This is a genomic window from Nocardia sp. NPDC059228 (assembly GCF_042754245.1).
GTDB lineage: Bacteria > Actinomycetota > Actinomycetes > Mycobacteriales > Mycobacteriaceae > Nocardia.
Map to the genome: position 1 here is coordinate 56739 of NZ_JBHZAL010000005.1, position 56081 is coordinate 112819.

The 56081-nt window shown below is 69.3% G+C and carries 55 protein-coding genes (2 of these 55 cut by a window edge); 25 read left to right on the top strand and 30 right to left on the bottom strand.

Annotation, left to right across the window (positions count from 1 at the left end; translation table 11 throughout):
- Positions 1-216: the end of an alpha/beta hydrolase family protein gene (locus tag ACFXKA_RS10500; RefSeq protein ID WP_379426963.1), read on the top strand. The gene continues 900 nt to the left of window position 1, outside the view; 216 of the gene's 1116 nt are visible here — the last part of the coding sequence; its start codon lies beyond the left edge, outside the window; it ends in the stop codon at positions 214-216.
- 111 nt (positions 217-327) lie between these two features.
- Here the strand turns inward: ACFXKA_RS10500 and ACFXKA_RS10505 are convergent, their stop codons facing one another.
- On the bottom strand, positions 328-1776 hold the full coding sequence (locus tag ACFXKA_RS10505; RefSeq protein WP_379426964.1) for a DHA2 family efflux MFS transporter permease subunit: 1449 nt from the start codon (positions 1774-1776) through the stop codon (positions 328-330).
- A 114-nt stretch (positions 1777-1890) separates the two neighbouring features.
- Here ACFXKA_RS10505 and ACFXKA_RS10510 point away from each other — a divergent pair, with 114 nt between their 5' ends.
- Entirely contained in the window at positions 1891-2550 is a 660-nt protein-coding gene (locus ACFXKA_RS10510) for a TetR/AcrR family transcriptional regulator (RefSeq protein ID WP_379426965.1), read from the top strand.
- A 79-nt stretch (positions 2551-2629) separates the two neighbouring features.
- Here the strand turns inward: ACFXKA_RS10510 and ACFXKA_RS10515 are convergent, their stop codons facing one another.
- The 4 genes from ACFXKA_RS10515 to ACFXKA_RS10530 form a co-directional block, all read right to left on the bottom strand.
- Positions 2630-3001 carry a hypothetical protein gene (locus ACFXKA_RS10515; protein ID WP_379426966.1) on the bottom strand — a complete coding sequence of 124 codons (372 nt, stop codon included), beginning with the start codon at positions 2999-3001 and terminating at the stop codon, positions 2630-2632.
- A gap of 95 nt (positions 3002-3096) precedes the next feature.
- Positions 3097-3561, bottom strand: coding sequence for a hypothetical protein (locus tag ACFXKA_RS10520; protein WP_354835561.1), 465 nt, complete (start codon positions 3559-3561; stop codon positions 3097-3099).
- 82 nt (positions 3562-3643) lie between these two features.
- Entirely contained in the window at positions 3644-3955 is a 312-nt protein-coding gene (locus tag ACFXKA_RS10525; protein WP_379426967.1) for a hypothetical protein, read from the bottom strand.
- A 93-nt stretch (positions 3956-4048) separates the two neighbouring features.
- A complete protein-coding gene (locus ACFXKA_RS10530) occupies positions 4049-4690 on the bottom strand; it encodes a TetR/AcrR family transcriptional regulator (protein WP_379426968.1) in 642 nt (213 codons plus the stop codon).
- Between the two features lie 109 nt (positions 4691-4799).
- Here ACFXKA_RS10530 and ACFXKA_RS10535 point away from each other — a divergent pair, with 109 nt between their 5' ends.
- Positions 4800-5522, top strand: coding sequence for an SDR family NAD(P)-dependent oxidoreductase (locus tag ACFXKA_RS10535; RefSeq protein ID WP_379426969.1), 723 nt, complete (start codon positions 4800-4802; stop codon positions 5520-5522).
- Between the two features lie 144 nt (positions 5523-5666).
- Positions 5667-6317, top strand: coding sequence for a zinc ribbon domain-containing protein (locus tag ACFXKA_RS10540; protein WP_354835569.1), 651 nt, complete (start codon positions 5667-5669; stop codon positions 6315-6317).
- A gap of 72 nt (positions 6318-6389) precedes the next feature.
- Here the strand turns inward: ACFXKA_RS10540 and ACFXKA_RS10545 are convergent, their stop codons facing one another.
- The 5 genes from ACFXKA_RS10545 to ACFXKA_RS10565 all read right to left on the bottom strand — a co-directional run bounded on the left by ACFXKA_RS10545 (position 6390) and on the right by ACFXKA_RS10565 (position 13280).
- A complete protein-coding gene (locus ACFXKA_RS10545) occupies positions 6390-7712 on the bottom strand; it encodes a serine hydrolase domain-containing protein (RefSeq protein ID WP_379426970.1) in 1323 nt (440 codons plus the stop codon).
- Positions 7713-7830: 118 nt separating this feature from the next.
- Positions 7831-9132 (bottom strand): hypothetical protein, encoded by a 1302-nt coding sequence (locus ACFXKA_RS10550; protein ID WP_379426971.1) that lies wholly within the window; start codon positions 9130-9132, stop codon positions 7831-7833.
- A complete protein-coding gene (locus ACFXKA_RS10555) occupies positions 9129-10643 on the bottom strand; it encodes a tetratricopeptide repeat protein (RefSeq protein ID WP_379426972.1) in 1515 nt (504 codons plus the stop codon). Before ACFXKA_RS10555 ends, ACFXKA_RS10550 begins: the two co-directional genes overlap by 4 nt.
- A 1-nt stretch (position 10644) precedes the next feature.
- Positions 10645-11763 carry a hypothetical protein gene (locus tag ACFXKA_RS10560; protein WP_379426973.1) on the bottom strand — a complete coding sequence of 373 codons (1119 nt, stop codon included), beginning with the start codon at positions 11761-11763 and terminating at the stop codon, positions 10645-10647.
- Positions 11760-13280 (bottom strand): hypothetical protein, encoded by a 1521-nt coding sequence (locus ACFXKA_RS10565; RefSeq protein WP_379427211.1) that lies wholly within the window; start codon positions 13278-13280, stop codon positions 11760-11762. Before ACFXKA_RS10565 ends, ACFXKA_RS10560 begins: the two co-directional genes overlap by 4 nt.
- Before the next feature lie 148 nt (positions 13281-13428).
- Here ACFXKA_RS10565 and ACFXKA_RS10570 point away from each other — a divergent pair, with 148 nt between their 5' ends.
- Positions 13429-13998, top strand: coding sequence for a lipoprotein LpqH (locus ACFXKA_RS10570; RefSeq protein ID WP_354835579.1), 570 nt, complete (start codon positions 13429-13431; stop codon positions 13996-13998).
- Between the two features lie 104 nt (positions 13999-14102).
- A complete protein-coding gene (locus ACFXKA_RS10575) occupies positions 14103-14891 on the top strand; it encodes a hypothetical protein (RefSeq protein WP_379426974.1) in 789 nt (262 codons plus the stop codon).
- An 83-nt stretch (positions 14892-14974) separates the two neighbouring features.
- On the opposite strand, the gene ACFXKA_RS10580 is transcribed toward ACFXKA_RS10575, so the two are convergent.
- Both ACFXKA_RS10580 and ACFXKA_RS10585 read right to left on the bottom strand, forming a co-directional pair.
- Positions 14975-15544, bottom strand: a complete 570-nt coding sequence (locus tag ACFXKA_RS10580; protein WP_379426975.1) for a YbhB/YbcL family Raf kinase inhibitor-like protein — start codon at positions 15542-15544, stop codon at positions 14975-14977.
- A 28-nt stretch (positions 15545-15572) separates the two neighbouring features.
- The gene (locus ACFXKA_RS10585) at positions 15573-16442 is read right to left on the bottom strand and encodes an alpha/beta hydrolase family esterase (protein ID WP_379426976.1); all 870 of its coding nucleotides are present in this window, start codon (positions 16440-16442) and stop codon (positions 15573-15575) included.
- A 470-nt stretch (positions 16443-16912) separates the two neighbouring features.
- Between ACFXKA_RS10585 and ACFXKA_RS10590 the strand changes: the two genes are divergently transcribed.
- On the top strand, positions 16913-17707 hold the full coding sequence (locus ACFXKA_RS10590) for an SAM-dependent methyltransferase (protein ID WP_379426977.1): 795 nt from the start codon (positions 16913-16915) through the stop codon (positions 17705-17707).
- Between the two features lie 415 nt (positions 17708-18122).
- On the opposite strand, the gene ACFXKA_RS10595 is transcribed toward ACFXKA_RS10590, so the two are convergent.
- Complete coding sequence (locus tag ACFXKA_RS10595; protein WP_379426978.1) at positions 18123-18950, bottom strand: helix-turn-helix domain-containing protein; 828 nt, start codon at positions 18948-18950, stop codon at positions 18123-18125.
- A gap of 150 nt (positions 18951-19100) precedes the next feature.
- Between ACFXKA_RS10595 and ACFXKA_RS10600 the strand changes: the two genes are divergently transcribed.
- Positions 19101-19232, top strand: coding sequence for a hypothetical protein (locus tag ACFXKA_RS10600; protein WP_379426979.1), 132 nt, complete (start codon positions 19101-19103; stop codon positions 19230-19232).
- An 18-nt stretch (positions 19233-19250) separates the two neighbouring features.
- Here ACFXKA_RS10600 and ACFXKA_RS10605 read toward each other — a convergent pair whose 3' ends face one another.
- Positions 19251-20234, bottom strand: a complete 984-nt coding sequence (locus ACFXKA_RS10605; RefSeq protein ID WP_379426980.1) for a cyclase family protein — start codon at positions 20232-20234, stop codon at positions 19251-19253.
- Between the two features lie 90 nt (positions 20235-20324).
- Here ACFXKA_RS10605 and ACFXKA_RS10610 point away from each other — a divergent pair, with 90 nt between their 5' ends.
- The 4 genes from ACFXKA_RS10610 (at position 20325) to ACFXKA_RS10625 (ending at position 22816) form a co-directional block, all read left to right on the top strand.
- Positions 20325-20759, top strand: a complete 435-nt coding sequence (locus ACFXKA_RS10610) for a T6SS immunity protein Tdi1 domain-containing protein (RefSeq protein ID WP_354835595.1) — start codon at positions 20325-20327, stop codon at positions 20757-20759.
- 45 nt (positions 20760-20804) lie between these two features.
- Positions 20805-21974 (top strand): alpha/beta hydrolase family protein, encoded by a 1170-nt coding sequence (locus tag ACFXKA_RS10615; protein ID WP_379426981.1) that lies wholly within the window; start codon positions 20805-20807, stop codon positions 21972-21974.
- Between the two features lie 75 nt (positions 21975-22049).
- A complete protein-coding gene (locus ACFXKA_RS10620) occupies positions 22050-22397 on the top strand; it encodes a DoxX family protein (protein ID WP_379426982.1) in 348 nt (115 codons plus the stop codon).
- 26 nt (positions 22398-22423) lie between these two features.
- Complete coding sequence (locus ACFXKA_RS10625) at positions 22424-22816, top strand: nitroreductase/quinone reductase family protein (RefSeq protein ID WP_354835602.1); 393 nt, start codon at positions 22424-22426, stop codon at positions 22814-22816.
- A 9-nt stretch (positions 22817-22825) separates the two neighbouring features.
- Here ACFXKA_RS10625 and hutU read toward each other — a convergent pair whose 3' ends face one another.
- Both hutU and hutH read right to left on the bottom strand, forming a co-directional pair.
- A complete protein-coding gene (gene hutU / locus ACFXKA_RS10630) occupies positions 22826-24475 on the bottom strand; it encodes a urocanate hydratase (protein ID WP_379426983.1) in 1650 nt (549 codons plus the stop codon).
- Positions 24472-26016: a histidine ammonia-lyase gene (gene hutH, locus ACFXKA_RS10635; RefSeq protein ID WP_379426984.1), complete on the bottom strand. Its 1545-nt coding sequence runs from the start codon at positions 26014-26016 to the stop codon at positions 24472-24474. Before hutH ends, hutU begins: the two co-directional genes overlap by 4 nt.
- Positions 26017-26174: 158 nt before the next feature.
- Here hutH and ACFXKA_RS10640 point away from each other — a divergent pair, with 158 nt between their 5' ends.
- On the top strand, positions 26175-26966 hold the full coding sequence (locus tag ACFXKA_RS10640; protein ID WP_354835607.1) for an SAM-dependent methyltransferase: 792 nt from the start codon (positions 26175-26177) through the stop codon (positions 26964-26966).
- Positions 26967-27014: 48 nt separating this feature from the next.
- Here ACFXKA_RS10640 and ACFXKA_RS10645 read toward each other — a convergent pair whose 3' ends face one another.
- Positions 27015-28055 (bottom strand): hypothetical protein, encoded by a 1041-nt coding sequence (locus tag ACFXKA_RS10645; protein ID WP_379426985.1) that lies wholly within the window; start codon positions 28053-28055, stop codon positions 27015-27017.
- A gap of 122 nt (positions 28056-28177) precedes the next feature.
- Here ACFXKA_RS10645 and ACFXKA_RS10650 point away from each other — a divergent pair, with 122 nt between their 5' ends.
- Together ACFXKA_RS10650 and ACFXKA_RS10655 are read left to right on the top strand one after the other, a co-directional pair.
- Complete coding sequence (locus ACFXKA_RS10650; protein ID WP_354835611.1) at positions 28178-28531, top strand: hypothetical protein; 354 nt, start codon at positions 28178-28180, stop codon at positions 28529-28531.
- Position 28532: 1 nt separating this feature from the next.
- Positions 28533-29549 (top strand): alpha/beta hydrolase, encoded by a 1017-nt coding sequence (locus tag ACFXKA_RS10655; RefSeq protein WP_379426986.1) that lies wholly within the window; start codon positions 28533-28535, stop codon positions 29547-29549.
- Positions 29550-29572: 23 nt separating this feature from the next.
- Here the strand turns inward: ACFXKA_RS10655 and ACFXKA_RS10660 are convergent, their stop codons facing one another.
- Positions 29573-31078 (bottom strand): MFS transporter, encoded by a 1506-nt coding sequence (locus ACFXKA_RS10660; RefSeq protein WP_379426987.1) that lies wholly within the window; start codon positions 31076-31078, stop codon positions 29573-29575.
- Positions 31079-31261: 183 nt separating this feature from the next.
- Here ACFXKA_RS10660 and ACFXKA_RS10665 point away from each other — a divergent pair, with 183 nt between their 5' ends.
- A complete protein-coding gene (locus ACFXKA_RS10665) occupies positions 31262-35098 on the top strand; it encodes an arabinosyltransferase domain-containing protein (protein ID WP_379426988.1) in 3837 nt (1278 codons plus the stop codon).
- 43 nt (positions 35099-35141) lie between these two features.
- Here the strand turns inward: ACFXKA_RS10665 and ACFXKA_RS10670 are convergent, their stop codons facing one another.
- Entirely contained in the window at positions 35142-35282 is a 141-nt protein-coding gene (locus tag ACFXKA_RS10670; RefSeq protein WP_379426989.1) for a hypothetical protein, read from the bottom strand.
- A 108-nt stretch (positions 35283-35390) separates the two neighbouring features.
- Positions 35391-36521 carry an alpha/beta hydrolase gene (locus tag ACFXKA_RS10675; protein WP_379426990.1) on the bottom strand — a complete coding sequence of 377 codons (1131 nt, stop codon included), beginning with the start codon at positions 36519-36521 and terminating at the stop codon, positions 35391-35393.
- A gap of 366 nt (positions 36522-36887) precedes the next feature.
- Between ACFXKA_RS10675 and ACFXKA_RS10680 the strand changes: the two genes are divergently transcribed.
- Positions 36888-37577, top strand: coding sequence for a hypothetical protein (locus ACFXKA_RS10680; RefSeq protein ID WP_379426991.1), 690 nt, complete (start codon positions 36888-36890; stop codon positions 37575-37577).
- On the opposite strand, the gene ACFXKA_RS10685 is transcribed toward ACFXKA_RS10680, so the two are convergent.
- The 5 genes from ACFXKA_RS10685 to ACFXKA_RS10705 form a co-directional block, all read right to left on the bottom strand.
- Positions 37574-37939 carry a hypothetical protein gene (locus ACFXKA_RS10685; protein WP_354835625.1) on the bottom strand — a complete coding sequence of 122 codons (366 nt, stop codon included), beginning with the start codon at positions 37937-37939 and terminating at the stop codon, positions 37574-37576. The two genes, ACFXKA_RS10680 and ACFXKA_RS10685, sit on opposite strands and share 4 nt — an antisense overlap.
- Positions 37940-38057: 118 nt before the next feature.
- Positions 38058-38597 (bottom strand): TIGR00730 family Rossman fold protein, encoded by a 540-nt coding sequence (locus tag ACFXKA_RS10690; RefSeq protein ID WP_354835627.1) that lies wholly within the window; start codon positions 38595-38597, stop codon positions 38058-38060.
- A gap of 48 nt (positions 38598-38645) precedes the next feature.
- Positions 38646-38993 carry a nitroreductase/quinone reductase family protein gene (locus ACFXKA_RS10695; protein WP_379427212.1) on the bottom strand — a complete coding sequence of 116 codons (348 nt, stop codon included), beginning with the start codon at positions 38991-38993 and terminating at the stop codon, positions 38646-38648.
- Between the two features lie 473 nt (positions 38994-39466).
- Positions 39467-40663, bottom strand: coding sequence for a glycosyltransferase 87 family protein (locus ACFXKA_RS10700; protein ID WP_379426992.1), 1197 nt, complete (start codon positions 40661-40663; stop codon positions 39467-39469).
- Positions 40664-40746: 83 nt separating this feature from the next.
- Complete coding sequence (locus ACFXKA_RS10705) at positions 40747-41382, bottom strand: TetR/AcrR family transcriptional regulator (protein ID WP_379426993.1); 636 nt, start codon at positions 41380-41382, stop codon at positions 40747-40749.
- A 174-nt stretch (positions 41383-41556) separates the two neighbouring features.
- Here ACFXKA_RS10705 and ACFXKA_RS10710 point away from each other — a divergent pair, with 174 nt between their 5' ends.
- Positions 41557-42492, top strand: coding sequence for a metal-dependent hydrolase (locus ACFXKA_RS10710; protein ID WP_379426994.1), 936 nt, complete (start codon positions 41557-41559; stop codon positions 42490-42492).
- The gene (locus ACFXKA_RS10715; protein ID WP_379426995.1) at positions 42492-43631 is read left to right on the top strand and encodes a hypothetical protein; all 1140 of its coding nucleotides are present in this window, start codon (positions 42492-42494) and stop codon (positions 43629-43631) included. The genes ACFXKA_RS10710 and ACFXKA_RS10715 overlap by 1 nt, the downstream gene beginning before the upstream one ends.
- A gap of 34 nt (positions 43632-43665) precedes the next feature.
- Here the strand turns inward: ACFXKA_RS10715 and ACFXKA_RS10720 are convergent, their stop codons facing one another.
- Together ACFXKA_RS10720 and ACFXKA_RS10725 are read right to left on the bottom strand one after the other, a co-directional pair.
- Positions 43666-45357 (bottom strand): BTAD domain-containing putative transcriptional regulator, encoded by a 1692-nt coding sequence (locus ACFXKA_RS10720; protein WP_379426996.1) that lies wholly within the window; start codon positions 45355-45357, stop codon positions 43666-43668.
- Positions 45358-45542: 185 nt separating this feature from the next.
- Positions 45543-46565 carry an AraC family transcriptional regulator ligand-binding domain-containing protein gene (locus ACFXKA_RS10725; protein WP_379426997.1) on the bottom strand — a complete coding sequence of 341 codons (1023 nt, stop codon included), beginning with the start codon at positions 46563-46565 and terminating at the stop codon, positions 45543-45545.
- Positions 46566-46887: 322 nt separating this feature from the next.
- On the opposite strand from ACFXKA_RS10725, the gene ACFXKA_RS10730 reads away from it, so the two are divergent.
- The 3 genes from ACFXKA_RS10730 to ACFXKA_RS10740 all read left to right on the top strand — a co-directional run bounded on the left by ACFXKA_RS10730 (position 46888) and on the right by ACFXKA_RS10740 (position 50709).
- Entirely contained in the window at positions 46888-47739 is an 852-nt protein-coding gene (locus ACFXKA_RS10730) for an SDR family oxidoreductase (protein WP_379426998.1), read from the top strand.
- A gap of 11 nt (positions 47740-47750) precedes the next feature.
- On the top strand, positions 47751-49019 hold the full coding sequence (locus ACFXKA_RS10735) for an MFS transporter (RefSeq protein ID WP_354835646.1): 1269 nt from the start codon (positions 47751-47753) through the stop codon (positions 49017-49019).
- A 91-nt stretch (positions 49020-49110) separates the two neighbouring features.
- Entirely contained in the window at positions 49111-50709 is a 1599-nt protein-coding gene (locus ACFXKA_RS10740; protein WP_379426999.1) for an MFS transporter, read from the top strand.
- A gap of 68 nt (positions 50710-50777) precedes the next feature.
- Here ACFXKA_RS10740 and ACFXKA_RS10745 read toward each other — a convergent pair whose 3' ends face one another.
- Both ACFXKA_RS10745 and ACFXKA_RS10750 read right to left on the bottom strand, forming a co-directional pair.
- Positions 50778-51386, bottom strand: a complete 609-nt coding sequence (locus tag ACFXKA_RS10745; RefSeq protein ID WP_379427000.1) for a GDSL-type esterase/lipase family protein — start codon at positions 51384-51386, stop codon at positions 50778-50780.
- Positions 51387-51388: 2 nt separating this feature from the next.
- Positions 51389-52597 (bottom strand): family 1 glycosylhydrolase, encoded by a 1209-nt coding sequence (locus tag ACFXKA_RS10750; protein ID WP_354835653.1) that lies wholly within the window; start codon positions 52595-52597, stop codon positions 51389-51391.
- A 149-nt stretch (positions 52598-52746) separates the two neighbouring features.
- Between ACFXKA_RS10750 and ACFXKA_RS10755 the strand changes: the two genes are divergently transcribed.
- The 3 genes from ACFXKA_RS10755 to ACFXKA_RS10765 all read left to right on the top strand — a co-directional run bounded on the left by ACFXKA_RS10755 (position 52747) and on the right by ACFXKA_RS10765 (position 55568).
- Positions 52747-53484: a hypothetical protein gene (locus ACFXKA_RS10755; protein ID WP_354835656.1), complete on the top strand. Its 738-nt coding sequence runs from the start codon at positions 52747-52749 to the stop codon at positions 53482-53484.
- 26 nt (positions 53485-53510) lie between these two features.
- Positions 53511-54272 carry a hypothetical protein gene (locus ACFXKA_RS10760; RefSeq protein ID WP_379427001.1) on the top strand — a complete coding sequence of 254 codons (762 nt, stop codon included), beginning with the start codon at positions 53511-53513 and terminating at the stop codon, positions 54270-54272.
- Between the two features lie 66 nt (positions 54273-54338).
- Positions 54339-55568, top strand: a complete 1230-nt coding sequence (locus tag ACFXKA_RS10765; RefSeq protein WP_379427002.1) for a lipase family protein — start codon at positions 54339-54341, stop codon at positions 55566-55568.
- Between the two features lie 5 nt (positions 55569-55573).
- Here the strand turns inward: ACFXKA_RS10765 and ACFXKA_RS10770 are convergent, their stop codons facing one another.
- On the bottom strand, positions 55574-56081 hold the 3' portion of the coding sequence (locus ACFXKA_RS10770; RefSeq protein WP_354835664.1) for a helix-turn-helix domain-containing protein. The gene runs 110 nt beyond the window's last position; 508 of the gene's 618 nt are visible here — the last part of the coding sequence; the start codon falls outside the window, past its right edge; it ends in the stop codon at positions 55574-55576.

Genomic DNA, 56081 nt, shown 5'->3' on the forward strand with positions numbered 1-56081 from the left:
CTGCAGGGTGTGGACGACGCCAATGTCCCTCCCGCGGGTTCGTCCAGCCTCGACGCCGCCCTGGCCGCCGACGGCACCCGCGACCACACCCTCCATCTCTTCCCCGGCCTCGGCCACTCCCTCGGCCCCACCCCCGACGTCCTGCACGACAACTTCCAGCCCATCGACCAGTCGGCCCTGGACACCCTGGCGCACTGGCTGGACGCCCACCGATAACCAGCCCGCCAGTCTGCCGAACCAACTGTGCCGGAAGGGCTTTCCCGCCATATTCTGCGCCCCACCGGATTTCGTCGACCGCCACTGGCAAGGATGGGACCGCATCACCGATCAACTCGCCGCGGCGCTGATCGCCGGGCGCTTACGCGATCGACGCTCCAGCACCGCCAACAGCCCGGTCGGCAGAAGGGCGAGGGCGGAGCCCGCGAACACCCAGCCGAAAGTCACCGCGAAGGCGTCCCCTCGGCCCGGCCGGCCGATCCCGCCAGGCAGGTGCCGTTGCAGGATCACTACGAAGGCGGCGGTGCCGATCGAGCCGCCGACACGCTGCATGACGGTGAGTTGCGGTGTGGCGTCGATGATCTGGGAGGGACCGAGCTCCCGCATGGCCGCCGTCATGGCGGGCATGGCGGCCATTCCGATACCCAGGCCGCGCACGATCATGGCGAGGCAGAGCAGCCAGTAGGGCGTGTCGTCGGTGATCAGCATGAACGGAACGGTGGCGACGCAGCAGACGAGGGCGCCGAGCAGGCAGGTGAGGGCGCCGACGCGCTCGTAGAGCCGCGCGGACAGGCCCATGGCGATGGCCGCGCCGACGCCCTGCGGTGCCATCAAAAGGCCGGTGTGGGCGGCGTCCTGATGGCGAATCAGCTGAAAGTACAAGGGCAGCAGCACCATTGCCCCGAACGTCACCGCGCCGATGACGAGGGTCGAGACCGTCCCCGCGGCGAAGTAGCGGTCCCGCCACAGGCGCAGGTCCAGGACCGGATTCCGGACCCGGAGCGAATGCGCGACGAATACCGCGACCAGAATCGCACCGCCGCACAGTGTCACGAGCACCTTCGGGTCGGTCAAGCCACGCGACGCCGCCTCGGACAGCCCGTAGGTGATTCCGACCATGCCCGCCGAGACCAGGATCAGACCGAGCACATCGAGCGCCTCGGCGGATTCGGAGCGCTCATCCCGCGGCAGCAGCCGCACGGCCAGCACCAGCCCGACCGCGCCGATCGGCGCGTTGATCAGGAAAATCCACTGCCAGCCCGCGTATTCCAACAGCAGCCCACCGATCGTCGGTCCGATCACCGGGGTCAGCACCATCGGAATGCCCGCCGCCGCCATGGCTTTCGCCATCCCGTCCCGCCCTGCCGCGGTGACCAGGATCATCTGCCCGACCGGGATCATGACCCCGGCCCCCAGCCCCTGGGCCACCCGGGCCGCGATCAGCATGCCGACGCTCCCTGCGGCGGCACAGGCCACCGAGGCGAGCGTGAACAGCAGCAGCGCACCGAGATAGAGCCGTTTACGCCCGACGCGCCGTGCGGCCCAGCCGGTCACGGGTAGCACGGCCGCTTGCACCAGCAGGTAGACGGTGACGACCCACTGAATCGCGTCGAGGGTGCCGCCCAGGTCGGCTGCCAGCGATTTCAGGGACACATTGACGACGGTCGCGTCGAGGAAGGCGAGTATCGCGCCGACCAGCACGACCACGATGGCCCGGCGCGCCCGCGGACTGAGCGCGGCCCGATCCACGGCCCCGCCCGGGATGTTCGAGATAGTCACAAGTCGAAGTGTCATCCGTTCGGATAAAAGTGTCAACCAATTGGATGACATACGAATGTATGACACAGTCGGCTCAGTGGATGACACAGTCATCCACCGCATTACGATGGTCGGATGGCAACCGCGCCCGACCCCGACAAGGATCCCGTCCCGCCTGCCGCGGGCCGCCGGCCCCGGCGCGCTCCCAGCGCCGCCGATCGCCGCCGCGATGCCGAGCGCTCCCGCCAGGCCCTGCTGGACGCGGCCCTGGACGAGTTCGCCGCCAAGGGCTTCGACGGTGCCCGGGTGCAGGAGATCGCCGATCGCGCGGGGGTCAACAAGCAGCTGATCGCTTACTACTTCGGCGGCAAAGAGGGGCTGTACCAAGAGATTCAGCGGGGCTGGCCCGCGGCGGAAGCCGAGCGTGCGGATCCGGAACTCCCGCTCGACGAGGTCGCCGCCCGGTATCTGTCCGCGGTGCTGGCCGATCCCCGCCCGGCCCGCCTGCTGGTGTGGCGCGGGCTTACCGGAAGTGGTTCTGCCACCGACTATTTGGATGGATCGGCCACTGTCGACGCCGATCTGGAGAACCTGACGCGAGCCCAGGAACGCGGCGAGATCTCCCCCGGGATCGATCCCGCCTTCATCAGAATGGCCCTGATGGGCGCGATCCTGGCACCCGTCATGCTTCCCGAGACAGCCCTGCAGGCGACCGGAAAGCAGCCCGGCTCACCGGAATTCGAAGAGTATTACAGCGCGCAGCTGCGCAGATTGATCCAGCTACTCGGCCGGTGAGGCTTCGGAATTGACTGCGAGAGCAGCGGTTCGGGGCGATCTCACCGAGGGCGAGTCAGGATTTTCGACTGCGGGGGGATTATCTGCAGACGGTGGAATACTGGGTGCAGACCGTCCAGCCGGTGCCATCGGGGCGGGCGACGGGCATCCAGGTGTGGTCCGAGCCGCCGGTGCTGAGCCGGTTGGCGGTAGCCGGGTCGGGTGCGGCGGGTTGTGGGGCGGGGTCGACGTATTCGTACTGGTAGGAGTAGCCGTAGGGGTCGGTCGAGTAGGTGATGACGGTGTGGTGGGATGTGCCGGGGGTGATGGATCCGGCCCCGGAGCCGCCCGAGATCGTCGAGCCCGGCGGTTCGGCCGCGGCGATGCCGGCGGCGGTGGCGAACAGGGCTCCGGCCGCGACCAGGCAGGTCAGCGGTTTCCGGACGGCGATCAGGGCGTTGTTGGTGTGCATTGAATGAACCTCCTCGTTCGCCCTAGATACGACGCCGGGTTACGTGGAGGTTCGGTAGTTGATCGAACAGTGAAGGCCGACAGCGGATTACGAGATCAGAGGCCGGGTCCGGGCGGCGGCAAGCGGCGCTCGCGGGGGATCAGCAGGAGCAGTAGCGACAGCACCAGCCCGCCGCCGACCAGGTACAACCCCCAGGTCCCGCTGAGCAGATGCCGATAGTCGGTGCGCAGCTCGTGATCGAAGCGCTGGTCGAGCCGCCAGGTCAGCACGCCGAGCCCGGCCAGGCCGACGAGGACGCCGATCCAGCCCAGGATCCGCGATCCGACCAGCGCGGCCACCAGCACCACGGCCGCCACTCCGAGCAGCCCGATGGCCAGGGAGGTCGTGAAGGACCCTGACTGCGCGCCGATCTGGTCCAGTGACCGGCCCGAGGCGAATCCGCTCCGCAGATCGGAGAACTGGACATTCCGCGCGTCGACCGTGCCGACCAGCGGACCGAAAACCCCGACCGCCACCGCGATGGCGGCGGCGAACAGCAGCAGATGAACGAAAGTGCGCATACTCCACGGTATTGCGCTTCCGGTCCCCCGGCACGCCCTCGAACCTTACGGTCCGGAACACGCCGGAGGACCGGCCGATGAATCAGGCGCGACGGTCCACCGCGGCCCACGCGGCCACCGCGACCACACCGGACACCACCGCGACCGACGGCCAGGCGCCGATCTTCTTGGCGAGCGGGTGCGAGGCGCCCATCGCGCCGACGGCGAGCCCGGTCAGCGCGGCCGCACCACCGGTGCCGACCGTCTTGCGCCAGCGCGGGAAGGCGGCCGCCGTGCCCGCCGCGAACAGCGCGCCACCGAGCTGACGCTTCTTGGTGGCCTGAGCGAGGGCGAAGCCACCGGTGAGCCCTCCGGCCACCAGCAGCGAGGTCGGTACCGCGGGAATCCCTGCCATTGTCACTACCTCCAACACACAAGCGAACGAATTATCCCCTCGACGGTAACCGGAGCCGATTCCACCGTTTTCTCGGGGCGGCGATCCGCCCGATCAGTCGCGGGCCGGATCGGCCAGCAGCGAGCGGTTCAGCTGCGCCTCGCTGATCGGCGGAACCGGCAGCGGGTGAGCGGCTTCCGCGCGCAGCCCATCGAGCATGAGCGCCAGATTGCGCCGCCAGGCCTCGGGTGCGATGCCCGCGGTCTGCTCCACCACCCGGGTGTGCGACCAGGTGATGAAGGCGATGTCCTCGAGCGCCCAGTCCGCCCGCAGCACCCCGGCATCCTGTGCGCGCGTGATGATTTCGCGCATGACCGCGTGCCCGCGATCGCGTTGCGCGGCGATCTCCGGACTGGGCGCGGCCCGCAGCGCCAGCTCGTTGAGCAACCGGTCGTAAGCCTGTAGCTCACAGATCTTTTCGACGAGATAGACGAACGATTCCCACGGATCATCAAGGGCCAGAGCCTCTTCCGCGATGCGCCCGCCCGCCTGGACGCGATCCTCGACGGCCGCCGCGATCAGATCATCGCGGGCCGGAAACCGGTTGTAGAGCGTGCCGATGGCCACGCCCGCGCGGGCGGCGATCTCCTTGAGCGGCGCGTCGAGCCCGCGTTCGGCGAAGACCTCGCGCGCCGCGGTCACCAGCGCGTCGCGATTGCGGCGGGCGTCGAGGCGGAGGGGTTTCTGCGCGGGCATTCGCCGATCCTACAAATCGGGCAGCGGATTTAAGTTGAGCATAGGCTCAACTTCATGCTAGCGTCGGCCAGGTAACTTGAACCATGGCTCAAATTAGTAAGGAACGAGCATGAGCAAGACCATCGCGATCTTCGGATTCGGCCCCGGCCTGGGCATGGGCGTCGCCCGGCGTTTCGGCCGGGAGGGCTTCCGGGTGGCCGTCATCGGCCGCAAGCCCGACAAGGCCGAACAGCATGTCGCCGATCTGAAGGCCGAGGGCATCGAGGCCGCGGCCTTCCCCGCCGATGTGACCGACGCGGCGCAGATCGCCGACGCGGTCGCGACCATCCGGCAGACCTTCGGCGAGATCGACGTCGCCCTGCACGGCGCGGCCGGCGCAATGGCCGACCGTATCCCGTCCACGCTGGCCCTGGACGTACCGGACCTGCGCGTGCCCATGGCCCTGAAACTGCACTCCCCCATGCTCGTCACCCGCGCTCTGGTCCCCGGCATGGTCGAGCGCGGGGCGGGCGCACTCCTGTTCTCCTCGGGCTCCTCACCGAACGTGGTGCTGCCCTATCTGTCGAATTTCGGTGTCGCCCTGGCGGCTCAGCGCGGCTACCTGCTGCAGCTGGCCGAGGAACTGCGCGGCACCGGCGTGTACGTCGGGTTGCTGAACATCGGAGTGCTGATCGGCGACAGCGCGGCCGAGCGAATCGTCGACGAGCATCCGGAGCTGGTGCCGGCCGGCGTCGATATCGTGCGCATGACCAATACCGAACTGGGCGACCAGTATTGGGAGATGTACACACGGCGCGACCGCACCGAGGTGGAGGTCGGCTTCACCGCGTGATCCGCGCCCCGGCTGCAGGGGATTCGTGGGATGTGTTGCGGGCGGACTGAGTCATACGATAAGAACCTGACGAAACACGGTCCGGGGGGCTCCGGGCGCGTCCGTTCACAGAGTTCCGCTCAGCCGCAAAGGAATAACTCGACCATGACCGGTCCGGTCGTCTTCACCAGCTCTTACCACGACGAATCCAACGACGACGGATTCCAGTGGGAGTTCCGTTGTGATCGCTGCAGCACTACGTACAAGTCGCCGTTCGAGCAGAACTACTTCTCCCGCGGCCGGGGTGCGCTGCGTGTGCTGCGCGATCTCTTCGGCGATCAGGTGCGCGCCATCGACAAGATCTCCAATGCCGCGGAGAGCTACTCGAACCACTGGGGCGGCTCCTCCTCCAGCACCAAGGACAAGGCGTTCGCACGCGCGGTCGAGCAGGTGCGCAACGACTTCCGGGCGTGCGGCGGCTGCGGCCGCTGGGTCTGCCATCAGGTCTGCTGGAACGAGCAGGTCGGTCAGTGCACCAATTGCTCGCCGCAGGTGGCGCACCAGATCGCTCAGGCACAGGCCGAGGCCCGCGGTTCGCAGATCCGCGAGGCCGCCTATCAGCAGGACTGGGTGTCCCAGCACGACGTGGCCACCCCGGCCCGGGTGTCCTGCCCGACCTGCGGCGCGCACACCACGGGCGGCAAGTTCTGCTCCACCTGCGGCACCGCCCTGTCCCTGCAATCGAATTGCCGCGGTTGCGGCCATCAGGTCCAAGTGGGTGCCGCCTTCTGCGCCAACTGCGGCCAGCCCCAATAGGTCCCGCCGCGCGGCACGCCACCGGGGAATTCACCCGGATTCGCCCGGTGGTGTGCCACACGGCGAAACCGGTCAGCGGATGCCCGGCGTCGCCGGGTCGGTCCCCACGCAGCCGAGGATGAAGCAGCCCGGCGGCCAGTCGCCGAACGGCGGATACAGCGGCTTGCCGAGGCATTCCAGAATGCCGCAGCCCGGGTAGGCCATCGGGCCGAGGCCCAGAGCGGACAGCGTGGCATCCGGGTTCATGAACATCGGGTCGGTGAGGCTGGTGTCCGGCCGCGGTACGTACGGACCCGGGTCGGGCAGGCTCGGGGTCCGGAACGCGGTGGTGAGCCCACGCAGCACGTCGTGCGGAAAGCTCACCGCGCCACCGGGAACCGTCACACCGGTCCAGCTGACCAGCAGGCCCAGGCTGGGGACGATGAAGTTGTCCTGGCGCATCATCCCGGCCATTTGGAGGGCGTCCTTGGGCAGTCCGGGGAACAGGTCCTCGCAATCCGGGCCGTTGACGGTGATCAGGAAGCCGTAGCAGGGATTGACATCGTTCGGCGTCGTGGCCTCGGCCAGGTAGCCGGTGGAGATCAGCTGCCGGCCATGCCAATTGCCGCGATTCACCAGCAGCAGGCCGAGTTTGGCGTAGTCGTCGGGCGGCAGCACCAGATGGGCGTGCCCGTAGGTGTTGCCGCTGCGGTCCCGCGCCCAGAGGTAGTCGGACTTCTCGATGCCCAACGGGCCGAACAGGTTCCGCTGCGCGTACGCCTGGAAGTCCTCGCCCACGGCCTGCTGGATGACATAGACCAGCAGGTCCACGGCCCGCTGACTGTACTGCCAGGTCTCGCCCTGCGGATGCTCGATGGGCATGGCCAGCGCCTGCGCCACCACGTTCGGGTCGAGCCGGGCCAGCCCGGTGACGCCCTCGGAGGCGATGGCGACCTCCATGCCGGAGGTCTCGGTCAGCAGGCTGCGCACGGTGATCGCGCGATGTGCGGCGTCGCCGAGCCCGGCGGGCAGGTAGACGTCGATCGGATCGTCGACGCGCAGTTTGTGTTCGTCCACGGCGATCCCGGCGACCAGGGACACCACGCTCTTGGTGCCGCTCCACAGATTCCAGGCGACACCGCCCGCGCGTTGATTGGTGGGCCCACCGCCGATCAGGCAGTTGTTGCGGAATACCTGGACCGTGAATCGGGTCGGGTCGGCGGCGAAGTCCACCGCCCGCCGCAGCGCGGCCGAATCCAGTCCCACCTCTTCGGGTGTCGCGGTCTCGGGCTGCCGGCCCGCGCTGACCTCGCAGTGCCGCAGGCCATCCGGCTCGGCGCGGCCGATCGGCCCGGCGATCAATGCCAGGGCGGCCGCCAGCGCCGCCACCACGATGCCTGTCACGATTCGCGCCATTCGCCCTCCGCTCCCGATCTTTCGTGAGGCTTCATCGGAGAGCCTGTGGGGCCGTTATCCTTTCGTGACCCGCGACTTTCTGGGGCGATAGTTCTGGGGGCTCAGCCGTTCCGGTGACTCAGCGGCGGGCGTCGACCGTGGCGAAGGCGGCCCAGATCAGCGGGGAATGCTGAATTCCGCCGGAGCTGCGCCAGGCGGCCAGATGCGCACGCTGCCACGCGTTGAGAGCGGCGACCGGATCGGGCGATTCGTGGGCGGCGTCGATGGCGCACACCGCTTCCTGGAAGGGGTGCGCGGTGGTCGGCATGCCCGCGAAGCGATGGAAGGCGAGATCGGTGGGCAGTGGCCAGCGTCCGGCCGTCACCACTTCCGCACCTCCGGTGAGCATGGCCGCGACCAGGCCGAGCGGCTCGGCGAAGCGGAGGTCGCCGCCGCTCTCACAGGCGATCAGGGCGACCCGGCTCGGGATCGGCCAGATCTCGGGCCCGGTGCGCGGCACCGCCTCTCCATGCCCATTGCCCGAATAGTCATGCCCCGCACCGTCTGTGAGCGCGTGTGTGCCGAGCAGCAGGTCGCGGGCCGAGAGCGGGCGATGGTCACGGTAGGCCGGTGCGCAGCCCGGACTGGCGGCGGTACAGGACAGGTGCAGGGTGGCCGATTCACTGCGGCCGGATTCGGGGGCCGCGGCGGTGACGTGACCGACGTACAGCAGGCGGGCCGCGCCCGCGTGCAGGGTGCGGCTCAGCCAGGCCCGGTCCAGATCGGTCCGGCGGAACGCCGCGAGGGGATCGCCGACGGCCGGGCTCAGCCGATCGGCGGCGGCGTGGGTGGCGACCAGGGCGGCGAGTGGCGCGTCCGCGGCCATCCGGCCCAGTACCGATCCCAGTGCGGAGTCGGCGCGGAAGCCGGGCACCCGCGGATCCAGGATGGCGACCACCGGCAGCGTCCGGGTCTCCGCCCACGACCGCGTCGCCCGGGCGGGCGCGTGCACGATGCCGGTGGGCGCGAGCACGCTCACGTCGGCGATCTCCACCAGCCGCACCTCCGGATCGGGGGCGATGAGCTCCCACGGCACCTGCGCGGTGCGCGGCGATGGCTGGATGCGGATGTGCGGCCGGATGCCCTGCGAATAGAGCTCGTGCAGCCGCACCGCCAGGTTGTAGGGCAGGAAGGTCGACGAGAGGTATTGGGCGAGAGCATTTTCCGCCGGATAGGAGGCCAGTTCACCGGTGGTGAGCGCGGATTCGAGACCACCCGCCACGCCGGGCGCGGGCAGGGCCGCCGCGAACCGGGCCACGGCCGCCGCGACCTGGTCTTCCGGCACCACGCCGACGCCGCCGGGCGCGCTCTCGTCGGTCCAGCGCCAGGTCAGGTAGAGGTCGCCCGCATCGGCCATGCGGACGCAGACGGTCGGTGTCATACGGGTATCACCCGTTCGGCGCGGACGCGACGGCCGTAGCGCTGCTCGGCGGCAGCCAGCCAGGCGGACAGGGCGATATGGCCGTCCGGCGGAACGGAGACCCGTGGCGGCGGGCTGACGGGCAGGCCCGCGCCGGCCGCCACCGCCGCGAGCGCGGTGCCGAGTTGCAGCGCGTCCTGAACGGCGGCCGACTCGGACGGCGGTTCGAACGGCTGGAACAGATCGAGCGGCGCGGGCGGTTCCGCGGACAGTCTGTCGATATCCACAATTGTTCCCGCACACTGATTTTCGATGAGATCGGCGACCAGCCGGGCATCACCGGCCAGATACGAGTACCGGAAGGCCAGGCGCAACGCGGGATTCACGATGCGACGGTTCCAGGTGTCGCGCTGGGCGCCGTCGGGCAGCTCGTAGCGGACGGCATCCAGGGCCAGCGCCGCCGGAACCGCGAGATCCACTGCCCGCGCGAGCAATCCGGGCACCTGGGCGACGAGCGGCTCCAGCAGCCCGGCGTGCCAGTAGTCGAGCTGCGCGCAGTGCAGGCCCAGGCCGCGCACCGCGTAGATGACGCGGGCGGCGGCCAGTTCGGATTCGCCCTCCTCGAACCGCCCGGCCGCGAATGCGGTGGTGGCCACGCGGAGTCGCACATCCGCGGCGTCGATGACCGCCCCGGATTCCTCGAATCGGCGCAAAGCCTCGCGATACCGGGCCTGCGCCACCTCCGGCCGACCCCGGTGCTCGGCGATGAATCCCATGACCTTCAGCCCGATTCCGGCGCGATGCGCCGCACCGGCCGCCTCGAAGTGCTCCTGGGCGGCGGCGAGCAGCGGCTCGGCCTCATCGAAAGATCCCGTACGCGTGTACATCAGCGCCAGGTTCTGCCGGGTCTCGGCCACCCCCGCGCTGTCGTTCACCGCCGCGAAGGCCGCCAGCGCCTGACCGGCGAAATCCTGTGCCAGCTCCCAGCGCCCGGTCTCGAAGTGGGCGGCGGCCAGATTCATGAGCGGGTGCCCGACCCGTTCGGGATCGAAACGCCGTGCCGCATCCAGGGATTCGACCGCCAGATCGAGGGCCCGCCACCAGTGCTGCCGATGCAACGCCACCGCTGTGGACGACACCAGGCACGCCAGGCGCAGGTCCCCCGGCGCATCCGCGCGATCCAGCGCCGACCGAGCCCGCTCGAGCGCCTCCTGCGCCCCATCCAGATCCCCGAGGTTCTGCATGGCCTGCGACAACCCGATCAGCGCACCCGGATACATCCGCCGCGCGCCGGAAGACATCTCCCCCAACGCTTCCCGAAACCGCTCCACCGCCGCCGCGTGCTCCCCCAACTGATCGGTCACCACCGCCATGTCCACCAGCGCGCACAGCCGCAGGTCCCCGGTTTCGGTCTCCGCGGCCTGCTCGAAAACCCGCAGCGCCTCCCCCAACTCGCCCCGCGCGACCGCCTCGGCCCCGGCTCGCAGCAATGGGCTCTCCGGTGTGTCGACCCCCGACTCCACATACGACATATCAGTAGTCCGAATCCGCCTCTGCGGCCGCGATTTCGGCGAGCAAGGGAGACAGCGGCCCGGAATGGTCGGCGGCCGGGTCTACCGCTGTGCGGAGCCGGGCGGCCGCGAAGTCGCGGATCTGCCGGCGCAGGGCGGCCGCGGTGCCGGTGGCCGGGTCATCGGCCGGGGCCGGGCCGGCCTCCGGATCCGGCCCGAAACCGGGGACGTGGATGGCCACCCGGACGGCGGAAGCCGTTGCGGGCAGCACGGATTCGCCGATCCAGGTGTCGTCGGCGGCCCGAAGTTCGGTGTCGAGTTCGCCACGGCCGGTATCGATGCGGGCCCAGGGCCGCAGGTGGGCCGGAACCGCATCGGGCAGGCCCGGGTGCGCCGCCACCGCGATGGCCACGCTGGTCGCTCCGGCGTCGCGGACGAGTTCCCAGGACACCGCGGATTCGGAGGCGTCGACCAGCCCGGGCGGGCAGCGGCGCCAGTCCCACCCGCCGGTGCCGCGGGCCAGTACCAGGGTGCCGCCGGACCGGGCCTCGTCACCGGCCGCGAGGGCATAATCCGAAGCGCGCAAGGATGTTTCGAGATAGGTGGGAGCCGGTGGGGCGAGCGCGTCCGCGCCGTCCACCAGCAGTTCGCACTCCTCGGTCAGCAGGGCGATATCGCGATCGAGCAGCGCCGGGTCGAGGTCGGCGATGCCGTCCAGGGTTGACGCCGGCCACCACCGGGATGCCCAGTGCGCGTACGCGAGTCTGCGGGCGCTGACGGCCTGGGACCGGAGCACGGGAGCGGCGGGCACCTCGACCGGGCGCTCGTCCGCGGCCACCGCCGGAACCGGCTGCTCGTCCGCGGTCGCCACCGGCCCGTCCGGCCGGACGGAGTCGAGGGCCAGGGCGGCGGGTTCGCCGTAGAGCGCCCACACCCATTCCTGCGCGGCATCCACATCGTCGATCAGCGCCGCCGGAAGTTCCTGTCCGGCAAGCACACTCCAGATGAGGTGGCCGCCGACGACCTCGAGCACCATGGAGTCGGGCCCAGGGGCGGCGTGCAGGGCGGCCGGGTCGCCGACCGGGACTATGCCGCGTAACCCGTCGGGGTAGCGGTGGATCGTGACCGCCGAGTTCGTCATCCCACCCTCGATTCCAGATCGCCGGGCTCGGCCGCCGCGCCGGCGGCCAGGGCCCGTTTCACCCGCATCCGGTGGTCCAGGATCACCGACCGGGCCACGCCGTCCAGCAGATCCCAGAGTTCGTCCACGGCGTACACCGGGAACTCACGTACGTCCCGCCCGTGCAGTCGCGCCCAAAGTCTGCGCAGGTAGGGACGCCACGGCACGCGTAGATCCGCCGCTATCGCCCCCAGTGGACCGTCGACCGCGTCCACCCGCACCGCCATTCGCCGCGCCTGCAGCACATAGGCCTCGCGCTGCCATCGCCCATTGATCAACCGCGCCGCCGCACCGTCGCTCGAGGGCGCGCCCGGCCGGGTCGGACCGGCTGCGGCACTGGTCAATCCGGCGACGGCGCCCGTCACCCCGGCCGCGGTACCCGCCAGCCCGGTCGAGCCGGCGAGCAGCCCGGCGGCCGTGCCGGTCAGGCCGACGGCCGCGCCCAGCAGACCGGTGGCCGCACCGGCCAGGGTGACAGTGGATCTGGGAGCAGGGGCGGCGTCGCCGTCCGGGGCGTAGCCGATGGGAAGCGATGCACCGAGGGGGCGGAGGTCGACCGCCAGGGTGGCGCCGGTGGCAGCGGCCACCCGGAGGGATTCGTCCAGTAGGGCCCAGGGTGCGCAGGCACGGGCGATCTCGGCGGCGACCAGTTCGGGGATCGCGGGCAGGTCGGACCGTTCGCTGGAGGCTTGCAGAACGGTGAAGACGCGCTCGTGGATGGTGCGGTCCAGGGGCAGGCCGAGGGTGGCGGTGGAGGCCGAGAAGCCCACCTGCGGCGGGAGCGGGAGGGGGTACAGCGTGAGACCGAATTCCTGTGCGGTGCAGCCTATTTCATTGAGCCACAGCCGGATTCCGGTGTGAGTGCCGACGTATGCGTCGATGACGGCGTCGATATCGGCGGGGTCACCGGCGCTGTCGAATCTGGTTGCGGCGCAATGCTCCAGGAGTCCGGCCAGCAGCTCGGAGTGGTCCGGCACCTCAGTCAGCGGGCGCCGTCGCCAGGCGGTCTGGATCAGTTCGGTCAGCTCGCCGACCCGGGCCGGTTCGGACAGGTATTCCTTGAGCGCCTGGGTGGTGCGGCCGGCGGCGAGCCCGTGGATCTCGCGCAGCGCGGCTTCCGCGGCGGGGCGGTCGCCGACCGGGTCCGGCGGGCCCGAGACGGTGGCGAGTTCGAAGCAGCGCTGGAAGTACAGGTCCTGGGCATTGCCCTCGGTGATCCGCAGCGCCCGGCGCGTCTGCTTGAGCAGTGTGAACCAGGCCGCAGTGGCGCGCAGGACATCGGCGGCGGCGTGAATCCGGGTGGCCAGCAACACCGCTCCGTCGGCGGAGAGCATCGAGCCCGCGCACTGCGGGTGCTGAACCGGGCGGATGACCAGCGGATCCAGGATCAGCTTGACGGTCCGCCGCAGGGGTCCGCCGTGCGGTCCGCTCAAGGGTTCGACCCCGTCGAGGCGGCGCCACACCTCATCCAGCACCATGGCCCGCGGTCGTCGCATTCGCCCAGGTTAGCCCAGTTCCACCGCCTTTCGCGTGCCGGAAGTTGGGATCGGTAGGCCGGGTGCCGATTTCTACGGTTCTGGCATCGGTTCCACCACGGAGCCAACATCACGAGAACGAGGAATGACCATGAACTCCAAGCCCGTCCGCCTGACCACCGCCGTCCTCGCCGCCACCGCCGCGGCGGCACTGCTGGTCACCGGTTGCTCCAGCAACTCGAGCAGCTCCAAGTCCAGCCCGACCACCACCGCCCCCGCGGCCACCTCCGCCGCGGCCACCTCGGCCCCGGGCTCCGCGGCCCCCGCCGGCGGCGCGTCCTCGGCCTCGGTCGGCGGCAAGGCGATCACCGCCAAGTTCGAGACCACCTGCGCCAAGCAGGGCGGCAATCTGGCGCTGGCACTGACCGACAGCGGCAACTCCACCTACGGCACGCTCAGCGCGAGCGCCACCATCACCGGCGACACCACCGTGCAGGCGGTCGGCATCACCGGCACCAAGGGCGGCGACAACGGCCAGCCGTACGCGATCGGCTTCGGCAACGGCATGCCGGGCGGCAACGCCAAGGTGACCAAGAGCGGCAACACCTACACCGTCACCGGCGAGGGCGTCGGCACCCCCGATCTGTCCAACCCCATGGCCGGCCCGAAGACCGAGAAGTTCGAGATCGTCTTCGCCTGCAGCACCATCGTCGGCGGCTGAGCCGGTCCGTCCACCGGCCCCCGACGCGGGGCCCTGTTCTTCCCGCTCGTGCCACCGGGCATGAGCGGGCTCCCCTCCCCACACGTCTCCGATCCGGAAAGCTCATGAAGAACCAAATCCGCTACGCAGCACTCGCTCTCGGCGTCCTGGCCATCGGCTACTACCTGTGGCACGGCCTCACCTCCGACAGCGTCTTCGGCTGGGTCGGCCCGCAGATGGCCCTGCCGATCATCGCCCTGACCATCGTCCCCATCGCCTTCGCCTTCACCGGCGACGGCATCATGTCGGCCTTCACCGGCAACAACAGCTCCCAGTTCCGCAATGGCCTGGTGGGTCTGGGCACCGTCGAGGGTGTCCGCCAGACCGGCGTCTACCTCAACGAGCAGCCGCAGGTGCGCATCGACTTCCGGGTCGAGGGCGCCGACGGCAAGGTCTTCGCCTCGCACGCCAAGATGATCGTGCCGCTGACCCAGCTGGCGCTGTTGCGGCCCGGCGTGGTGCTGCCGGTCCGCTACCTGCCCGACCGGCTCGAGAAGGTCGAGGTGGACATGTCCGGAGATACCTCCGCGGCGCAGGAGGCCATGAACGCGGCCAACATCCGCAAGGGCTTCACCACCCCCGCCAAGCTCGATATCGCCCGGCGCGGCATCGCGGCCCAGGCCGTGGTGCGGTCACTGTCGGTGCCCGGGGAGATCCGCGACGGCCACTCGCGGCTGGATCTGGTGCTGGTGGTCACCCGCCCGGACGGCAGCACCTTCGAGACGCGCACCGAGAAGTTCCTGCCCCCGGCGGCGGTCTCGATGGTCCAGGTCGGCCGCGTGGTGAACGTCCACTATCTGCCCGAGAACGAGCAGGAGGTGGTGCTGTCGCTACCGGTCAACACCGCCAACTGACAGTGGTATCCGAAAAGAGCAGAGCCGCAGGCCCATCGGGCCGCGGCTCTTCGTCATTCCCGAGGTGTCCTTGCCGTACCCGGTCAGGGACGTTCGTAGAAACCGTCGATCCGGCCCCGGGCGTGCGCCCTGGCAGCGGCGAGTACCGCGCGCGGCTTGGCCGATTCAGGAGCGCCGCCGCCGCCGGGGATGGTGACCGGTTCCGTCAGCGCGAAGACCTGGAAGACGTATCGGTGCGGCCCGTGCCCCGGGACCGGACCCGGACCCAGGTATCCGCGCCCCCAGCTCGAGCGCAGCACCTCGACACCGTCGATGGTGGATCCGGAAGCCAGTGCGCCACTGGGCAGTTCGTTGATCTTCGGGTCGAGCAGTGCGAGCGCGTGCACGAACGGACCGCCGAACGGCGCGTCCTGATCCTCCACCACCAGCAGCAGCTGGGCGGTGTCCGCGGGGACTCCCGACCAGGCCAGTGCGGGCGACAGGTCCTGTCCCCCGACCCGTTTCATGGCGTGCCGGACATCGAGCGCCGCCTCGTGCTCGAAATCCGTGCTGGTCACCTCGAAAACGTCACCCGCTGCCAGATTCGGCCGGCACCAGGCCAGGTCCTCGGGCGCGGCGCGCCGGTTCCGCAGCAGTCTGCCGATGATCGCCATTCCGTTCTCCTTGTGGCGGATAGAGCTTTCAGAGCTTGCGGGCGTCCGCTGACAACAGCAGCGGCTCGGCGAAGCGCCAGATCTGCTCGGCGGCATCGAATTCCAGCGACACGGCCGAGCCCGGGCTGCCGGCCCAGCGTTCCGGCACCGGTGTGCCGGGCCAGGTGTGGCCACCGCCGAAGACCGTCCACTCGGATACCACGGTGCCGCCGACGCCCTGGCTCACCGTGGTGCGGGTCGACCGGTCGGTGGTGACGGTCTCCCCGGGCCCAGTACAGCCGTCGAGCTCGCGCCAGTACCGCGCGGACTCCGCCAATCCCCTGGTGCCGCCCCGTGATTCGCCGTTCGGACCGAGATGCCGCGAGTAGCCGCCGGTGATCGGCACCACCGGATCGGCGTCGCCGTTGATGAGCATGGCCGACACCGCGTGCCCGGGCCGGATCCCGGTCAGCGCCTCCGGCAGCCCGCCCGCCACGGCGGCGAAGACCGCCACCCGATCGCCGGCCTCGAGGGCCATCCGGTGCGACATGAACGCACCGTTGGAGATGCCGGTGACGACCGCGCGATCGTCCTGGGTGTCGAATTGCGCAGCGCACCAGCCGATCACGGCCCGCAGGAAGGCGATATCGTCCACGCCCGCCTCGTCCGCCGTGGTGACCCCGCGACCGTCGGCCCAGCAGCCTTCCCACCCGTCCGGGTAGGCGACCCCGATCCCCCACTCGTCGGCGTGCCGGGCGAAGCTGGTCCAGTCGTACATGAGCCGCTCGGTCGCCGACGGCCCCTGGTTTCCGTGCAGCACCACCACCAGTGGCGCGTGCTGCCGCCGAGGTGGGCGGACCCCGAAGGTCCGGCGCAATCCATCGATGCTCAGTTCGCCTTCGACCAGGTCAGCGGCCACAGTCGTCCCTCCTGCCAGGACGGCGCGGCTTGATGTCCCGCGAACCGAACCCATGTTCACCAAGTGCGGCTGTCATGGTAGTTCAAGTCGATTGTCCGGCTGGACCGGATATTCCGGCGGCGCGAGGGCATGCCTGTCGAGCAATCCACTCCCACCCCCTGTGTCGAACTACCAAGGGGCCCCAACCCGAGGCGTCAACACTGAACCCTCAACCCGACCCAACCCTCTGATCCCGCACCGTCGACGAACTCGACCTGGGAGGAGATGTTGGCCGACGGGCCTGCGCGCAGTGGACCGAGTGTGCATGTTCGGCCGATCATGGAAGCTGCTTTGGCCCAATATGTTCGGACTATTAGACGGGCTGGGTTGCGCTATGTAGCGTCGGAGGACGCCGGAGGTGCACGACCGGGTCGGGGGCGGGTAGCACTGCTGGTGTGGGGCGTTGCATCGACGAGGGAATGGAATTCGACGTGAACGAGACCGGACCGGTGATCCGTACCGATATCCCGCATTCGGCGCGGATCTGGAATTTCTGGATGGGCGGCAAGGACAACTACGAGATCGACCGGGAGGTCGGTGAGCAGAGCCTGAAGATCGATCCCGACATCGCGACCATGGCGGTGCAGTCGCGCGAGTTCCTCATCCGCGCGGTCCGCCACCTCGCCCGCGAAGCCGGGATTCGTCAGTTCCTCGATATCGGCACCGGTCTGCCCACGATGCAGAACACCCATGAGGTCGCCCAATCTGTGGCGCCGGAAGCCAAGATCGTCTACGTCGACAACGACCCCCTGGTACTCGCCCACGCGCGCGCGTTGCTGACCGACACCACCGCTGAGGGTGTCACCACCTATATCGAGCGCGACTTCCACGATCCCGAGCAGATCATCGCCGAGGCCCGCACCGTGCTGAACTTCGACCAGCCCATCGCGGTGATGTTCATGGGGGTGCTCGGGCACGCCCGCACCTACGACGACATGCTGCGGATCGTGCGCACGGTTGTGCAGGCAGTACCGTCGGGCAGCTATCTGGTGCTGTGGGACGGCACCACCGACAGTCGGCCGTACGTGGAGTTGTGCGAGGAATACGCCAAATCCGGTGGCGTCCCGTACTACCCGCGTACCCAGGAGCAGATCCGGGCAGCCTTCGACGGCCTGTCCTTCGACGAGCCCGGGTTCGTGCGCATCACCGAATGGCGCATCAACCCCGCCCGAATCGGCGAACCCGCCCCGATCGCCGCCTACGGCGGCCTCGCACACAAGGCGTGACCGTCCTGCACTCGGAGCAGGAAAGGCACCCGCAGCCGGCAGCCACACTCCGCGCCCGGCGCTCCGCATGGCAACGCCCACAACGTCATCCGTGTGCACCGACGCGAAACAGGAAGACTCACGGGCGATGGTGAGACCGGCGATCTCATTGGCGAGGACCGTCGACATCACCGTGTGCCGCAAGGGATCACGCCCGATGAACCCGGCTACCCGCCGCTGGAATTCCACCGGATCGCTCGTCATCTCCACCCGCACCGGCCCAACCTAACGCGACGATCCGAGAGGTCACAGCCGAATCGCCCGGCAATCAGAAGATTCCCGAAACGATCTGTCGTGGTGGCCGTGCCGATACCGCACCGCCGGATTCGAACAGCATGCCGCCGGGGTCGCGGTGATGCTTCGCCTCGGGCCGGATCTATTGCCCGGTGAGATCCAGGCGGAACTGGGTGGGGGTGGTGGCGGTGTTCGCGCGGAAGAACTTGGTGAAGTTGGCCGGGTCGTCGAAGCCGAGGCGGCGGGCGCATTCGGCGGTGGTGACCGGCTCGTGGGCGAGCAGGCGTTTGGCTTCGAGGGTGACGCGGGCGTTCAGGTACTGCTTGGCGGTGGCGCCGATGGCCGATTGCACGGCGCGCGAGAGGGTGCGGGGCGAGTAGCCGAGTTGGGCGGCGTACCAGGCGACTTCGCGGGTTTCGGAGTGGTACCGCTCGGCCAGGCGGGCGAAACGGTCGAAGAGATCGGTGGGGTCGGGCAGGGCGGGCAGACCCGCGGCCAGCCGGAGCGTCACCGCGCTGAGCAGGTGGTGCAGGATGGCCGTGTTCGGCGGATCGACGGCGTATTCACTGGTCAGATGTTCGAAGGCGGAGTCGGTCAGGGGATTCGCGGTCACTAGCGGGGGTGTGGCCGGGGACGGCAGGTGTCCGAGGGCCGCGGCGGGCACCAGTTCCGAGCGGCACAGGATGAGATCGCCCTTCAGCTCGGCGATATCGTCCCAGCGGTGGGTCCAGCCGGGACGGATCCAGGCGACCGTGTCCGCGGCCAGGTCGTGCGCGACGAAGTCGATGGTCATACGCCCGCTTCCGGCGGTGCAGCGGGCCAGGATGTGGAAGTCGCCGCGGATCACCTCGCGGCCGGCGGCCACCGGCATCCGGCGCAGCTGGTCGAAGGTCAGCAGTTCGAGACCGGTGGGCGAACCGGCCGTCGGCGCGTACTGCAGTGTCCGGATGGGCTGACCAATTTTGACCATGAGCGGTGCCGAATCTACCGGGCCGGCCCGCGTTCCGGGCCGATACCGCCGAGCCTCGTCCCGACGTCCCGGGTGGTCTGCCATCGTGGATATCCGGAATAGATACCGCGCCTGCCCGTCCGGCCCCTGGCGGCGGGCTTCCTGGTCGTCATGCTGGTCTTCCTGTTCCCGGCCAACGTCCGGGCGGCCCGCGCCGACCTCGGCATCAAGTCGATGCCGCTGCCGCTGCGGGGCCTGACGCAGGTGGTCTTCATCGCCGCCCTGGTGCTGGCGGCGTTCTGAAAGGTGTTCCCGGCCCGTCTATTTGATGGCGATGGGACTGATCGGGCTCCCCACCGCACCTGGGATCCGCAGGGCGGGTGCGCACAGCAGGAAGTCGTGGACGCCGTCCTCGACGCAGTCGCGGGCCAGGGCTTCGAGGTCCCAGATCTCGCCGAGCGGCAGTCCCATGTCGCGCAGCGCGAGCATGTGCAGCGGCATCATGACGTCGTCCTCGGGGCGCATCACCTCGACGGCCGGATTGTCCACCGCGACCGCGGCGATGTCGTGCTCGTGCAGCCATTCCGCGCAGCGCCAGCTCAGGCCGGGGCTGCCGCTGAACCATTCTGCGGCCCTGCGGGTTTCGAGAAATCGGGTCCACCAGCCGGTGCGCACCAGCAGGATGTCGCCGGGGCGCAGCTCGACGTCCTGCGCGTCCGCCGTCGCCTGCAGGTCCTGCGGCGTGACGACGGTCCCCGCCTCGAGCCGATCCAGGTTGTGGTGCCGGGCCACGTCCAGCAGCACGCCGCGGCCCACCACGCCGCCGCGCTCGGCGACGTGTTCGATGCCGAGCTTGGCGGCGCCGAAGCTGGTGACGGCCGCGGCCGGATAGCCGTTGTAGAGCAGGCCGTCGTAGTACACGTGGGAGAGCGCGTCCCACTGCGTGGCCGTCTGCAGCGGCATCATGATGTAGTCGTCGTTGTAGCGCATCGGGCCGGCGGCGTACATGCCCGCCACCTGTGCCTCGTTCCGGCCGCCCCAGCCGTCCAGGGCGGTGGCGAGGCCGGCGTCGCCGCCGTCCACGGCCATGAGGTGGATGGGGTTGCGCCGGAAGCCGCTCGAGCCCTGCGGTCCGTACGCGTCGAACGGGATGCCCAGCTGGATGGTGCGGCCCGCGCGTGCCCGGGTCGCGGCAAAGGCGATGCGGTCCGGGGTCAGCAGGGTGCCGAGCTGGTCGTCCTCGCCCCAGCGGCCCCAGTTGCGGACGCGCTCAGCGACTTTGCGCCATTCTTCGGTCACGGGCACCTCCACTACGACGGGTGATTCGATCTTCACTCGGTGCGGCCGGACCTGTCGAGGACCGGTCCCGGTCGCCGGTCTGGTTGGATGGGCGCAGTGACCAGCGTTCCCTTCCGTTTGATCGGCGACCAGCGTATGGACCGGGTGATGCCGGCCTGGGCCGAACACTATCCGCAGTTCGACACGGTGGTCGGCTACTCGGATCTGGGGTGCGCGTTCCTGATGAGCAGCCGGACCGGCGAGTACGGGATCCTCGATCCGTACAGCCCCGGCGTGAAGCCGTACGGCGTCTTCACCGAGATCACCGAGTTCGTCAGCCGGGTCCTGTTCGACCCGAACGTCATCACCTATGTCCTCCAGCCGGGGCACGTCGCCGAGATCCGCCGGCGCCTGGGCCCGCTCGCCGACGACGAGGTGTACATCGCCACCCCGTACCCGTTCCTGGGCGGATCGGAGACACCGGACGCGTATCAGAAGGGCGGCGTCTGGGTGTTCTTCGATCTGGTGGCGCAAGCCCACGGGATGGAATGACGGCGGTATGGTCGGGGGGTTGCCCGCCGAAAGGGAGTGATGGCCATGCCGATTCGTCGCAGGTTCGCAGCCGCGGTCCGGCAGGCCGCACTGGCCGCGGGCATGCTGAGCGCCTGCGCCGCGCTGACCGCCACCCTGACCGTGACGGCGGCGCCGGCCACGGCCGACAACAATGATCTCGGGCGGCTGAGCGGGATCGAATTGCTCAATGGCGCATGGTCTTTCGACAGGGCCGCCGGGTCGCTCGGCTTCACCTACACCACCGTCGATCAGCGGGAGAGTCCGGCCCGGGCCGGCGCGGCGCTGTATCTGCCGTCGGGGCTGCCGCCGCAGGGTGGCTGGCCGCTGGTGGTGTGGGCGCACGGCACGACCGGGATCGGCAATGACTGCGCGCCCTCGCATCGGCCACAGTCGGATCGAAATCGCAGCTATTTCAACCAGATTCTGGACCGGGGCTACGCCGTGCTGGCGCCCGACTATCAGGGTCTGGGCACCGGCGGCAATTTCAGCTACTACAACACCGCGGTCGAGGGCCGCTCCATTCTCGACTCGATCACGGCCGTCCGCGGTCTGCCCGTCCCGCTGTCGGCGCACTGGGTGCTCATCGGCCAGTCCGAAGGCGCGCACGCCGTCATGAGCGCGGCCGCCCTGTACGCCCGGAACCCGGCCGCCGTCCGGGGACTCACCGGCGTGATCGCCACCGGCTTGCGCACGAATCCGGCCAAGAGCCTGCGTGAGATGTTCCGCCGCGGCACGACCGGCTCCGAGAACCAGGTCGGCTACGCGGGCTACTATCTCGCCGCGCTGGAGGGGCTCGCGCCCGGCACCGTGACCCCGTACCTGTCCGACTTCGGCAGGCAGTACGTGGAAAAGGCTGCCACCGCATGCCTTTCGGATCTGGTGGCCGCCGCCGGGGGCCGCCGTCCCGAGGCGCTCGTCGCCGATCCGGACAACCCCACCCCGACCTTCGAGGCCGACATCAGATCGCTGGTTTCCTATCAGGAGGACCTGGTCCCCGCCGATCTCATGATCGGCTACGGCACCGCCGATATCGACGTCCCCCCGGCCGACACCCCCGCCTACGGTGCCGCCCTCCAGGACCACAACCCCTGGGTGCGTGTCACGGTCACGGCCTACCCCGGCAAGGACCACAGCGGCGCGTTCCTCGCCTCCCTGCCCGACGCGCTCACCTTCCTGCAATCCCACCTCCCCTGACCCCGATGTCACTCCTCGGGCTCCCGCTTCGTCATTCGGGTAAGAGCACAGCAAACCTGAAAGGACGTGGCTCCCATGAACCTCGCCTACCACATCGTCGGTGTCGTCTCGGCCCTCTGGATCGGCTTCTCCGGGTACTCCCTGTTCACCGAGCAGCAGTTCGTCGTGGACCCGCTGATCGACTACGGCGTCCCGCGCACCTGGTGGAACTGGCTGGCCCTGGCCAAATCGGCCGGTGCGCTGGGCCTGGTGGCCGGTTTCTTCCTCCCGCCCCTCGGCATCGCGGCCGCCATCGGCCTGATCCTCTACTTCACCGGGGCCGCGGCCACCACCATCCGCGCCCACTCCTACAAGACCACCCCCTTCCCCGTGCTATACCTGGCCCCCGCCGCCGCCACGCTGGCCCTGCAATTGGCCCGGTGAGCCGCGGCCGGTGCTAGCGTCGGCCCATGCCGAGCCGACGCGATCTGCAACACGCCATGGTCACGACATTTCAGCGGAGGGTGGCCAACCCGATCCTGGGCCGCCTACCCATCCAAACCCTGCTGGAGACCACCGGCCGGGTCAGCGGCCGCCCCCGCCTCACCCCCGTCGGCGGCCGCCGCTCCGGCGCGTCCTTCTGGCTGGTCTCCGAATTCGGCACCCGCTCCCAGTACATCCGCAATATCGAAGCCGACCCCCGCGTCCGCCTCCGCCTCCACGGCCGCTGGTACACCGGCACCGCCCACCTCCTGCCCGACGACGACGCCATCGCGCGTCTGCGCACCCTCCCGAAGGCCAACAGCGCAGCCGTCCGAGTGATGGGCACCGACCTCCTGAGCGTCCGCATCGACCTGGATTGAGTCGCCGGATCAGCCCTCCCACAATGGAATTCGAATGTCCTTCGCGCGGGCGACCGATTCCGCCTCCGGGTATCCGGCGTCCACGTGGCGCAGCACGCCCGTGGCCGGGTCGTTGGTGAGCACCCGGTCGATCTTCTGGGCGGCCAGCGGGGTGCCGTCGGCGACCGTGACCTGACCGGCGTGGATGGAGCGGCCGATACCCACGCCGCCGCCGTGGTGGATGGAGACCCAGCTCGCGCCGGACGCGGTATTGACGAGGGCATTGAGCAGCGGCCAGTCCGCGATGGCGTCGGAGCCGTCGGCCATGGATTCGGTTTCACGGTAGGGCGAGGCGACCGAGCCGCAATCGAGGTGATCGCGGCCGATCACGATGGGGGCCGCGACCTGACCGTCGGCGACCAGCTCGTTGAATCGGAGTCCGGCGGACCGGCGTTCGCCGTAGCCGAGCCAGCAGATGCGGGCGGGCAGGCCCTGGAACGCGACCCGATCCCGCGCCAGGCGGATCCAGCGGGCGAGGGACTCGTTCTCGGGGAACAGGTCGAGGATGGCGCGGTCGGTGGTGGCGATATCGGCCGGGTCTCCGGACAGGGCGACCCAGCGGAACGGGCCCTTGCCCGCGCAGAAGAGGGGCCGGATGTAGGCGGGCACGAAGCCCGGGAAGTCGAAGGCGCGCTCGTATCCGGCCAGCTTCGCCTCGCCGCGAATGGAATTGCCGTAGTCGAAGACCTCCGCGCCGCGGTCCAGGAAACCGACCATGGCGCCGACGTGGATGGCCATGGAATCCCGTGCGCGCCGGGTGAATTCGTCGGGCTTGCGGCCCGCGTAGTCGTCCCAGTCCTCCAGTGCGACACCGATCGGCAGGTAGGTCAGCGGGTCGTGGGCCGAGGTCTGATCGGTGACGATATCCACCTCGACCTCGCGGCGCAGCAGTTCCGGCAGTACCTCGGCGGCATTGCCGATGAGCCCCACCGACAGTGGCCGCCGTTCGGTCTTGGCGGCGAGCACCCGGGCCAGGGCGTCGTCGATGTCGTCCGCGATCTCGTCCAGGTACCGGGTCTCGACCCGGCGGCGGGCATGCCGCGGATTGCATTCGACGCACAGCGCCACGCCGCCGTTCATGGTGACGGCCAGCGGTTGGGCCCCGCCCATACCGCCCAGACCCGCGGTGAGCGTGAGGGTTCCGGCCAGGGTACCGCCGAATCGCTTGGCGGCCACCGCCGCGAAGGTCTCATAGGTGCCCTGCAGGATCCCCTGGGTGCCGATATAGATCCACGATCCGGCGGTCATCTGCCCGTACATGGTCAGCCCGGCCGCCTCCAGGCGGCGGAACTCCGGCCAGTTCGCCCAGTCCGGAACAAGATTCGAGTTGGCGATGAGCACCCGCGGCGCCCACTCGTGGGTGCGCAGCACACCGACCGGCCGGCCGGACTGGACCAGCAGGGTCTCGTCCTCGCGCAGGTCGAGCAGGGTCCGCGCGATGGCGTCGAAGCTGGGCCAGTCCCGGGCCGCCCGGCCGGTCCCGCCGTAGACGACGAGATCCTGTGGCCGCTCGGCCACCTCGGGATCCAGATTGTTGTGCAGCATGCGCCAGGCCGCCTCGGTCTGCCAGGTGCGGGCGGTGAGCGTGTCGCCGCGGGCGGCCCGGACGATTCGGGTCATGACGAAACCCCCTGGTCGAGAAGGTGATCCGCCGCACCCGACCGCACCAGTGCGGCCACGGTGGCGATATCCGGTGCGAGGTGGCGGTCGGGCCCGGGTCCCGGCACCCGGGCCCGCACCAGATCCCGCAGCGCCCCGGTCACCGGAGCGGGCCGCAGCGGTGCGCGCAAATCCAATGCGCGTGCGGCGGTGAGCAATTCGATGGTGAGGACGGTGGTCAGCCCGTCCACCGCGCGCCGCAGCTTGCGGGCCGCGGTCCAGCCCATGGACGCGTGGTCCTCCTGCATGGCGCTGGAGGGGATGGAATCCACCGACGCCGGTACCGCAAACCGCTTCAGCTCGGTCACCACCCCGGCCTGGGTGTACTGGGCGATCATGTAGCCGGAGTCCACGCCCGGATCGGCGGCCAGGAATGCGGGCAGCCCGTGTGATCGGTGCACGTCCAGCATGCGGTCGGTGCGGCGTTCGGCCATGCCGGCCACGTCGGCGACCGCGATGGCCAGGAAATCCAGCACATAGCCGACGGGAGCGCCGTGGAAGTTCCCGTTGGACTCCACCCGGCCGTCGGCGAGCACCACGGGATTGTCGATGGCGGACCGCAATTCTCGTGCGGCGACGGTCTCGGCGTGGTCGAGGGTGTCCCGCGCCGCGCCGTGCACCTGTGGCGCGCACCGCAGCGAATACGCGTCCTGTACCCGCGGGCAGTCCTCGCCCCGGTGACTGGCCACGATCTCGGACCCGGCCAGCGCCGCCAGCATGCGCGCCGCCGACACCGCCTGTCCGGGATGCGGGCGCAGCTCCTGCAGATCCGCCGCGAACACCCGATCGGTGCCCAGCTGCGCTTCCACGCTCATGGCCGCGGTCAGATCGGCCAGGTCGAACAGCCGCCGCAGGTCCTCGATGGCCAGCACCAGCATGGCCAGCATGCCGTCGGTGCCATTGGTGAGAGCCAGGCCCTCCTTCTCCGCCAAGGTGATCGGCGCCAGCCCGTGCTCGGCCAGCGCGGGCCCGATCGGGCGCGGACCGCCGGGCCCGAGCACCGACCCCTCCCCCATCAGTGCCAGCGCCACCGCCGCCAACGGGGCCAGGTCACCCGAGCAGCCCAGCGAACCGTATTCCGGCACAACCGGAATCAGCCCGCTGTCCAGCAGTCCGGCCAGCGCCCGCGCGGTCCCGGGCCGCACCCCGGTGTGCCCGGACAACAGGGTGCGCAAGCGCAGCAGCATCATGGCCCGCACCACCTCCGCCTCCACCGGTGCACCGGCCCCGGCGGCGTGCGAACGAATCAGCGAGCGCTGCAGGTCGGTTCGCCGGGCCGCTGGTATGTGCCGCAGCGCCAGCGCCCCGAACCCGGTGGACACCCCGTAAACCGGCCGGTCACTGTGTGCCAGCGCGTCGATGTGCTGCCGCACCCGCGCCAGCTCCACCAGCGCGTCCGCGTCCAATTCCACTCCTGCGCCGCGCCGGGCCACCGCCACCACGGCCGCCCGCGTCAGGGGTCCCGCTCCCACCGGCACCCGTTCGGCTCCGATTCGAGTCATGGGCACCATTCCAGCGCTTCCGGCCGCGCAGATCGAGCACCCTCGGCCCGGTTTCGCGAGCTTTTTCCGACGCCTGGCAGGTTGCCGGTAAGCTCCGCGTTTCTCTCTGGCGTGCGCCGCGAATTGTTACGATCGGCGGGGATGTCGAGGGAGGTGCGGTGTCTGAGCTCAATCGAGCGCCGGTGGGCGTGGATCCATTCCGGCCCAACGCTGCTCGCGTGTACAACTACATGCTCGGTGGCAAGGACAATTACGACGCCGACCGCGCACTCGGCGACAAGATGCTGCAGGTCGCCCCGGACACCCGGGAGACCGCCTGGCACAGCAGGCAATTCCTGCTGCGGGCGGTGCGACGCGCGGCAGAGGACGGCATCCGTCAGTTCGTGGACATCGGCGCGGGCATTCCGATCAGCCCGAATGTGCACGAGGTGGCACAGGAGGTCGACCCGTCCGCCATCGTCGCCTCCATCGATTACGACCCCGTGGTGTACGCCCACAGCAATGCGCTGCTCACCGGCGCGCCGGGCGTCACACCCATCCTCGCGGATATTCGCGAACCGGACAAAATTCTCGAATTAGCGCGCACCGCGGGCGGAATCGACTTCTCCCTGCCGGTCGCCGTCGTGATCGTCGGCGTCCTGCACTTCGTCATGGACGACGAGAAGCCCTACGAGGCCGTGGCACGCCTGCGTGACGCCATGGCGCCGGGCAGCCTGCTGGTCATCCAGCACGCCTCCACCAATACCCACCCGTTTTTCCAGAACGCCTCCACCAGCGACACCGTCGGCAGCCCCTCCCAGGTCGACTTCCGGCCGCCGGAGCAGGTCGAGCGCTTCTTCGAGGGCTTGGAGATGCTGCCGCCGGGCCTCGCGCCCGCCAATGAATGGCTCGAAGGCGACCTCCAGCCCACCCGCCTGGTGGTCCTCTGCGGCATCGGCCGCAAGAACTGACCGCCGGGACGAAAACTGCTGCGGCGCAGGGCAACCCACTGGCACCGCTCAATCCACCGCGGCCAGCGTGTCCGCCCGCGTGACCAGCGCATCGGCGATCGGGCGAGGACGCCGGCCCAGGCCGCAGGCGCTGGCGACGCCGTCGACCGGGCGGCCCAGCACCGATTCGATGGTGCGCAGCGTCTGGATCTGCTGGGCCTCGGTCGGGCCCTCGTGCACGAAACCCGCGTAAAAGCGAGTTGCCGGCGGTAGGTCCAGGCCCGCGAGCGGGGCGTAGAACTCCGGACGGGTGGAGGGCGGAATCTCACCGGCCGCGAGCGGGCCGTGGATGAACTCCAGGGTCCGGCCCGAGGGCCAGTGCCGGGCAATGGAATTGGCCAGTTCGACCAGCGGGCGGGTATCGCGCAGTGTGGTCCGCGCCTTGTTGCGCATGCTCCCGAGACACAGGTGCACGCCGATGCGGGTGCCCTCCGGGGTGGCCGCCGCGAGATCGGCGATGCCGCGGCCCAGGCCCAGCGCCGCATCGATACGCCGGTGCAGCGGCTGGGTTTTGGCCATCAGCACCATTTCGGCGGTGGCCTCGAACTGCAGCACCACCTGGTCGCCGGCCCGCGCGCGAATGGCTTCGATATCGCGAATCATGGCATCGCGGAAGGCTTTCCGATGCCGTCGCACCCCGCCCGCCCCCATGGCGATGAAGGACATCGTGAAATCGGTCGGCATGCCCATCTGGAGTGACAGCTCGGGTAGATCCCGTTCCGCGCGTAGGGTTTCGAAGGTCGGCAGCGCTTCTTCGGCCTCGCCGCGGTAGCCGAACTCCATCATGTCTCCGGTCAGCCCGGCGTCCCGGGCGGCGCGGTGGATGGTCCGCTCTCGGCTCGACGTCCATGAGCCGCTGCGTTTCACTTCCAGTGCGCCCTGAGTAACCAGATCGTCGATGATCGGCTGGATGTACCACTCGTAGCGTCCGGTCTCCCCGGTCGGGAGCGTCCGCAACCGGGTGCCCGCACCGTCGAGCATCGCCCGCATCGCATCGCCGGTGCTCTCGGCCGGAAAGCTCCCGACGAAGTGCACATTTCGCGCGCCCATACCGTGCATGGTAGATCTTCGACCACGTTCCCGAATGCACCGTTCGCGGATCATTGTGTGGAGTATCGTCATTCGCCAGAGAATGGCCGGACTCGGAACCGCTCCTGGGAAGAATCTCGGTGATGAAGAAGCTCTATGCCCGTTTGATGAAGGCCTCATGTCCCGTCGATCCGGAGTCGATGGCGGTCAATCTTCCCATCATCCAGGGTGAGGTCGTCCCGTACGCCATGTCGGATCCGGGTGCGCGCCAGATCTTCTTCTTCCTGGACGAGCAGGACGGGACCATGTTCTCGATCACGCTGTACGACACCGAAAAAGACCTCGAACACGCCATGCGGGACGCCGACAGCGAGCACCGCCACACGACGCTGGCGCGGCTGGGCTGCACGCCCATCGACGCGCGCACGCTCGAGGTGGTGGCGGGCGCGGTCGCCGACGACGCCGCGAAAGTCGACTTCAGCCAAGGGATTTCCTGACGTGCGCACCTCGTTGCGGGCGCTGGCCGTCTGCGCGGCCACGACCCTGCTCTCCCTCACTCCGGTACTGGCGCAGGCCGATCCCACGGCCCCTGCCGATCACTGCCAGGACGTGACGTTCCCGGTCCCGCAGGGCACCATCGCGGGCACCCTGTGCCTGCCGGACGGGCCCGCGGACACGGTGATGATCCTGATGTCGGGATCCAACTACAACCACCTGTACTGGGATTTCCCGTACCAGCCCGACACCTACAACTTCCGGCGCGCCATGAACGCGGCCGGTTACGCGACGCTGGTGGCGGACCGGCTCGGCAATGGCGCGAGCAGCCGGCCGCCCAGTCTCAGCCTGACGGCCTCCGAGACCGCGGAGGCCCTGCACACCATGGTGCAGGCGCTGCGCGGCGGCTTCGCGGGCAATGCCCCCTTCACCAAGGTGGTCACCGCCGGGCACTCACTGACCTCCGGCACCTCGGTCATGGAGGCCACCAGTTACCACGATGTCGACGGCGTCCTGCTGACCGGCTACTCGCACACGCTCAGCGTGCCGGACGTGCTCGGCGTGATCAGCACCTACTATCAGGCGGTCGATGATCCCGAATTCGCCGGGCGCGGTTACGATCCCGGCTATCTGGTCACTCGCCCGGGCACCCGCGCCGCCGATTTCTATGGCGTAGCCCCGGACCCCCGGGTCGTCGCGATCGACGAGGCCGGCAAGGAGACCTTCTCCCTCACCGAGTACCCCGACGGCCTACTCTCCACCCTGCCCGGTATGTCCAGCTTCATTACGGCGCCGGTACTCATCGTGGACGGGAGCCGGGATCGCATGACCTGCGGCCCCGGTTTCGGCACCTGCACCGACACGGCCACCCTGGATGCGGCCGAGCGCCCGTACTTCTCCCCCGCGGCGAAGCTGCGCACCTTCGTGCTCCCCGACAGCGGCCATGCCATCAATCTCGCGCCGAATACGGCTGACTACCGCGCCGTGGTCCTCGACTGGATGAAGTCGCTCGCCAACTGAGATCCGTTGCGGGCCTGCGGAACTCAGGCTGAGAAGGGCGAGCCCGCTCCCTCCGCCCGGGCCGGGCCCTCGCGCCGGGTGGCAGCCAGTGGCAGGGCGATATCCTCGAGCGACCGGCCCTCGGCATCCACCGCGAGGAGCTGGGCGATGACACCGCCCGCGATCATGACCGCCGCGCCGAGCAGATAGCCGAGGAAGAGGCGACCCGGATGTGAGCCGTCGCCGATCAGCGCGCCGTAGATGACGGGCCCGAGCGCGCCGAAACACTGTGCGATAGCGAAGAATACGGCGATCGCCTTGGCGCGGACCTCGAGCGGGAAGATCTCGCTCACGGTGAGATAGGCCGAACTCGCGCCCGCCGAGGCGAAGAAGAAGATGACGCACCAGCACGCCGTCTGGGTGATCGCATTCAGGACCCCGGCGTAGAACAGCACCGCCGAGATCGCCAGCAGCACACCGGAGAGGATGTAGGTGCCCGCGATCATGCGACGGCGACCGATGGTGTCGAAGAAGTGCCCGATGGTGAGCGGCCCGGCCAAGTTTCCGACCGCGAAGGCGATCAGATAGATGGGCGTGGAACCGGAGGGCACCCCGTAGAACTTGCCGAGCACCAGCGTGTAGGTGAAGAAGATCGCGTTGTACAGAAACGATTGGCTGATCATGAGACTCGCGCCCAGGATCGCGCGCTGCGGATACTCGCGGAACAGCACCCTGGTCAGTGCCAGATAGCCGATGCGATCGGCGGGTTTCAACGCCATGGCCCGGGATTCGTCGACCGGCGGCAGCGACACCCCCGTCGCCTCCACCTCGCGCTCGATCTCCGCGATCGACTCCTCCGCGTCGCGGGCGCGGCCGTGCATGATCTGCCAGCGCGGGCTCTCCGGGAGATGGCGGCGCACGAACAGAATCACCAGGCCCAGCACCGGGCCGATGAGGAAGCCCAGCCGCCAGCCCAGCGACAGGCTCAGGTGATTGAGCAGAACGTAGGTGCCGAGGGTGCCGATAATTGCTCCGGCCCAATAGGTTCCGTTCACCGCGATGTCGACGCGGCCGCGATAGCGAGCCGGAATCAGCTCGTCGATGGCGGAGTTGATGGCCGCGTACTCGCCGCCGATGCCGGTGCCCGCGATGAAACGGGTGACGTACAGGAAGGCCACCCAGCCCGCGCCATTGCCGAGAGTCGCCGCGGTGAGCCCGCTTCCGAGCAGATAGATGCCCAGGGTGATCAGGAACAGCTTGCGCCGGCCCAGACGATCGGAGAGGTTGCCGAACACCAGCGCGCCGACCACCTCACCCGCCAGGTACACCGTCGCGATCAGGCCGACCGCGGTCGAGGACAGGTGCAGGGTCTCGGGTTTGGTGAGGGTGTCGGCGACCGCGCTGGCCACCGTGATCTCGAGGCCGTCGAGAATCCACGCCACTCCCAGCGCGACCACCAGCCGGGTGTGGAATCTCGACCACGGCAATCGATCGATCCGGGCGGGCACCAGGGTCCGCACCACGCCGCCGCTGCCGAGCGCCTCCGCCATCACGACTCCTGAGTCCGGTTACCGCGTCCTCTGTCCACCATCGAATGCCCCGACAAACGATAGGCCAATCCTCGAAGATCACCGCGCGAACTGCGAAGATACGGGTCGATCGGGGCCGGAAAACGTGCCGGTCCGAATATTCCGCGATGAGTTTCGCGGAGGCTATGGCTAGCATCGGCGTTCGTGCGTTCAGTTTCCGGGGGAGTTTTTCCAATTCGACTGATCGCCCTCGTGGCGGGGGTGCTCGGTGTTCTGCTGGCGGTGCTCACACCGCTGCTGCCGGTCCGGCAGGATCGGGCCGGCCTCGATTGGCCACAGGCACAGGCGGTTCAGATGACCGCGCCGCTGGTGGATTACGTGCCGCTGTCGATGGATATGAGCGTGCCGTGCGCGGTGCTGCGGGACATGACCAGCGGGACAGTGCTGTCCACGGTGCCCGCACAGGCTCCGGGCGCCGCCGCCAAGGGGCTGATCGCCCGCGTCGAGGACCGGCCGGGCACCGGCCGCACCCTCTCCGTGACGCTCCGCAGCGTCCCACTGCTCACCGCCTCGATCTTCGAAATGACCGGCGTCGCAACAGCTTCCGACCCGGCCACCACCTCCCCCTCCAGCGTCACCCCGCAATCCGGCACCACGCCGACCCCGACACCCGGAGCCACACCGCCCGCCAACACGAACCCCACGCCCGGCGCCACACCGCCGCCGGGCGCGAATCCCGCACCCGGAGCCGCACAACCGTCCGGCGCGAACACTGCACCCGGCGCTGCACAACCCTCGGGCGCGAGCCCGGCTCTGGGAGCGACACCGCCCTCAGGCGCGAATCCGCCTGCCGGAGCGACACCACCGCCAGTGGCCATGCCGCTCGCGGGAGCCACGCCGGTAGCGGGCTCGAATCCGGCGCGAGGAGCAACCACGCCGCCTGGTGCCACACCTCCGCCGGGCGCGAATCCACCTGTCGGAGCGACTCCGCCGCCGGGCTCGACACCGCCGCCGGGGGCGACGCCGCCGGCAGCCACCCTGCCGGCGGATGCGCCGCTGCCGCCCGCCGGTAGCACCGATCCCGGTACGGCGGCCGGGCCCGGGGCCGGGAGCGGGTCGAATCCGAATCTTGTGCCGCACGCCGGTTGCGGTGCGCTGGTTGTGCATTCGAGTGCGGAGGTCACCACCGCCGAGTTGACCGGGTTGACCAAGTCGGACGGTTCGCCGTTCCGGACCAGGATCGCGCGGGATGTGCGGCCCCAGATCGTCGGCGTGTACACCGATCTGGATCGGACGCGGCTGAGTAATGCCACGTTGCACGCCGAGGTGGATTCGCGGTTCTCGTCGAGCCCGAGCGTGCTGAAGCTGGCGGCTATGGCGGGCGCGGTGCTGTGCACCCTCGTCGCGCTGGTCTGCCTGTACTTCATGGATGCGGCGGACGGCAGACGCAGGCGACGGTTCCTGCCGGCGCGCTGGTGGCGGTTCACGCTCACCGATGCGGTCGTGCTCGCGACGCTGGGTGTCTGGCATGTGATCGGGGCCAATACCTCCGACGACGGTTACATCCTCACCATGGCGCGGGTATCCGAGTACGCGGGATACACCGCGAACTACTACCGGTGGTACGGGGTGGCGGAAGCGCCCTTCGGATGGCCGTACGAACTGCTGGCGCAGATGACCCGGGTCACCGATGCCGGTGTCTGGATGCGGTTGCCGGCGCTGCTGGCCGCGGTGCTGTGCTGGTGGGTGATCAGCCGGGAGGTGCTGCCGCGCCTCGGTTCCCGGGTGCGCGCCGCGTCGGGTCCGCGCTGGGCGGCCGCGCTGGTGTTCCTGGCGCTGTGGCTGCCGTTCAACAACGGTCTGCGGCCGGAGCCCCTGATCGCGCTGGGTGCGTTGCTGACCTGGTGCTCCATCGAACGCGCGATCGCCACCGGGCGCTTGCTGCCCGCCGCTGTCGCGGTGCTGATCGCCGCGTTCTCGCTGGCGGCGGGACCGTCCGGATTGATCTGCCTGGCAGCACTTTTCGCCGGCTCACGACGCGTGCTGCGGATTCTCCTCACCCAGGTGCGCGCGGAAGCCGGAGGGCTCCCGGCCCTGCTCGCGCGCATCGCTCCGGTGCTGACGGCGGGCACCCTGGTCCTGACGGTGGTCTTCGCGGATCAGACCCTGGCGTCGGTCGCCGAGGCCACCCGGGTGCGAAAGCTGGTGGGCCCCGACCTGTCCTGGCCGGACGAACCCACCCGCTGGATCTCGCTGCTCTCCCTGACCCCGGACGGCTCCCTGTCGCGGCGCTTCGGCGTGCTCGCCATGCTGCTGTGCCTGGTTGTCTGCGTCGCGGTGGCGTTGCGCAAGGGCGGCCGGATTCCGGAGACCGCCCGCGGGCCGGTGGCGCGGGTGCTCGGCATCGCCGTCATGTCACCGCTGCTCATGGCCTTCACGCCGACCAAGTGGACCCATCACTTCGGTGTCTATGCCGGGCTGGCGGGTGCACTGGCCGCGGTCACGGCGGTCGCGGTGGGCGGCAAGGGAATCCGGCTGCCGTACCTGCGCTCGCTGTTCGCGGCGGCGGTGCTGATCCTGGTGGCGTTCTGCTTCACCGGCTCCAACGGCTGGTGGTACGTGTCCGGCTACGGCGTGCGCTGGCCGGATCGCGCACCCGTGGCGGGCGGTACCAGCGTCGCCTCGCTGATCCTCGGGCTGGGCGCGTTGTGCCTGCTGGTGGCGGCCTGGCAGTACTTCCGCGAGCCCTTTCGACCGGCAGGAAACGGCTCGGCGGCACGGGTTTTCGATCGAATCGCCATCCGACCGCTCACGCTCGCCGCCGCCCTGGTGGTGCTGTTCGAGGTGGCGACCATGGCCTCGGCGGCGTGGACGCAGTACCCCGCGTACTCGGTCGCGCTGTCGAATCTGCTGGCCCTGCAAGGAAAACCATGCTCCATGGCCGATGACGTGCTCGTGGAGACCAAGTCCGAGGAATCCGTGCTCACGCCCTACACCGGCACCCCAGCCGACGGACTCGCCGCGGACAACAGCGGATTCACCGCCAATGGCGTCGGAGACCTCGCGCCCGAGGGCGGTGGCCCCGGCGGTGGCAGCGGTCCGGGTGGCGGCAGCGGCGGCCCCGGCGGTGGCGGTCAGCAACAGGCCACTCCCCCGCCCGGCGGCGGCCCCACGGACAAGTCCAAGGCCGACCCCGGCATCAACGGCAGCACCATCGCCCTGCCCTACGGCCTCGACCCGAAGCTGACGCCCATCCTGGGCAGCTACACCACGGGCCAACCGCAGCCCGCGCATCTCACCACCCAGTGGTACCGCATGGATCTCGCTGCGGCGCAACGGGATTCCAGCTACCACATCCTGGTGCTGACCGTGGCCGGCCGCATCGCCGGTGAGGAGCAGGGCCACCGGATCGACGGCGCTCAACTACACCTCGAGTTCGCCCACCGATCCGACGACGGCACCATCGAACCCCTCGGCACTCTGACGCCCCCGACAATCGGCGGCGCCCCCGGTTGGCGCAACCTGCCCATCCCCCTGGACCGAATCCCCGCCCGGACCACCGCGATTCGCCTGGTGGCCACCACCGACGACCCGACCGGCAAGCAATGGCTCGCCCTCACCCCACCCCGCCTGCCCCACCTGGCCGCCCTCGACACCGTCGTCGGCCACGACACCCCGGTCCTGACCGATTTCCATGTCGGCCTGGCCTTCCCGTGCCAGCACCCTTTCGACCACCGCGACGGCATCGCCCAGCTCCCGTCCTGGCGCATTCTCCCTGACAAACTGAACGCCCAGGTCTCCGAAACCTGGCAGGGCGACACCGGCGGCGGCCCCCTCGGCTGGTCCAGCCTCCTCCTCCGCTCCCAGCCCGTCCCCGCCTACCTCAACCACGACTGGACCCGAGACTGGGGCGAGCTCCAAAAACTCACCCCGTACATCGACGCACCCCCCGCCACCACCACCGTCCACCTCGAAACCCGCTGGGGCTGGCCCAACGACACCCCCATCAAGGCCGCCCCCGACCCCACCCAAACCCACTAGAACTCGATCGAGCCGGGCCTCCGGGCCCGGACTCGGCCGTGTATCAACGGAATTCGTGAACGACTTCGATCGGGCCCACCAGGTCCTCATCGAACTCTTCCAGCTCGTCGGCCGGCACCCACAGTTCGAGGATGGTCCGCCCACCGGTGAATCGGCTGCACGCTATCGACCGATCCCCCACCATGGCCACACAATTCGCGCGTGCCGAGCTGACAAGAAGTGACCCGCCCCGCCCGAATGCTCGGACGGCGGCGGGTCTCTCGGTTCGGCGTTGTCGATTCAGTTGGCCCGGTCAGTTTTGCGGGGCTGGGGGTCCGGCGGGCGGGGCGCCGTTCGGGGGCTGGGCGCCGGGCGGGGCGTCGGCCGGGGGTTGGGCGGGCTGGGCGCCCGGGGGGAGGGGCTTGCCGATGTGCTGGGCGATGTCGGGGAGCATGCGGTTGGCGACCTGCTCCCAGTTGCCCCAGTTGTGGACGCCGATGCTCGGGAAGTCGTAGCTGACGTTGTCGTAGCCGAGGGACTGCAGGCGGGACTGGAAAGCCTTGGTGTTGGCCAGGGCGATGCCTTCCAGGGGCATGCCCTGGATGACCGCGTCCGCGGAGGACAGGTCCTGCTGGGCGGGGACGGCGCTGCCCGCGGCGATGTAGAGGCGGGTGTTGTTGTCGATCAGCTGCTGGACGAAGCCGTACGGGTCCATCCGCTGCCACTTGGCGCTGCCCGCGGCGGCCATGGAATCGATGTTGTAGCCGCCGGCCGCGAGCAGGGCCAGGCGCAGGGCGTCACGCATGCCGGGCGCCGACATGTACAGGTAACCCGACAGCGAACCGGCGTAGTTGAACTGGCCGGGGTGGTAGGCCGCCATCAGCAGGGCCGCGCTGCCGCCACTGGACAATCCGAAGATTCCGTTGCGAGAGTCACTGAACCCCAGTCGATCTCGCAGCGCGTCACGCAGGTTCTGGGAGAGGAAGGTCTCCCACTGGTAGGTGTAGGACTTGCCGGAGGTCTCGTCCCAGCCCGCGACCGCCGAACCGGAATCCCGGCTCGGGAACAGCGACGCATCGGGATTGGCGCCGCCGAAGCTGCTCGGGGCATCCCAGTCCTGATAGAAGCTGGATTCGCCGCCGACCGGCATCACCACATTGATATTGAACCTGGCCAGCGCGGCCGGAATGCTGGTGTGAATCTCCCAGCCGTTGTAGTCGTTCTGCGCGCGCTCGCCATCGAGCAGGTACACCACCCGGTCGGTATTTCCGTCGGCCGCGCGCACGATCCGGGACTTGATCGAACCCATGCTCGAGTCGACGTAGAAGTCGAACGCATCCGGATTCGTGTCTGCCGCAGCCGGTCCGGCCGTCAATGCCCCGAACGGCAGCAATACGGCCACCGCGGCTCCCGCCAGGCCCCGCTTGGCCCATCCACCCCGCATATCCTGTTGTGCCTTTCACTCCACGGCCGAACCCGGCCGCTCCCCTCGATCCTCCCCCGCTCCCTGTTCCTGGCGCGGCGGTTCGCCGAGCAGCATAGCCGCTGCCGAGGGATCGGGTCCCCCCGAATCAGATTGCGGCACTGGGCCGGATCGGAATGCGCGCTAGGCCAGTTCGACGCGGATGAGGTCGCCGCCGCGGTACGGGTCGGGTGCGTCACGAGTCGCATTCAACAAGATGTTGATATCCCTGCGGCGCAATGATCTGTTAAGCGAACCAGAAGGGTTCACACGAAGGCTGGCACCGCGAACAGTTCGAGCCCCACGGGACCGAATACCGGTGGAAGGGGGACGGGGATGGAGGCGGCGGTGCTTGTCTTCGGTGTGTTGTTGGGGATCCCGCTGGTACTGCTGATGGTGTTGCTGCCCATCGCGATTCTGGCCGAACGGGATCGGAAGGCGCGATTGCGGGATTGGGCCATGGTCAATGGCTGGACATTCCAGGAACGATCGTTCGCTCCATGGACCGCGCGGCTCCCGGGACGCAATCCCCGCGGGCTCGGCGTCACCCTGACCGGACAGGTCGGCGGGCGCTGGGTGACGGTCGCCGAGTACTCGTACGAAACCACCTCGAGCACAGGCGAATCCACGACCACCACCACGCACCACCACCTGGTGGCGCTGGTGCTGCTGGACCGGCCGCATCCCGCCCTCGCGGTGCGGCAGCGCGGGCTGATGTCGCAGTTCGGCCGGGCCCTGTTCGGCGACAAGCCGACCGCCACCGGCAATGTGCTGTTCGACGCCCGATTCCGGATCGATGCGATGGCCCCGGCGCACGCCAAGACCATGGTCGGACCGGCACTGGTCGCCGCGCACATCGCGGGCGCGGTACCGCAGTGGAGCCTGGTCGGCAACGAGCTGCTCACCTGCGCGCCCGGCGGAAAGCTGAAGGACCCGAACCTGATTCCCCGGTTCGCAGGGCAACTGTGCCAGGTGGCCGACCTGCTCGGTCCGGTCGACTTCGCCGCCCACCCCGGGCTGCCCGACGCACCGTGCTAATCGGCACCGGCGGATTCGGCCGCCTCGGGCTCGACGGTGAAGACCGGGCTGCGCCCGCGGGCGTCCAGCCGGCCGTCGCCCCAGCTGGCACTACCGTAGGCGTCGATGTCGATGGCGTATGCGCCGGCGGGGAGCGCCTCGGGCAGCTGGATCGAGGTTCGATCCTGCCCGTCGACCAGCCCCAGATAGGTCCGGCAGGGCCGGGAACCGATCGCCACCAGGAAGATTCGCGCTGACTCGAACCGCCGGTAGGCCGCCGCGTCCACCGACCAGCCCACCCCTAGCGACCGATGGGCCGCGTCGGTGAAGTCGACGGTGACGCGCAGCGTCGAGTGCTCCCCGAGTCCTGCCCGGTCCTTCACGGCTGCCTCCTCGAGCACCCGGCCGGACGCACATCGATATGCCCGGGCAGATGTCCCACTGCAACCAGGCTGGCACGGAGGCTGCGGTGGGGCAACGCGAATCCGCCCGGGAAGACGCTCAGCGGCGGCGCACCGCGTCCTCGAGATAGGCCATGGCGTGCGCACCGTCGGTGGCGAAGTACACGAGGTCGGCCAGCGGCACCGGCAGGAAGCCCTCGGCCTCCATGCGCTGGAACTGCTGCATCAGCCCGTCGTAGAACCCGGCGGTGTTCAGCAGGACCACCGGCTTCCGGTGCATCCGGTGCTTTTTCATCTCGAGGATCGCGGTGGCCTCGTCGAGGGTCCCGGTGCCGCCGACCATGATGACCACGCAGTCGGCGAGCTCGAGCAGCTTCGCCTTCCGCGCGGCCAGATCGGGGGCGATGATCATCTCGTCGGCATTGGCACGCGCCCCGCCGCGCAGGAACTCCGCCGACACCCCGACCAGCCTGCCGCCGCTGTTCTGCACCCCATCGGCAACGATCTTCATCAACCCGGCTTCGGACCCGCCCCACACCAGCGTGTGCCCGCCCTTCCCGATCAACTCCGCGAACTCGCGGGCGGGCCCGGTGTAGCGCTCGTCGAGGTCGGCGGCCGACAGAAACACGCAGATGTTCATGCAGTCACTGTATTGCCGAAATGGGCCGCGGCCCGGCCGCGGTGGCGCTCAGGCCTTGTCGTCGAGGGTGACCCGCACCGAGACGCGGCCGTTGTCGCGCTGGGTCACCGCGTGGCCCGTGCGGTCGACGCCGTTCAGGTGCAACGAGATCGGCCCGCCCTCGCCCTGGAAGTTGCGCCACCAGCTCTTCTTGTCCGGCATGCCGACGCCGATGACGAGTTCGTCGCCCGAACGCCAGTAGTTGACCGGCGTGGAGAAAGTCTTGCCCGAGCGGCGCCCGGTGTAGGTGATGACGACGAATCCGCGGCCCATGAGCGGGCCGATCACCGGAAGCTTGGTCAGCGCCACGATACCGGCATTGACCCCGCCCACAACCTGTGCCACAACATTTTTCACCATGTGCGCCCTCCTGTTCCGGGGCACGGTAGCACGCGTGGGATCGGTGGCCCGGGGCGGCGGACCTCCCCGGGCCGGCGGCTCTACGGGAGGAACCACTTCGCGATGAGGGTGTTCACAGCGTCGATGAAGTCGCCGATGAAGTGCGGAATCATGGGCCTTTCCTCCTTTGTGGAAAATGCGAATAACCGTTACCAGTCGGTTCGTACCTGAACCGACAACGGCGCTGATCACCTATTCGTTGCCGGAGACTGGACGGATGGCAATCACATCCATTCCTGCCGGAATAGTCCGGGAAAAGCCTTGGAAAGGAACAAAATTCGCCGCCGGACCGCACCTTTCACCGCGGCAGGGAGTTTGCCATGAATTTCCCAGGCTATCCCGTCTCCGGTACCGCATCGTCACGGCAAATCACGATGAATAAATCGGAGTATTCGATCATCGACCATGGCCCGCCCCGAATCTCGTGTATGTCAGCCGACGCGGATCGGATCCGCAACCGCTGCCCGGGGCCGCTCGACCTCGGCGCGGCGTGCCACCGACAGGCCGTAGAGCAGGGCGAACACGTACACGATCACGTGGGCGTTCTCCAGAATCGGCTCGGTGTGCCAGGGTTTGGGCAGGACGAAGACGCCGACCGAGGCGAAACCCGGAGTCCACTGGTACGTCCACGCCCCGGTGGCCACGAACAGCAGCGCCGCCGCGAGCCACCACAGCGGCCGGGTCTGCGCCCGGTGCACGAGATGGACCAGTAGCGGGACGAACCACACCCAGTGGTGTCCCCACGAGAACGGCGACACCGCACAGGCCGTCATCCCGCCCAGCGTGACCGCGAGCAGCCGCTCGCCGCAGCGGTCCAGCACGGCGACGAGCGTCAGGCCCACACCCGCCACCACGCCCCCGAGGATCAGCCACAACCAGACGGGCGCGCCACCCCCGGTCAGGTGCGCGAGCACGCCGCGGACCGACTGGTTGGCCGGCTCGGTGTCGGGCGCGATGCGCTCGGAGTGGAAGAAGGTCGAGAACCAGTATTCGCGCGAATCACCCGGCGAGACGAGCCAGGCCAGGGCGACCGTCGCCGCCACCGTCACCGACGCCGTCGCGGCCGAACGCCATTGGCGCAGCACCAGATACTGCACGATGAAGAAGCCCGGTACCAGTTTGACCCCGGCGGCCACCCCGACGCCGAGGCCACGCAGCCGCCCGCCCTCGGGCCGCGCGAAGTCCCACAGCACCAGCAGCATGAGCACCAGGTTGATCTGCCCGTAGAACAGTGTGGTGCGCACCGGTTCGAGGAAGGTGCACGTAATCGCCAGCAGCGCACCGACACTCGCCACGCGGGTGCTCATCCGATAGCCGAGCATCCGCCAGCACAGCAGGACACAGGCATACAGCACACCGAGATTCACCAGCAGGAACGCATCGGTGATCCAGGCCGCGGGCACGGCGAGCCCCGGGATGAACACCATGGCCGAGAACGGCGTGTAGGTGTAGAGCAGCCCCCCGACGGTCTCGTCCCGATACAACGAATGCCCGTGCAGCAAACGCCAGGCGCCCTCGCGGTAGATGTGCACATCGAGCCCGCCCGCGAGAATTCCCGCCTTCTCCAGCCAGGGATCGACCGTCGTGAACACCAGCGCCAACGCCAGCAACGCACTCAGTGCGAGCACGAAAAGCGTTGCACCGGAGCGTGAAACCTCCATCGAGCGTGAATCCGACACAACCAATCAGCCTAGTGAATGACCTGGCGCGATCACGGCCGCCGGTTCGGCGCACCCGGCACGGTGCTCGCCTGGGCGATGATCGCCGACCCCATCCAGCGACGCAGGTATCGCCGCAACTCCGCGTCTCCGCGCGGCGGATTGCCCGGCGAGATGAAGAACGACTGCATGGTGCGCAGCAGGAATTCCACCAGCTCGCGCAGGGATTCGTCGTCGTAGCCGTAGTGCCGCCAGTCCACGTCGAAGCGTTTGATCATGGTGATGCCGAAGGCCTGCGCCTCCGCGGAGGTGATGCCGGCGGGGTCGGCATTGGAGTAGGTGGCGGCCAGCAGGATGCCCAGGTGCGGCGTCCGGCGCACCTCGGCGAGGGTGTAGACGACGCCCTCGGTCATGGCCTCGACCGGATCGGTCATGCCGCTGACCTGCGCGGCCAGCCGGTCCAGGAAGTCGTCCACCGAGGCGATGGCCGAGGCCCGCATGAGCGCGTCCGCACTGGGGAAGTACCGGTACACGGTCTGGCGGATCACCCCGAGCGATTCCGCGACGTCCGCGATGCTGATCTCCGCACCGGTGCGCGCGATCAATTCGACTGCGGCGGCGACGATTCGACGGGATGCCTCCTCGTCGTTCTCCGGCGGACTCCCGCCCCACCCGCGCCTTCGTGCCACGGCCCGACCGTAACACGCGGGATCGTCCCGTCCAGTACGGCATACGGTCTGAGCTGGGCCTTTCAATCATACACTTGTACGCGCTGGTGTATGTTTGTATGTTCACAGCGGCATCGGAGCGCGCGACCGGGCCACCGGACCCATCCACCTCCGGAAGACGAGGTATCGCCCGACATGACGGATTTGATTGTGCGGAAGCTGACTTTCGCGTTCGAGGAGCACGACGTGCCGTTCCTCTGGAATCCCGAGAACCCGGCGTTCTCCAGCATGGCCAACGCGGTGTCGTTCCTGGCCATCGGTTTCGAGAAGATGATCGTGCAGATGATCACGCAGGCCAAGCCGCAATTCACCGACCCCGCCGTCGCCGAGGAGGCCGACGCCTTCATGCGGCAGGAGGGTCAGCATTCGACCGCACACCGCCAGCACGTGCGCGGATTGATCCGCGCCTACCCGGGATTGCAGGAGACCCTCGACGAGGTGGTCGCGGAATTCGACAAGCTCACCGCGAACACCCCGCTGAAGTACCGGCTGGCCTACACCGCCGATCTGGAAGCCACCTTCACCTCGGTCTTCAAGCTCATGCTGGACAACGAGGCGTCGCTGTTCCGGCCCGGGGACGACCGGGTCGCGTCGCTGTTCATCTGGCATTTCGTCGAGGAGGTCGAGCACCGCAGTTCCGCGCTCATCATCTTCGATTCGCTGGTGGGCAGCGATCTCTATCGCATGCGGGTGGCGCCGTCCATCTTCCGGCATGTGCTGAAGGTCGTCCGGATGGCTTGTGCAGGGTTCAATAAGCATGTGCCGCTGGAGGACCGGAAGATCGACGCACTGTCGATGTTCGCCACTTACCGCTACCAGCAGCGGCTGGGCAAGCTGCTGCCGCGCTTCACGCTGCCCTACGCGGGGCCGGGGCCGCGGGCCTTCGACAGCCTGCCGCTGGGCGAGCAGCTCACCGCGCTGCGCGGCATCATCCGCAGCCAGCTGCCCAACCATGATCCGGCACACGAGAACACGCCGGCGCTGGCCGATGTGTGGTTCGAGCGCTACCGCGACGGATACGACGTCACGCGCTGGTATACCGCGGCGGCGACCGGGGCGGAGGCGAACTGATGACCGGCCACTGCGCACCCACCTTCGACCAGCTCGCCCGATCGCTCGGCTTCTCCTGCGACACGGCGGGCGGGCTGGTCGAGGTTAGAAACCCGCTGGCACTGGAGAACTGGACGCTGCCCGTCCTCGAGCTGACCGTGATCCTCGGCTCGGTGCTCGCGCTGGTGTGGGCCATCGTGCGGCTGCGCCGCCACGGCGATCCCACCAACCTGGTGCTGTGGTTCGGCGCCACCGCGTACCTGTTCATCATCGAGCCACCGCTGTATTTCCCCGCGGCGTTCGGTATTTCGGGGCATGTGGACACGATGTTCGCGCACAACGTCTTCACGGTGGATTTCCTCTGGGGGCGGTTGCCGCTCTATATCGTGGCGATCTATCCGTTCATGGCGACGCTCGCGTACGAGATCGTGCGCATGCTGGGGGTCTTCCGGACCTACGGCGCGATCGCCGGGGCGGCCTGCGTCGGATTCGTGCACCACGCGTTCTACGAGATCTTCGATCAGATCGGGCCGCAGCTGCGCTGGTGGGAGTGGTCGACCTCGAACCCGCTCAACCAGCCCATGTTCGATTCGGTACCGCTGCCGAGCGTGGTGGTCTTCGCCGCGCTGTGGCCGATGTCGCTGGCGTTCTGCGTGTACTGGTTCGTCGGGCGCCGCGTCGACGGCGGCGAGCGCTTCACCGGCCTCCAACTGGTCTGGCGCACCATCGTGATCGGCCTGCTGGCCTCACTCGGAACCTTCATCCTCCCGCTGCCCGCCACCGTGCTCGGAGCCGGCAGCACGATCGTCCGCGGCATCATCTACGCGCTCGAACTGATCGTTCTCACCCTGGCGGCGATCGTGCTGATGTACCGCCAATGGACGCGCCGGCGACAGCCCGGATCGGCCGACCCCGGCTACGACAACCGGTTCGTCCGCGCCTACAGCGTGGTCTACCTGCTCGTCATGGCCGTCCTGTGGGCCACCGCCCTCCCCGACTTCCTCGACGCCACCGGCGGAGTCACCCGCAACGGCGACCCCATCGGCAACCTCTGGTACACCCTCGCCTGCTTCGCCATCGGCATCCTCTGCGTCGCAGCCGTTTTCACCCTGCCCGCCACGACCGCTTCGGAGAAGGAGGATTCACCCGCGACTGTCTGATCGAATGCGGTACCGGCGCACCCGATCCCGGTGACTACGCGACGCTCTGCTCGGAGCAGACGGTGGAACCGACGAAAGCCCGGATGGTTTCCAGCATCCGGTAGCGGCGGCCGTCGAACTCGACCAGGGATTTGTTCACCAGGCGGCTCAGCGGGGCCAGGATGTCGCCGGGGCCGACCTCCTGCAGGGTGTCGAGGGTCGCGCCGTCCGGGAACAGCCAGAGGCGTTGGGCCAGGCGACGTTCGGGGGCGGCGAGGGTGTCCCAGCTCCATTCGATGGCGGTGTAGAGGGAGCGGTGCCGTTCCACGGCGGAGCGGGTGCCGGCGAGCAAGCGGAAACGATCGTCGAGGCGGCGCAGGATCTGGGCGGGGGTCATGGTGTGGACGCGGGCGGCGGCCAGTTCCAGGGCCAGCGGGATGCCGTCCAGGCGGCGGCAGATGGCGGCGATCGTCTCGTAGTTCTCGTCGGTGAGGGTGAAGCCGGATCGGACGGCGCGGGCCCGGTCGAGGAACAGGTGTATCGCGGCGGAGCCGAGGGCCTCCGCGGGGGCCGATCCGGGTGGCGGCGACGCCAGAGGCCGCACCGGGAACAGGGTTTCGCCATTGATGCCGAGGGGCTCGCGGCTGGTGGCGAGCACCGTCAGGTCGGGGCAGCGGCTGAGCACGTCCGCGACCAGCTCCGCGATATCGAGCACGTGCTCGCAGTTGTCGAGGACGAGCAGCAGCTTCGCGCCGACGGCCGGGCGGTGCATCGGGCAGGCGTGCAGCGAATCCGGCTCGGCGCGCAGCCCGAGCCCGGCCAGCAGGTGCTCGCCCGCGGTGGCAGCGTCGCCGATCGCGGCCAGCTCGACCAGGCGGCAGCCGTCCGGCCAGCGGGGGGCCAGACGGGTGGCAGCCTCCAGGGCGAGGCTGGTCTTGCCGATCCCGCCGGGACCGGTCAGGGTCAGCAGCCGGGCCGAGGGCAGTAGGGCCGCAAGGCGGTTCAGATCGGGTTCGCGGCCGATCAGGCTGGTCAGGCGGACCGGCAGGGCAGGCGTGGGAGCGGTTGCAGGGCTCGCGCCGCGATCGAGAGCGAGGACCAGCTCGCGAGACGGCGGCACACCGAGCTCGCGGCGCAGCTGCGTACGGGTGGCGTCGAAGACCTCCCGGGCCCGGCCGGACCGGCCGGCGGCGGTCAGCGCGTGAATCACCCGCACCGCCAAGGACTCTCGCAACGGCTCGTCGCGGAGTTCCGCCTCGAGGGAGGCGACCAGCTCCTGTGCCCGTCCCAGTGCCAGGTAGGCGTCGGCGCGGGCCTCGACCGCGTGCAGGCGCAGCTGGTTCAGCCGGTCCGCGTGCCAGTACAGGTCCGGATGGTCGGCCAGGTCCGCGAAGGCCGCACCGCGCCACAGGCCGAACGCGACATCGAGGGTCCGGGCGGCGGCGGCGACCTCACCGGCCGCAAACCGGCCGATGCCCTTCTCGGCCAGGCGCGTGAAGCGGTGCATGTCGATGTCATCGGCCGCGAGGCGCAGCCGATACCCGCCGCCGTCCGATTCCACCGCCGCGTGCTCCGGCAGCACCGCGCGCAGCCGTTTCACCAGTGTCTGCAGGGCATTCGCCGGATCGGCCGGCAGGCTGTCACCCCAGATGGCGCCGATCAGCGCGTCACAGGTCGTCGCCCGGCCGGGCTGCAGGGCGAGCAGCGCCAGCAGCATGCGCACCCGCGGGCCACCGACCCGTTTCACCTGCCCATCGGCCGAAATACCGACTCCACCAAGGAGCGTTATCTGTCCCACACGTCCCTCGCTCGACATCAACCCACTCGATTCGGCTCCCCCGCATCGTCAGTTTCATGGGACGACCGGTCCGTCGACGAGGGCTGATTGCGCCAATCACAAGGCAAAAACGTGCCAATCCGGACGAGAGCGCGTCAGTCCTGCCACCGTTCCACCGCGCGGCGGGCCGACCGAAGATCCTTGTAACCGAGTAGCTCCGCCTGTTCCGACCGGGTGAGCGGGCCGTCCGCCGCGGCCTGCTCGTACCGCCGGCGCCGGGCGCGCTCGAGCTCGGTGCGCCAGGTCGTGCCGTGCTCGGCCAGACGCCGCTGCAGCGAGCGGCGGCTCAGGAACAGGCGGGCGGCGACCTGGTCGATGGTGACCGAATCCTGCTCCAGGGCAGCGGAAATGACCAGGCCCAGATGGTCGGTCCAGGTGGTGGCGCGCGGCGGCACCACGGGCTGGGTGGTGGCCGCGTACCGCTGGAGGATCTCGGCCAGCCGGGGGTCCGCGGTGCGCAGCGGGCGGACCAGATCGGCGGTACTGACCGTGATGCTGTCCGCGGGAGCGCCGAAATCGATGGCGTCGGTGCCGAACAACTCGACCAGCCGGTCGTGGTTGCGCGGCGCCCGCTGGTGGAAGGCGATGCGGACCGGGCTCACCGGCCCGTCCATGACCAGCCTGCTGCGCGTGAAGATCGCGGCCAGCCCCCACTGCGCGGCCAGCTCCCGGCCGCGGCCCTCGCCATTGATCATGCCGATCTCGAAGGTGACCTCCTCCTCGGTCTCGAGGCCCGGCTCCATGCGGAAGTTCGTGGTGATGGCCCCCAGGTACGTTCCGCACAGTTCCAGCCCGGCCCCCAGCGTCGGCGCGGTGCTGAAAAGGTAGTCGTACAAACCCACTTGGCCCAGGACGTACCGCTCGGCGATATCGAGCGCCGCGTCCGGGTTGCCGAGCCCGTGCTCGACCACCTCCCAGGTGCGCAGGTATCCGGCGCTGGGGACGCGGTACTCCTCGCCGTCGCTCATCGACCAGGTGGGTACCCCCGAATCCCGGGTGAGCTGTCGCGGTTCCAGTCCCGCCGAAACCGCGTGCCGCAGTATCGATTGCGGCAGCCGGACGTTGTCGGTCGCCTCGACCTGCACGCCGAGCTCCTCCTGCACCGAAACCGCAACCATCGGCCTACCTCCCTACCTCGCGCACACGCCAGGTTCAGCGTGTTCGCCCTCACATAGCTTGTGGCGCGACAGGATCCGGAACAAGAGCGATCGTCGAGAAGAGCGCCTCTGCCGAACGGCCGTCCTACTGCCCGGGGTTGCGGGATCTGCCGGAACCTCCGAGGCAGACACGACGAACCCATCCGGTGTTACCGAGCGAAGCAGGTGCTGCCCATCCTCGCGCTCTCGACGTGATCGGGGTAACAGGCTAAGCTGACCGACTTATGAGTCAGTCTGCTTGCTTCGGATGGCGGAGACGAGCGAAAACCCAGGAAGGAACCCCATGCCTGAATCAGATCTGCTCGGCGGCCGGACCGCCGTGGTCACCGGCGCGGCCGGCGGGATAGGCGCGGCGCTCGCGGCGGAACTGGGCGCGCGCGGGATGTCGGTCGTGCTCGCCGACATCGACGAGATCGGTGTCCGGCGGACCGCCGCGGAGCTGCGGGATCGTGGCGTGCGGGCGCTCGGCTACGGCGTCGATGTGGCGGATCCGGGGTCGGTGGCGGAGCTGGCCGCGGCGAGCTATGAGGAGTTCGGATCGGTCGAACTGCTGTGCAACAACGCGGGGGTGCTGCTGTTCGGGCCGGTCGCCGACGCGACGATCGGCGACTGGCGGTGGCTGTCGTCGGTGAATGTGGAGGGGATGCTGAACTGCCTGCACGCCTTTCTCCCCCGCATGAGCCGGGCCACCGGGTGGCGGCACGTCATGAATACCGCGTCCACGCACGCGTTCCTGCCGGACACCGCCACCAGCGCGCTGTACAGCGCCACCAAGCACGCGGTCGTCGGCGTCACCCTCGGACTGCGGAGCGAGCTGGCCGATGACGGCATCGGCGTCACCCTGCTGTGCCCGGGACAAGCGGCGACGCGCATCCTCGACGCGCAGCGCAATCGGCCCGACAGCTTCGGGCGGCGGGCGCGGGAACCGTTCGGCACCGGAGTGATTCCGCTGGCGATCGAACCGCACGATGTGGCCCGCGCCGCCGTCGACGGGATCCTGCGCAATGAACCCCTGGTCTTCGCGCTGCCCGAGTTCACCCGCGACACCTTCCGCAATCAGGTCGAGGAGATGTGGCGGCTGGCCGATGACGCGCTCGGCGCTCGGGCCGAAACACCATGCCCCGCCGGCGATTAGGGCGGCACGAGATGGACGAAAAGCTCGCCGCCACCACCGTTGTGCGCACCCCCGACAGCGCTCCCCCGGCCGACCGCGCGCTGAAACGACTGCTGGCCTCGGTACCCTTCGCCAGCGCGAGCTCCGCATTGGGCTTCGCGGTGTCGGGATACTTTCTGGCACTTCAGGTTCAGGCCGTCGACGCCGACGCCAAGGTCGGCAATCTGGCGCTGGTGCAGGCGGCCGGCGCGGTGGCCGCCATGGTCGCCCAGCCGCTGATCGGCGTGCTGTCCGATCGCACCCGCACCCGGGCGGGGGCCCGCTCCCCGTGGATTCTGCTCGGCGCGCTGATCGGTGCGGCCGGGCTCATCACCGCGGGACTGTCGACCACCATCGCCTGGCTGGTGGTGGCCGCCATGACCATCCAATTCGGTTTCAACGCCCTGGCGGGACCGCTGTCGGCCATCCTTCCCGACCGGATTCCAATTCCTCTGCGCGGCCGGTATTCCACGCTGTCGGGATTGGGATCGATCGCCTCGGCCATTGTCGGACCGGTTCTCGCCTCGCTGTTCGTCGACCGCATTCCGCTGGGCTACTTCAGTGCGACCGGCGTGATCCTGGTGATCGTCGTGGCCTTTCTCGCGGTGAATCCGGAGGCTGACAATCGCGGCATCCCGCGACCCGGATTCTCGGTGCGGGACTTCCTCACCGCCCTGTGGGTCGATCCTCGCGAACATCCCGATTTCGGCTGGGCCTTCCTCGGGCGCCTGTTCATCTTCGGCGGCTATTTCATGGTGCTCACCTATCAGCTGTATCTCGCGCAGGGCTATATCGGACTCAGCACCGGCGAAGCCGCCAAGGTGGTGCCGCTGGTCGGCGTGGTGGGCCTGCCCGGATTCCTGGTGGCCATCGTGGTGGCGGGGCCGTACTCCGATCGCATCGGCCGCCGCAAACCCCTGGTGCTGGCGGGCGGGCTGATCGTCGCGGTCTCGACGCTCATCCCACTGGCCGCCCCGACAGTGGCCGGATTGTTCGCCTCCGGCGCGGTGACGACCATCGGCTTCGGCATTTTCACCGCGGTCGATATCGCACTGGTCTCCGAGGTGCTGCCCGCGAAGGACGACTTCGCCAAGGACCTGGGAATTCTCAATATCGCCACCACCCTGCCCAGCGTGCTCGCCCCGGCCATCGCCGCCGCCATCGTGCACCTGTCCGGCAGCTACGGCGCGGTCTATCCCACAGCGGCCATCGTCTCCGCCCTCGGCGCGCTCGCGGTGCTGCCGATCAAGAGCGTCCGCTGAGGACGCGGGGAACCCTCCGCACACCGAAAACCCTTTCAGGGCAACGGCTTCACCTTTCTCCACTCACGATCCCTCGAAAGGACTCGCTGTCGTGACCTCCTCTGCCTCCTTCGACGGCACCGAACCCGCCCAGCAGGTCGAACCACCGGGGAGACCGCGACCCGGCTGGAATTGGCGCGTGGTCTGCTCCTTGGCCGCGCTCGTCGCCGTCGTCGAGACGCTCGCCCTCAGCTACCCGCTGGTGCCGATGGCGGAACCCGCCATCACCGCGCACTTCCACACCACCCAGGCCGGTTGGGTGATGACGTCGTTCCTGCTGGTCGGCGCCGCCACGGCGCCCCTGCTCGGCAAGCTGGCCGATCTGCACGGCAAGCGCCGAATCCTGCTGAGCTGCCTGGCATTGTCGGCGGCCGGTGCGTTGATGTCCGCGCTGGCGCCCAGCTTCGCGATCCTCCTGGCGGGGCGCTGCCTGTTCGGGCTGCTGGTGCCCTGCCTGTTCCTGAGCTACTCGTTGGTCCGGGATGTCTTCCCGCCCAGGACCATTGCGCTGGCGGTGTCGATCGTGACGTCGGCGGTGGGCCTGGCCGCCATCCCCGCGCCGTATCTCACCGAACGACTGCTCGACGATCACGGCTATCGCACCGTCTTCGGGTTCTTCTTCCTCGTCACCGCGCTCGCGGCGGTGGCGGTCGCGGTCACCACGCGGGAATCGACTGTGCGGCTGCCGGTTCGGGTGGGCGTGCGCGGCGCGGCACTGCTCGGTCTCGGACTGGTGATCGTGCTGGTCGGGGTGTCGCAGGGACCGGCGTGGGGTTGGGTCACGCCGCCCACCCTCGCCTGCCTCGGCGCCGGCGCCGCGCTGATCGTCGCCTGGCTCGCGACCGCGGCCCGGACCGGGGACGCCCTGATCGACCTCCGGCTGTGGCGTCGCCGCCCGGTGCTGCTCACCGCCCTCGCCGCCGGATGCGTCTATGCCGCAACGGGTTTGTACGCCATGGTGCTGCCGATGCTGATCCGGACCCCGGCCATGCTCGGGTTGGGCTACGGATTCGGCGTGACGCCGAAGGGCGTCGCCGAATATCTGGTGCCGATCGGACTGCTGAGCGTGGCCGGCGGGATCGCGGTCGGTGTTCTCGCCGGGCGTCGGCTGATCCGGCCCGGTCTGCTGCTGGCGCTCGGAATGCTCTCGACCGCACTGGGTTCCGTCCTCACGGCGTATTCCCACGACAGTAAGGACCTGCTGCTGCTCTTCGCCGGGCTCGTCGGCCTCGGCACCGGCCTGGCGTACGCGGCGACGCCGAATCTGCTGATCGCGGCGGTGCCGCCCGGCGTCCAGGCGTCGACGGCGGCGCTGGTCAGCGTGTGCCAGACCGTGATTCCGGCCATCGCGCCGATCATCGCGTTCTCCATCATGAACGGCTCCCATGTCGCCGAGCTGCCGCCGATGATCACGCGGATGCTCAATGGCGCGGTCATCTACACCGAAGGGGGGCTGCGGGTCGGATTCCTGATCGCGGCCGCCATCGCGGGCGTGGGTCTGCTCTTCGCGCTGCTGCTGCCTCGCACCATCGAGCAGGTGAGCATCGAGTCGATCGTGCCCCGACCTGCCGCATCCCAGCCGGCGGCAGTCGAACTTGCGACGGTCGAATCTGCCGCTGTCGAACCTGCCGCACCCGAACAAGCAGGCTGACCTTCATCGAAAACGCCGCCGGCCGGAACGGATTCCGTTCCGGCCGGCGGTCTGTTGCGGGGAGGGGCTCAGCGTTCGAGACGCAGGGCGGCGATGCGCGGCTGCAGCACCTCGGTCCAGGCCGCATATCCCGCACCCGACAAATGCAGTCCGTCGCGGGTGAATTCCCGCCGCAGCACGCCATTGGCGTCGGCGAGAGCCGGCCACAGATCGATGTACACCGCGTCGGCCTGCGCGGCGATTTCCACGATCACGGAATTCAGTTCGCGAATCCGCTCGGCGAACTTCGCCCGCCGAGGCATGACGCTCTGCACGAACAACGGCGCGTGCGGCGCCCGCTCACGAATCTCGGCGACCAGCTCGCGCAGGTTCTCCGCGACCTGACGCGGGGTCTGGCCCAGCCCGAGATCATTCGTGCCGATCAGCAGGAAGACCGCGGCCGGCGCGTCGATGGCGGTGTCCAGGCGGGCCCGCAGATCGTCGACCGTATTGCCGCCGATCCCGCGATTGACCGGACGCACCTGCGGGAACCACTCGTCCCACAGGCCGCCCTCGGTGATGCTGTCGCCGTAGAACACCACTCGCCCGGTGGGCGGGGGCAGCTGGGCGAATTGCGAGGCCCGCATGGCAATGGAGGTCCGGAGCATGTAGCGACGGCCCAGTTTGTAAATGAACACGGTTACTTCTCCTGACGGGCGGCCACCGGCAGCACGTTCTCGCGGGCGACCGAGCCCAGCCAGGCCAGGCTCGGTTTGGGCGTGCGGGCGAAGGTCTTGCGGTCGACCGCGATCAGCCCGAAGGTCGGCCGCCAGTGCCCCCATTCGTAATTGTCCAGCGCCGACCAGTGCAGGTACCCGCGCACCGCGACGCCGTCGGCCATGGCCAGCCGCAGGTGGTCGAGTGCCTCGGTGGTGTAGGCGATGCGGCGGGTGTCGTCGGCGGTGGCGATGCCGTTCTCGGTGACCAGTACCGGGGTGCCGCCGGTGACCTTCCAGGCGTGGCGCACCGCGATACCCAGCGCGTCCGGCCGATAGGCCCAGCCGGTGAGCGTGTTGCCGGGATCCTCGGCGTGCGGGATGGGACCGTCGGGGCCCACCAGCCGGCTGGTGTACGCCTGGCTGCCGATGAAATCGTCGTCGCGAGCGGCCTCCAGGTAGGGGTCCTCCCACAGCCGATTCGCCTGTTCCAGTTGCTCTTCGCAGCCGGGAGCGGCGACGAACGCCTGCTGCGCCACTGTCCACCCAACCGCGGCGTCGGTCTCGGCCTTCACGATCCCGGTGGCGATGTGATGGGCCTCGATGAGGACGCGGGCGGCGTCCGGGTCCGGGTCCGGGAGCGCGCCGGAAGCGAAGGCCCGCACGGCTTCCGCGTCCGGAACCGCGCGCTGCACGCCCGCCATGGTGGCGACCATGTTCGGCTCGTTGATCGTGCACACCCAGGGCACATCGCCCAGGATCGGCGTCACGGCGCTCACGAACCGGGCGAAATGTCCGACCGCGTGCGGGTTCGTCCAGCCGCCCAGTTCGGCGAACCAGCGTGGGCCGGTGAAGTGGTGCAGCGTGACGACCGGTGTGAGACCGCAGTCGAGCGCGGTGTCGATCATGCGGCGATAGTGGGCGAGCGCCGCCAGCGAAACCTGTCCACGCTCGGGTTCGATACGCGCCCACTCGACGCCGAACCGGTAGGCGTTCAAGCCCGCTCCCGCGAGCAGGGCCATGTCCGCGGGGTAGCGGTGATAGCTGTCGACAGCGTCCCCGCTGCGCTCCGGAATGACCGGGTGTTCGGCGTTTTCGAGGGCCCACCAATCGCTGCCGATGTTGTTTCCCTCGGTTTGATGCGGGGAGGTGGCCGCGCCCCACAGGAATTCGGCGGGCAGCTTCGGGGTCATGTGCCGGGTACCTCATAGCGTCGATGCATTGTCGGAATCCTTTCCGCACGGAATGTGCCTATTTTTCGTTTGGCGATTTTATCGCAGACTGACTCATCAGTCGGTACGCTCTCCGGCGGTAAGGCAGTACGAACAATTGAGGTATTCCCATGAAGAATCGTCGCGCGGGTCTGATCGCCGCCTGTGCAGTCGCCGGTGTGGCCGTCACCGCGGCCACCGCGAACGCGGCTCCCGAACAATCCGTCGCACCGGTCGGCTACCACGCCGGCCTGACCGACGGCACCGTGGTGGTCAGCCTGGACCACGGCACCTTCGCCCCGGCCGCCGCGGACGCCATCGGCATTCGCGATGACGCGGGCACCGTGCTGGACTCGCTGCCGCTGGCCTACACCATCGACGGGCAGCGGCTCTCCATTCGCCAGCAGGTTTCCGAGGACGGCCGCACGCTGCGCCTGACGCCCGACGCGGCGGCCGTCGACCGCTCGGCACTGACTCCCATCGCGGCGCCGCTGACCCCGGTCGCCTCGCCGCTGGAGAACCAGCTGGCCATGAACGACATGATCAACTCCGTCAGCATCGGCACCTCGGTGGGCAGCCTGATCGGCACCGCCATCGGCGCGGTCATCGGCATCGGCGTCGGGTTCACCGTGGCGGGCGCGTCCTGCCTGGTCCTGAGCCTGGGCTGCGTGATCGCCGTGCTGCCGATCGTGAGCCTGGTGGGCGGCGTCGGCGGCCTGGCCGGGTTGGTCATCGGCGGCGGGCCCGCGGCCGCCTACGCCGTCTACCAGTACATCACCGCGCTCAATGCGGCTCCGGGACAGAGCATTTACGCCAAGGACCTCCAGGGCAGGCCGGGCGTTCCGGCCGCCCCGGCCGAGGGCAACTGAGCCGGGAAGCACCGAGGAACTCCGAGATGAACCTTCGCGCAACGCTTTCCGTCGCGTCTCTGACCGTGTGCGCGGTCGCCGCCGGGACCGGCACCGCGCTCGCCGAACCCGCCGCCGAGCCCGCTGCCGAGCCCACCGTCGCCGCCCGGGTGGTCGGCGACTCCGTGCTGGCCGTGCTCGACCACGCGCTGTTCGCCGCCACCGCCGACGGGCAGGGAGTCGAAATCCATACCCTGGACGGGCAATCCGTCCTCAGCCTGCCGACCGGATTTCTGCTCGACGGCGTACTGCACCCGATGCGGTACCAGGTCATGGAGTCCGGGCGCGCTCTCACGCTGACACCCGACACCGGGCTGAAACCGGTCGCCTCGCCCATGGAGGAACAACTGGCGGTCAACGACTTCGCCGCCAATATGACCAAGGTGCCGCTGGGATCGATCGCGGGCGCGCTGCTCGGCGCGGCGGTCGGGGCGGTCATCGGTCTGGGCTCGTGCCTGGTGATCGGGCCCGCGTGCCTGGCCGTAGCACCCGCCGCCATCGGCACCTTCGCCGGCGCGGGCGGGCTGCTGGGGACGCTCGTCGCCGGTGGCGCCGCGCTGGCCGACGGCGTGTGGCGTTACATCTCGACGGTGAATGCCGCACCCGGCGAGAGCATGTACGCCCACCAGGGCGGCGTGCTCGATCCGAACGGCACCGGCGTCCCCGACGCCGTGCTGCGCATGCCCCCGTCGATCGGGTCGGGCAGCAGCAGCGGCGGGTCCGGCAGCAGCAGCGGGTCCGGAAGCTAGACCCGGGACGGCCGGTGGGGCGGCGGGCCGACGACGATTCGACAATCAACCGAGAGAGTGCATTTCATGGTTTCGCGTCTTGCGGTCGCTGCCGCACTGGCCGTCGCCACGGCGGCGGCCACCGTGCCGATGTCCGCCACCGCCCGGGTATCCGCCGAGGAGCCGTCGGCCGTTTCCGTTGTGCCGGACCAGGATCCGTTCTACGCCCTACCACCCGATATCGGCGCCCTGCGCAATGGCCAGGTGGTGGCGGGGCGGGAGATCGGCACCAAGCTGCCGGTCGCGGTGCGGGCCTGGAAGGTGTCGTATCGCACCAATGATTCGCTGGGGAACCCGGAGCTGGGTGTCACCACACTGCTGGTGCCGACCGCGCCATGGACCGGTCCGGGCTCCCGGCCCGCCGTGTCCGAACAGATTCCGGAGGACTCCACCGGCACCCGGTGCGCGCCCTCGTACGGAATAGCCACGGGCACTTTGCAATCCGGGGATCAGATCGCCGCCATGCTGGCCGAGGGCTGGGCGGTGGCGGTCCCCGATTTCGAGGGGCCGAAGTCGGCCTTCCTCACCGGCCCGCAGTCCGGGCACGCCATCCTGGACGGGGTCCGGGCCGCCGGGGCATTCGCGCCCGCCGGGCTCGGGCCGGATACCCGCTGGGCGCTGGACGGTTACTCCGGCGGGGCGGCGGCCACCGGCTGGGCGGCAGAACTACAGCCTGCCTACGCGCCCGAGCTGACCTTCGCCGGAGCCGCCCTCGGCGGGGTGCCCGCGAACCTGCCGGCGGTCATGAAAAACGTTGACGGCGGGGTGTTCTCGGGCTTTCTGGTCGGCGTGCTGGTGTCGTATCAGCGCGAGTTCCCCGACGCTCGCATCGACGAGCTGCTCAACGAGCGCGGCCGGGCGGACACCGCGGCCGCCGCCGACGTGTGCGTCATCGAACTGCTGATTCGCTTCCCGTTCTGGCGGCTGGCCGCGGCCACCGCCGACGGTTACCACGACGACACCCGGCTCACCGAAGCGCTGCAACGGAATTCGCTCGGCGGCGACGCACCGACGATGCCCATCCTCGACTACCAATCCGACTCGGACGAAGTCGTGCCGGTCGCCCAGGCCGACGATCTGGTCGCGGCCTGGCGGCGCGGCGGCACGACCGTCGTCACCGTGCGCGACCCGATCGGCGAGCACGGTCTGGAGGCGTCGAAGCGGCAGGCCACGGCGCAGCAGTTCCTGCGGGAACGGTTCGCCGGCGGCCCCGTCGCCAATGCCGACCTGGATCGCCCGGTGGGACCGGGGTGGTGAGGAGGTCAGTCCTGGTCCGGTGCCAGATCCCGGCGCAGCAGGCCGGTGAGCATCCGGACCGCGCCCACCATGTCCAGCGAGTCGTCGCGCAGCCAGAGTTCGGTCAGACCGGTGAGCGCGCCCACCAGCAGCAGCGCGGCGGCCTCGGCATCGACGTCGGCACGAATATCGCCGGCGGCGGCGCTCTGCTCGATCACCCGGGCCAGGTTGTCGCGGTAGGTCCGGATGCGCTGATTCGACCACTCGTGCGCCACATCCGGGGCGTCGGCGGAGCCGAAGAGGGCCAGATGGCTCATCCGGGTGAGCTCCGGATCGGCCCGATTGCGTTCGGCCAGATCATCCACGATCTCGAGAGCGCGCAGCACCGCCGGACCCTGGTACTCGCGATCGACCTCGACCGCGTCGAACGCCTGCTGATCGCGTTCGGCCAGCACCGCCGACAGCAGCGCCTCCTTGCTGGAGAAATGGTGCAGCACCCCGGAGCGCGTGATGCCCGCCGCGGCGGCGACCGCC

Bases quoted from the DNA above. Each gene is read 5' to 3' on its own strand.
- ACFXKA_RS10530 (WP_379426968.1), bottom strand. From the start codon at position 4,690: ATGCCCGCGCAGAAACCCCTCCGCCTCGACGCCCGCCGCAATCGCGAC.
- ACFXKA_RS10545 (WP_379426970.1), bottom strand. From the start codon at position 7,712: ATGGCGCGAATCGTGACAGGCATCGTGGTGGCGGCGCTGGCGGCCGCC.
- ACFXKA_RS10560 (WP_379426973.1), bottom strand. From the start codon at position 11,763: ATGACGAACTCGGCGGTCACGATCCACCGCTACCCCGACGGGTTACGC.
- ACFXKA_RS10580 (WP_379426975.1), bottom strand. From the start codon at position 15,544: ATGGCGATCATCGGCAGACTGCTGCGGAACCGGCGCGCCGCGCCCGAG.
- ACFXKA_RS10675 (WP_379426990.1), bottom strand. From the start codon at position 36,521: ATGCGGGGTGGATGGGCCAAGCGGGGCCTGGCGGGAGCCGCGGTGGCC.
- ACFXKA_RS10525 (WP_379426967.1), bottom strand. From the start codon at position 3,955: ATGGCAGGGATTCCCGCGGTACCGACCTCGCTGCTGGTGGCCGGAGGG.
- ACFXKA_RS10725 (WP_379426997.1), bottom strand. From the start codon at position 46,565: ATGGTTGCGGTTTCGGTGCAGGAGGAGCTCGGCGTGCAGGTCGAGGCG.
- ACFXKA_RS10575 (WP_379426974.1), top strand. From the start codon at position 14,103: ATGAAGAACCAAATCCGCTACGCAGCACTCGCTCTCGGCGTCCTGGCC.
- ACFXKA_RS10660 (WP_379426987.1), bottom strand. From the start codon at position 31,078: ATGGCGGAGGCGCTCGGCAGCGGCGGCGTGGTGCGGACCCTGGTGCCC.
- ACFXKA_RS10760 (WP_379427001.1), top strand. From the start codon at position 53,511: ATGAACCTTCGCGCAACGCTTTCCGTCGCGTCTCTGACCGTGTGCGCG.
- ACFXKA_RS10565 (WP_379427211.1), bottom strand. From the start codon at position 13,280: ATGGTGCTGGATGAGGTGTGGCGCCGCCTCGACGGGGTCGAACCCTTG.
- ACFXKA_RS10615 (WP_379426981.1), top strand. From the start codon at position 20,805: ATGCCGATTCGTCGCAGGTTCGCAGCCGCGGTCCGGCAGGCCGCACTG.
- hutH (WP_379426984.1), bottom strand. From the start codon at position 26,016: ATGACTCGAATCGGAGCCGAACGGGTGCCGGTGGGAGCGGGACCCCTG.
- ACFXKA_RS10730 (WP_379426998.1), top strand. From the start codon at position 46,888: ATGCCTGAATCAGATCTGCTCGGCGGCCGGACCGCCGTGGTCACCGGC.
- ACFXKA_RS10510 (WP_379426965.1), top strand. From the start codon at position 1,891: ATGGCAACCGCGCCCGACCCCGACAAGGATCCCGTCCCGCCTGCCGCG.
- ACFXKA_RS10535 (WP_379426969.1), top strand. From the start codon at position 4,800: ATGAGCAAGACCATCGCGATCTTCGGATTCGGCCCCGGCCTGGGCATG.
- ACFXKA_RS10645 (WP_379426985.1), bottom strand. From the start codon at position 28,055: ATGGGCGCGCGAAATGTGCACTTCGTCGGGAGCTTTCCGGCCGAGAGC.
- ACFXKA_RS10690 (WP_354835627.1), bottom strand. From the start codon at position 38,597: ATGAACATCTGCGTGTTTCTGTCGGCCGCCGACCTCGACGAGCGCTAC.
- ACFXKA_RS10650 (WP_354835611.1), top strand. From the start codon at position 28,178: ATGAAGAAGCTCTATGCCCGTTTGATGAAGGCCTCATGTCCCGTCGAT.
- hutU (WP_379426983.1), bottom strand. From the start codon at position 24,475: ATGACCCGAATCGTCCGGGCCGCCCGCGGCGACACGCTCACCGCCCGC.
- ACFXKA_RS10600 (WP_379426979.1), top strand. From the start codon at position 19,101: ATGCTGGTCTTCCTGTTCCCGGCCAACGTCCGGGCGGCCCGCGCCGAC.
- ACFXKA_RS10595 (WP_379426978.1), bottom strand. From the start codon at position 18,950: ATGGTCAAAATTGGTCAGCCCATCCGGACACTGCAGTACGCGCCGACG.
- ACFXKA_RS10735 (WP_354835646.1), top strand. From the start codon at position 47,751: ATGGACGAAAAGCTCGCCGCCACCACCGTTGTGCGCACCCCCGACAGC.
- ACFXKA_RS10710 (WP_379426994.1), top strand. From the start codon at position 41,557: ATGACGGATTTGATTGTGCGGAAGCTGACTTTCGCGTTCGAGGAGCAC.
- ACFXKA_RS10765 (WP_379427002.1), top strand. From the start codon at position 54,339: ATGGTTTCGCGTCTTGCGGTCGCTGCCGCACTGGCCGTCGCCACGGCG.
- ACFXKA_RS10625 (WP_354835602.1), top strand. From the start codon at position 22,424: ATGCCGAGCCGACGCGATCTGCAACACGCCATGGTCACGACATTTCAG.
- ACFXKA_RS10750 (WP_354835653.1), bottom strand. From the start codon at position 52,597: ATGACCCCGAAGCTGCCCGCCGAATTCCTGTGGGGCGCGGCCACCTCC.
- ACFXKA_RS10570 (WP_354835579.1), top strand. From the start codon at position 13,429: ATGAACTCCAAGCCCGTCCGCCTGACCACCGCCGTCCTCGCCGCCACC.
- ACFXKA_RS10670 (WP_379426989.1), bottom strand. From the start codon at position 35,282: ATGGTGGGGGATCGGTCGATAGCGTGCAGCCGATTCACCGGTGGGCGG.
- ACFXKA_RS10715 (WP_379426995.1), top strand. From the start codon at position 42,492: ATGACCGGCCACTGCGCACCCACCTTCGACCAGCTCGCCCGATCGCTC.
- ACFXKA_RS10540 (WP_354835569.1), top strand. From the start codon at position 5,667: ATGACCGGTCCGGTCGTCTTCACCAGCTCTTACCACGACGAATCCAAC.
- ACFXKA_RS10555 (WP_379426972.1), bottom strand. From the start codon at position 10,643: ATGTCGTATGTGGAGTCGGGGGTCGACACACCGGAGAGCCCATTGCTG.
- ACFXKA_RS10755 (WP_354835656.1), top strand. From the start codon at position 52,747: ATGAAGAATCGTCGCGCGGGTCTGATCGCCGCCTGTGCAGTCGCCGGT.
- ACFXKA_RS10620 (WP_379426982.1), top strand. From the start codon at position 22,050: ATGAACCTCGCCTACCACATCGTCGGTGTCGTCTCGGCCCTCTGGATC.
- ACFXKA_RS10515 (WP_379426966.1), bottom strand. From the start codon at position 3,001: ATGCACACCAACAACGCCCTGATCGCCGTCCGGAAACCGCTGACCTGC.
- ACFXKA_RS10520 (WP_354835561.1), bottom strand. From the start codon at position 3,561: ATGCGCACTTTCGTTCATCTGCTGCTGTTCGCCGCCGCCATCGCGGTG.
- ACFXKA_RS10550 (WP_379426971.1), bottom strand. From the start codon at position 9,132: ATGACACCGACCGTCTGCGTCCGCATGGCCGATGCGGGCGACCTCTAC.